The sequence below is a fragment of the Ruegeria lacuscaerulensis genome (genome assembly GCF_013034685.1).
GTDB lineage: Bacteria > Pseudomonadota > Alphaproteobacteria > Rhodobacterales > Rhodobacteraceae > Ruegeria > Ruegeria lacuscaerulensis_B.
In genome coordinates, this window is record NZ_WQGO01000004.1 from 222,565 (window position 1) to 279,356 (window position 56,792).

The following is a 56,792-nucleotide window of genomic DNA, read 5'->3' on the forward strand; positions in this document are numbered from 1 at the left end:
ACGGCCGACTATCCCACCCCTAAAGGTTGGGACGACGCGCTGGATTTTGCCATCGAAGCGCTGGTCCGCCTGCCCCGTGCCAAGATCTCGGCCAGTCCGGGGCTGGTCAAGATCACCGCCATCGCGGATAGTCGCCATGAAAAAGAGCGGCTGGAACAAGAGCTGACGCGCGCAGCCCCACCCAGCTTGCGGATAGGGCTTGCAATCTCGGCCCCGCGCCCGGTGATCACGCCCTTTACCCTGCGCTATCTGATCGGAGCCGAGGGTGGTCAGTTCGATGCCTGCTCGGCGCAGGATGAAGATGCCCGTACCGCCATCATCGCCGCCGCGCAGGAAACCGGCATGACTGGGCCCTATAGTTGTACGATCGGACTGGGTGAGCCGTCTCCTCGGTGGTCCGAAGCAGCGATTCTCAGCATTCGGGCGCTGGCACAGATCGGTCAGGGGTCTGTCACCATGTCCGACGCAGATATCACGCTTGTGGCCGCAATGGGCACAGACCCAGGCACTTTTGATCGGGTAGTAGGCGAGCTTGAGACCGCCCTTCCCGACGTCTTTGCCCTGCATGCCGTGCTGCCCGAACCCGAAGAAGACGCCCCTGCTGGCCCGCCCGAATTCGCGGCCACGCGCAGCCCCGAAGGTCTGGTCCAGATACGCGGACGTCTGGGTGACGAAACCCTGCGCGACATGGTCGACAGCTTTGCCCGCGCGGCCTTTGGCTCGGAACAGGTCTATACCGCCACAAGGATCGCACCGGACCTGCCAGCCGACTGGCCCGTGCGCGTGCTGGCTGGGCTGGAAGCATTGGCGCAACTACACAACGGCGTTCTGACGGTGACACCTGATGACGTCGCCCTGAGCGGCGTCACCCATGACCCCGACACACGGGCCGGGATCACCAGCCTTTTGTCGGACAAGTTGGGCGACGCCCAGGAATTTAACCTGTCGATCACCTATCAGGCCCCACCCGAACCCGAGGACACACTTCCTGACCCCGAACAGTGCGAAGAACAGATCGCGCAGGTCCAGTCCTCCAGCAAAATCGCCTTTGAACCTGGGTCTGCCACTGTCGCCGCTGACTCGCGTGATACGGTCAACCAGATCGCCGAAATCCTGCGGGACTGCGGCCCAATCCGGATGGAGATTCAGGGCCATACCGACAGCCAGGGCCGTGAGGAAATGAACCAACAGCTCAGCCAGGCGCGGGCGCAATCCATCCTGAACGAGTTGCGCGGCCGCCGGGTGCCGACTTCAAGCTATACCGCCGTGGGGTATGGCGAGACTCAACCCATTGCCGATAACGATTCAGAAGAAGGCCGCGAAGAAAACCGGCGGATCGAATTCCGCCTGATCCGTCCGGAACCTGTTGAGGCAACTGAAACTGGGCTTGAGGCCATGGAAGCAGTGACCGAGACGTCAGAAGACGCCGGAGACACCGGCGCGGGGGACCAATAAGTTGAACAGACTGGAATTCATAATTGCCACGGCCATCATCCTATTCGGGGCGTTCTGTATGGGATGGTTCGCCAACTGGCTGGCCCACCGTCTGTCCCGCGTGCGCCAAAGCGACGTGGCCGATCTGGACCGTATGAGCCAAGAGCTGCACGAGGCCGAGGAAACCCGCGATCAGGCCATCACCTATCTGCAGCAACGCGAGGCCGAGTTGACCAATCAACTGACCCAGACCGAGGCCGAGCTGTCCGCCGCAATGGAAGGCCTACGCGCCGCCCGGCAAGAGGCCGAGGAACTGCGCGGACGCATCAACAACGCGGATTAAGTCACCACCGGCTCAGCGCGTCTTCGTCTTCGTCCTTGGCGGCGACCCAATCGGCGCCTGCGTTGGTGATCTCTTTCTTCCAGAACGGCGCGCGGGATTTGAGGTAGTCCATCAGGTACTCGGCCGCCTCGAACGCATCTTTGCGGTGGGGCGAGGCGGTGGCCACCATCATGATCCGATCCCCCGGAGCCAACCGTCCGTGGCGGTGGATCACCAGCACATCGCCCAGCGACCAGCGCGATTGCGCCTCGGTCGCGATCTTGGTCAGGGCGCGTTCGGTCATGCCGGGGTAGTGTTCGATCTCCATCACGTCCAGATCGCCCGTGGCCAGGTCGCGCACAACGCCGGTAAAGGTCACGATGGCCCCGTTGGCAGCATCATCCCCAGCAGCAAAGGCGTTGGCTTCTGCCCCCATGTCAAACGGGGCTTCCTGTACGACGATCCGCATCTCAGCCGCCTGTCATGGGCGGAAAGAACGCAACCTCGCGCACGCCCGACAGCGGGGCGTCAAAGTCCGACAGTTCCTGATCCAGCGCCACGCGCAGGGCCGACAGATCAGCGAAGGCAGCAGCATAGCGGTCTTCGCGCGCGCTGAGTTCAGCGACCAGATCGCTGACCGTCGCGGCCTGCGTTTCGACCTTTTCCTTGGGCAGGCCGATGCGTTCGCGCACCCAGGCGAAATACAGCACGTCCATCGCTTAGCTCTCCTTCAGATGGGGCATGGCTTTACGTAGGTAGTCATAGCCCGTGATCAATGTCAGCGTCGCAGCAATCCACAGCAGCCACAGCCCAATACGGCCCGACCAGAACATGCCTTCCAAATGCCGGCGGAGGTGGTTGTGGTCCTCGACCTCGCCAGTCAGGACCTGATCTATGATCGTGGGGTCCATGCCGAAAGTGGCCATGACGAAATAGTGCTCGAATATCCCCTGCGAGAACAGGATGGCAATCGCCACCATCTGCGCCGTGGTCTTCCACTTGGCCAACTTGGTGACCTTCAGCGTGCCTGCCGTATCGCCCAGATATTCGCGCAGGCCCGAGACAAAAACCTCGCGGAACAGGATCACGGTGGCGGGCAAAACCAGCCAAGGCGTCCAGTGTTCTGTCGAATAGCCCACAAGGATCATCAGCGCGATCACCACCATCGCTTTGTCGGCAATCGGATCCAGCATCGCGCCAATCTTTGTTTCCTGCTTCCAAGCACGGGCCAAGTAGCCATCGAACCAGTCGGTGATGGCGGCGGACATGAACAGGATCAGGGCAAACCAATCGGCATAGGGCCGGGTGAAATACAAAAACATCACGGCCAGACCTGGCGCCGCCAATAGGCGAAGCACGGTCAGGATATTGGGCAGGTTCCACTTCATGGTTAAAACTTTACATCGCCGGTTCGGGACATGAAAGATGGCCCGTTGAAAATCTGCCCCGATCACAGGCTGTTGCAGTGATTGCGGTCAAAGGGTCGCAACCCCGTTTCCGCGACTTGGCGCGCACAGTGTTTGCGGCCAGATTGGCGACTGGTTCAAACAGGGCGAAACATGACAACCCACATTCAAACCGACCCCCGATCGAACCTGATCGGCAGCGCATGGATGATCGCCGCAATGGCACTTTTCGCGCTTGAGGATGCGCTGATCAAGGCCGCCTCGGCAGCAATTCCGATCTGGCAGGTGTTGGTGCTGTTCGGCGCAGGCGGTGCAGTGATCTATTCGGTGGTGGCCATGTTACGCAGTACACGGCTGTTTCAGCCGGATGTGCTGTCGCGCCCAATGAAAGTGCGCGTGGTTTTCGAAATCCTCGGACGGTTGTTCTATGTGCTGGCCATCGCGTTAACGCCACTATCCTCGGCCACTGTGATCTTACAGGCCACGCCTCTGGTCGTTGTTGCGGGCGCTGCTCTGGTCTTTGGCGAAACCGTCGGCTGGCGCAGGTGGAGCGCCATTCTGATTGGCCTTGTCGGCGTCGTCATCATCATCCGACCAACCGGAGACAGCTTCTCGGCCCTGTCCATCCTTGCGGTGCTGGGAATGTTGGGGTTCGCAGGCCGCGATCTGGCCAGCCGCGCCGCGCCCGCGTCACTGGGGACCGAGGTGCTGGGGTTCTACGGTTTCCTTTGCATCATAATCGCCGGTCTGGCCTATCGGTTCTGGGAAGGCACACCGATGCAGCCCCTGACCGCGCAAGTCAGCCTGCATATGACCGGCGCAATCATCATGGGTGTCATGGCCTATGCCTCGCTGATGAAGGCAATGCGCACGGGCGAGGTCTCATCCGTCACGCCTTTCCGCTATTCGCGACTGCTGTTCGGGATCGGGTTGGGCGTGGTCATGTTTGGTGAGCGGCTGGACCAGACCATGTGGATCGGGTCGGCGCTGATCGTCGCCTCGGGGCTGTATATTCTGGCGCGGGGGCGGCGGGCCTAACCCTTGTCGTGGAAGAAATCATAGACCTTCTGCGCCAACCCGGCTGAGATCCCGTCCACCGCCTTGAGATCCGCCAGATTGGCTCGGCTGACCGCCTTGGCGCTACCGAAATGGGCCAAAAGGGCGCGTTTGCGTGCCGCACCCACGCCGGGGATTTCGTCCAGAGGCGTCGCCCCAACGGCCTTAGCCCGTTTGGCGCGATGGGTACCGATGGCGAAGCGGTGCGCCTCATCCCGCAGGCGTTGAATGAAATACAGCACCGGATCGTTGCGCTTCAGCGCAAAGGCGCGCTGGCCGATGCGGTGGAATTCCTCTTTGCCGTGGTCGCGGTCCACACCCTTGGCGACGCCGACCATCGGGATGTCTTCGACCCCGTGTTCCACCATGATCTCATGCACCACGCTGACCTGCCCTGCTCCACCATCGATCAACAGCAGGTCGGGCCAATGGCCCTTGTCTCGGTCTGGGTCTTCTTTTTGCAAGCGGGTGAAACGGCGGGTCAGAACCTCTTTCATCATGCCAAAATCGTCGCCGGGGGTCAGATCATCGCCCCGGATGTTGAACTTGCGATAGGCGTTTTTCATGAACCCCTCGGGGCCCGCCACGATCATGCCGCCCACCGCGTTGGTGCCCTGAATATGGCTGTTATCGTAGACCTCGATCCGCTCGGGTGGCGTGTCCAGATCAAACGCCTCGGCCACACCACGTAACAGTTTGGCCTGCGTGGCGCTTTCCGACATGCGCCGTGCCAGTGACTCGCGTGCGTTGCGCAGGGCTCCGGCGACCAGTTCTTGTTTCTCGCCCCGTTGAGGGACAAGAATTTCAACCTTGCGTCCGGCTTTTTCCGACAGCGCGTCCTGCATCAGATCGGCATTCTCGATCGCATCTGACAGGATCAACTGACGGGGCGGTTCCTTGTTGTCGTAGAACTGACCGAGAAACGCCTCCATCACCTCGGCAGGTGACACATCCGCCCCGACCCGAGGGTAAAAGTCTTTGTTGCCCCAGTTCTGGTTGGCCCGGATAAAGAACACCTGCACACAGGCCTGCCCACTATCCATATAGAGTCCGATCACATCCGCCTCGGCCACGCCGCGCGGGTTGATGCCTTGGGACGTCTGCACCTGCGTCAGCGCTCGAATACGGTCGCGCAGGCTGGCGGCGCGTTCGAACTCCATCGCCTCGGACGCGGCCATCATCTGTTTGGCCAGTTCTTCCTGCACCTTGGTTGACCGGCCCGACAAGAACCGTTCCGCATCCTTGACGCTTTCGCCGTAATCGCTTTCCGAGATCAACCCAACACACGGCCCAGAACAGCGCTTAATCTGATACAGCAGACAGGGCCGCGTCCGGCTGTCGAACATGGAATCCGAGCAGTTACGCAGCAGGAACGCTTTTTGCAGCTGGTTCAGCGTCCGGTTCACCGCTCCGGCGCTGGCGAATGGGCCAAAATAGGCGCCCTTTTCTTTCTTCGCCCCACGATGTTTCTTGATCTGCGGAAACCCATGATCCTTGGCGACCAGAATGTTCGGAAAACTCTTATCGTCGCGCAGCAGCACATTGTACTTGGGCTTGAGCTGCTTGATCAGGTTCTGCTCCAGCAGCAGCGCCTCGGTCTCGGTCCGCGTGGTCAGAAACATCATCGAAACCGTCGCGGCGATCATCTTCTCGATCCGCCCCGAATGTCCGGGCCGCGTATAGTTCGATACCCGCGCCTTCAGGTTTCGCGCCTTGCCCACGTACAGAACCCGACTGTCCGCATCCAACATCCGGTACACACCGGGCGAGCTGTCCAGCGTTTTCACATATCGCTGTATACATTCGTATCCAACGCTTTGGGTTTCGGAGTTCGATTCGTTCTGGACGGTCATGTGCCTGAAATATGATTCCCTCACCATGGCTGCAATCTTGAGCGCCTCAGATCAAGAGAAAACAAATCCACGGTTTCTGTGGATAAGTATGAAGATAAGTTTCAGGGTATCGCGATTTTCCCTTAATTCATTAAGGATTCCTTGATTTGCACAAAAATTAGGCACTAGTTTAACTATTTGTTTTTAAATTATATTTTTTCATACACAGGACAAGTGCATGAAAAACAATACATTTTTGTAACGCGTTGGTAACAGAAATGAGAGCGGTGCAAAACTTATCTGAGAATTACCTATTCAACGCCCAAAACATCCGGTGTTTGCCAACCAAGATGCTGCCCGCCATCCACGCATAAAAGCTGTCCGGTGACGGCGTGGGCATCCAGAAAATAGCCCAGCGCAGCGGTGATATCGGACGGATTCGCGCCGCGTTCCAACACTGTGTTTCTTCGCTGCGCGCTAAAGTGATCGGCGCTTTGACGATGTCCCTGCATCGTCGGGCCGGGACCAATCGCATTGACGCGGATAGCCGGGGTCAGCGCCTGCGCAGCGGTACGAGTCAGCGCCCAGAGACCCATCTTAGCGATAGTGTAGGACATAAATTCGGGCGTCAGCTTACGCACGCGCATATCCACCATGTTGACGATCAGGCCGGTCGCCACCGGTTCTCCTGCATCGTCTTTTTCAGGTTCCAACCCTTGTTCAGCCATGGCCTGCGTCAGAACGAAGGGCGCGCGAAGGTTGCTGTCCATGTGGCGGTCCCAGCTTGTTCGAGTGGCCGTCTGAATGTTGTCATATTCAAAGATCGAAGCATTGTTGACCAGACAGGTGATCGGTCCGCCCAACGCCTCGGCCGCGCGGGGCAACAAGGTCTGAACCTGCGCCTCATCCAGAAGATCGGCCTGTAGGGCGATCGCGCTGCGGCCCATAGCCTGAGCCTCGGCCACGACATCCAGCGCCGGTTGTTCCGAGGTCGCATAGTGGATGGCCACATCATACCCGCGCTGTGCCAAATACAGGGCCATAGCCCGGCCAAGGCGAATGCCTGCTCCGGTTACGAGGGCACGGGTCATGATTGGGTCTCCGTAAGGTTAGGCCAGCAATGTGACGATGTAGACCACATACAGCAGGGTCAACAACAGGCCCCACCCGCGGGTGATATCTTTCTTGAAAAAGACGAAGGGGATCAGCAGCAGCGAGGCCGCCAGCATCACCCACAAATCGAAGTGCAAGAATTCGGGATCGACCGGGATGCGACCGACAAGCGTGGCAATCCCCACAATGGCCAGCAGGTTGAACATGTTCGACCCGATGACGTTCCCCAAAGCAACATCCGCCTGACGGCGCAGCGCCGCCATCACGGTCGTCGCCAGTTCGGGCAGAGACGTCCCGACCGCCACCAGCGTCAACCCGATCACTGTTTCGCTGACCCCATAGGTGCGGGCAATGACCGTCGCGTTGTCGACCAGCAGATGCGCGCCCATCGGTAGTCCGATCAGACCCAGCACAAGATAGATCGAGATTTTCCAATAGGGCATATTCGGATCAGCCTCTTCCAGGCCGTCCAGATCATCATCGTCTGCGCAGGCGTCACCACAGGCTTTGCGGTGTGCATGCGCCTCGCGGAACGCGTTCCACAAGACTAAAGCCAGCGCCGTCAACAGGATGGCCCCGCTGAGCAAGTTGAACACGCCGCAAAAGGCCAACCCGATGAACAGCACCGTTGCCATGATCATGAAGACATAGTTCTTGCGGCTGTCACATTCGCTGGTGTGCAACGTGGCCAGCAGCGCAGGCAGGCCCAGCACCAACAGGATATTGGCTGTGTTTGACCCCACCACATTGCCAAGCGCGATCCCCGGTGCGTTTTCCTGAATCGCGCTGATCGCAATCAACAATTCAGGCGCCGAAGTGCCAAAGGCCACAATGGTCAGGCTGACGATCAGAGCAGGCACGCCCAAGCGCAGGCTGAGGTTCACGGCCCCACGCACAAGCGCATCACCCGCCAGCAGCAGGATCAGCAGCCCGAGCCCCGAAAGCAGCCATGCCGTCATGTACGGCCTCCTTTTTCGCAGGCGCAGGGGCCTTTGCCGATCCTGAACCGCCCGCAGCGCGGACACCGGGATGATTGCAGCCTCTTCTGACCCGGAAAGCGCAGCTTTCCGAACATCGCCAACACACCCATGGCGATCAGGAAGAGGGTGACAATCTTGATAATCACGTCACAGACCAAAACGCGCATAGGCCGCGCGCTCCTCAAGCCCGGAAATCGCGTCCTGCGCCAAAGACGCGCCGAACCGCGACCACAGCGGCTTCCGAAGCCCATAGCGGCGGAATTTGACCTTGTCGCCAAACCGCTCCTGCATTTTGGGTTTCAGATGCGCGATGCCGTCGATCAGACCAAGTTCTTGGGCACGGCGTGCCAACCACACTTCGCCGGTGAACAGGTCCTGTGTTTCGTCCAGCTTGCCATCACGACGGGCTTTGACATGGGCGATGAAATTTTCGTGAATATCGCCTAAAAGACGCTCGAGCCGGGCAACGTCCTCTTTCTTTTCGGGCGAGAACGGGTCGAGCATGGATTTCGACTCGCCCGCCGTATGCACCCGCCGTTCGATCCCCTGTCGTTTCAGCAACACATGCGCGCCAAAACCTGCCGAGATCACGCCAATCGAGCCCAGCACCGAACTGTCGTCGGCATAAATTTCATCCGCCGCAGCCGCCAGCCAATAGCCACCCGACGCGGCTACATCTTCAACAAACGCTATGACAGGAACGTTCAATTCCTCAGATAACCGCCGAATCCGCGCCCCGATCAGCGAACTTTGAACGGGCGATCCGCCCGGCGAATTAACCTCAAGCGCGACAGCGGCCGGTTTGCCTTTGCGAAACGCTTTCTCAAGAACCGGCGCCAGCGAGGTGTCGGACATCGAGCCGCGCCCCGCCATTCCGATAGCGCCGGACAGGCGAATAACGGCCACACAGGGTTGTTTTTTGACGAAGGGCAGGCGCAGGTTCATGGGAGCCGATGTAGAGTGCGGCCCACCGGTAAACAAGGGACGGTTTGAACCTTGGATGCGGGAGGGTCACATTTCTCGGCGTCGATGGGCAAAAATGCAACGTCGATCATTGGCTAGCTCCGGATGCGCCAACCGGTTTTGAAAATCCACCAAATGATGCCAAGGCAAATACCTGTGAAGGCAAGAATGGCCAGCAGACTGAACACGATCGGCACGTCAGCCAAACCGTAGAACGACCACCTGAACCCCGAGATCAGATAGACCACCGGATTGAACAACGTGATCGTTTGCCAGACCGGCGGCAGCATCGAGATCGAATAGAACGTCCCTCCCAGAAAGATCAGCGGCGTGACCACCAGCTGCGGCACCAGCGACATCTGCTCGAAGTTACTGGCCCAGATGCCGATGATGAACCCCAAGAGCGAGAAACTAAGGCAGGTCAGCACCAAAAAGGCCACCATGGCCAGCGGGTGTTCGATCCGTAAGTCCACAAAGAACGTCGCGGTGATCAAAATCACCACACCCACGAACAACGCCTTGGTTGCAGCCGCTCCCACATATCCGATCACGATCTCGATGAAATTCACCGGGGCCGAGAGCAGCTCATAAATCGTGCCAAGGAATTTGGGGAAGTAGATGCCGAATGACGCGTTCGATATACACAGCATCACCACTGACAGCATGATCAGCCCCGGCACGATGAACGCCCCGTAGGACACGCCCTCGACCTCTTGAATACGACTGCCGATGGCGGTGCCGAAAACCACGAAATACAACGAGGTCGACAGGACCGGTGACAGAAAACTCTGCGCCAGAGTGCGGAAAAACCGGGCCATTTCGAACCGGTAGATGGCGGCGATGGCGGTCCAGTTCATGCTGGATCTCCTGACACAAGATTGACGAAAATCTCTTCCAGGCTCGATTGCCGGGTCTGCACGTCACGTAACACCAACCCCGCCTCGGCCACGTCGTTCAACAAGGTCGTGATCCCGGTACGGTCGGCATTGGTATCATAGGTATAGACCAGCGAGTCCCCATTGCCATTCAGCGTCAGGTTATGCGCGGCCAGACAATCTGGGATGGCCTCAATGGGTGCGGTCAGCATCACCTCGATCTGTTTCTTGCCCATCTGAGCCATCAAGGTTGCCTTGTCCTGCACCAGCAGAAGCTCGCCCTTGTCAATTACACCGACGCGGTCGGCAATGGCCTCGGCCTCTTCAATGTAATGGGTAGTCAGGATGATTGTCACACCCGCTTGCTTCAACTCGGCCACGATCTCCCACATGTCTTTGCGCAGCTCGACATCGACGCCTGCGGTGGGTTCGTCCAGAAACAGCACGCGCGGCTCGTGGGCCAGCGCCTTGGCGATCAGCACCCGGCGTTTCATACCGCCCGATAATTCCTTGATGGCGCTTTTGCGTTTGTCCCACAGCGACAGCTTGCGCAGAATTTCCTCAATCCGGGCATTGTCGGTGCCATAGCCAAACAGCCCGCGCGAAAACCGCACGGTGTTCCAAACCTTTTCAAACGGCTCCAGCGCGATCTCTTGCGGCACAAGGCCAATCATCTGACGCGCGGCGCGGAAATCCGTTTGAATGTCGTGACCGCCAACCGTCACACTGCCCGAGGTTGGCGTGGTGATTCCGCAAATAGTGGAGATCAGTGTCGTCTTACCGGCCCCGTTTGGGCCCAACAGCGCCAGAATCTCGCCCTGCTCGATATCCAGTGACACGCCTTTCAGCGCCTCAAACCCTCCGGCATAGGATTTCCGTAAATCCCGGATCGACAGAATTGGTGTCATGCATAGTCCCCGTTCTGGCAGGGACAGTATCGCGCTGCGCCGGAACAGAACAGAGCCATTTCACAAGCGAGGTACAACCCTGCCCGCTCAAAATCCGCCTTGCAATTCTGCCCAGCCCCGGAAACCCTGCTCTGAAAGGGAAAACACCATGCTGACCGGAACACGCATCATCGAAATCGAAGGACTCGGCCCCGCCCCTTTCGCCGCAATGCTTCTGGCCGATCTGGGCGCCGACGTCATCACCATCCACCGCAAAGGCGGCGCAGTAACGCCAGGTATGCCCGAACAATCGCTTTTGGATCGGGGCAAGCGATCCATTGCGCTGGACTTAAAGGACCCCAACGACCTGAGCACCGCCAAACGCCTGATTGCCACGGCCGATGCCCTGATCGAAGGCTTCCGCCCCGGTGTGATGGAGAAGCTGGGCCTCGGCCCCGCCCCGTGCCATGAGGCGAACCCGACGCTGGTCTATGGTCGCATGACCGGCTGGGGCCAGAACAGCCCTCTGGCGCAGACGGCCGGACATGACCTGAACTACATCGCCCTGTCCGGCGCGCTCTGGTATGCATCCTCCCCCGGCGACGCGCCGCAAACACCAGCCACCCTTGTGGGCGATATCGGCGGCGGCGCCATGTATCTGGTCGCAGGTCTTCTGGCCGGGCTGTTGAATGCGCAGAAAACCGGGCAAGGCACGGTCGTTGACGCCGCCATCTACGACGGCTCGGCCCATATGATGAACCTGCTCATGAGCTTGCGGCAGACCGGCAACCTGCATGACACGCGGGGGCAAAGCCTGCTGGACGGCCCCCATTGGAGCCGCACATACGCGTGCTCGGACGCAGGATTCGTCACCGTCCAATGCCTGGAGCCCAAATTCTACGCCGAATTCCTGCGCAAACTGGACCTGTCCGACGACCCACAGTTCCAACAGCAATACAACAGCGAACTCTGGCCAATGCTCACCAATCGCCTGACCGAGATCTTCGCCCAACACCCACGCGATCACTGGGCACACCTGTTCCATGGCTCCGACGCCTGCGTCGCCCCGGTCCTCAGTCCAGAACAAGCGCTCGCCCACCCCATGAACCAAAGCCGCCAAACATGGACGGCGCAAGACGGCAGGCTGCAAGCCACGGCCGCACCACGGTTCTCAACTCATGACTGGCACTTCAGACCCAGCCCCAAACGCGGCGAGCACAGTGACGAAATCCGCGCCGAGATCGAAACACAGCCCGAATCCGCCCCTTCATCTGGCTAAAAATATCTCGGGGGATGAATTGGCCAAAGGCCAAGAAGGGGGCTGGCCCCCTTCCTCCTGGCTTACCGCGCGCGCACCGTATCAATCATCAACTGAACATTCTCAGGATCCGCATCCGGCGTGATCCCATGCCCTAGGTTGAAAATATGCGGTCCCTTGGAAAACGCCTCTACGATCTTGCGCGTCTCATCCACCAAAGCCTGCCCACCCGTCACCATATGAGACGAGGCCAGATTGCCCTGCACGCAGCCATCCACTTGCACATTGGCCGCCGCCCAATCTGGCGCGACCGAGTTGTCCAGCGCCACACAATCCACGCCGGTGGCCTTGGAAAACCCGACATAGCCCTCTCCGGCCTCGCGTGGGAAACCGATGATCGGAATACCGGGATGGCGTTCCTTGATGGCCTGTGTGATTACTCGGCACGGCTCAACGGCATATTTCTGGAACGCGTCGCCCTTCAGTGACCCGGCCCAACTGTCAAATATCTTGACCACTTCGGCTCCGGCCTCGATCTGGGCCGAGAGGTATTCGATCGTCGCCAGCGTTATCCGCTCCAGCAACGCCTCGAACAATTCCACATTCCCCTCGCGCAGCGCATGGGCCGGGCCTTGGTCCGGCGTGCCGCGCCCGGCGATCATATAGGTGGCCACCGTCCAAGGCGCGCCTGCAAAACCGATCAAAGTCGTCTCGGACGGCAATTCCCGCGATAGGATTCGCACGGTTTCATAGACCGGCGATAAAGTCTCGTGAATCGCATCCACGGGCTTCAGCGCGTCAAACTCGGCCTGTTGGGTTATGGTCGACAGGCGCGGGCCTTCACCGGTGACAAACCACAAATCCGCACCCAGCGCCTGCGGCACCAGAAGAATGTCAGCAAACAGAATCGCCGCGTCGAACCCATAGCGGCGGATCGGCTGCAATGTTACCTCGGCCGCCAGTTCGGGGTTGTAGCACAGCGACAGGAAATCCCCGGCCTGCGCCCGCGTCGCGCGGTATTCGGGCAGGTACCGCCCGGCCTGACGCATCATCCAGATCGGCGGCATATCCTGCACCTCACCCGCCAACGCCCGCAGCAGTTTCTTTGTCTCGGCCATCTTTGCCCCCAATCATCCGGTTTGCGCCACCGGTCCTCCCTCAGTGGCAATTTGTCAAGCTCTGCCCCCATTGTCAGGGCAATGTGACGCGATTAAAGCTTGCGCCATGACACTGACCCTGCCCTCCCCCGACTCACCGCTCAAGATCGGAACACGCGGATCGCCGCTGGCGCTGGCGCAAGCCCATGAGACCCGGCATAGGCTGGGCGCCGCCTTTGATCTGCCCGAAGAGGCGTTCGAGATCGTGGTGATCAAGACCACCGGCGACAACCGCGCCATGATCGACGCGGACCGCCCGTTGAAAGAGATCGGCAACAAGGGCCTATTCACCAAGGAAATCGAAGAAGCAATGCTGCGCGGCGATATCGACATCGCAGTGCATTCCACCAAGGACATGCCGGTGGAACAGCCCGTAGGCCTGGTACTGGACACGTTCCTTCCGCGCGAGGATGTGCGCGACGCCTTCATCTCGCCAAGTTTGAATTCAATCCACGACCTGCCGCAGGGTGCGATCGTCGGCACCTCGTCCCTGCGCCGCCGGGCCCAGTTGCTGAACCGTCGCCCCGACCTGAACGTGGTCGAGTTTCGCGGCAACGTGCAAACGCGACTGAAAAAATTGGCGGACGGCGTGGCTGATTGCACCTTTCTGGCCATGGCCGGTATCCGCCGCCTGAACATGGACGACGTCCCCGCCACCGCCATCGCACCCGAGGACATGCTGCCCGCAATCGCCCAAGGCACGATCGGTATCGAGCGTCGCAGCGACGATTCCCGCGCAGCGTGTATGCTTGAGGCGATCCAACATGCCGAAACCGGACAACGTCTTGCGGCCGAGCGCGCGCTGCTGGCGGCGCTGGACGGGTCCTGCGAAACGCCCATCGCGGGTCTGGCTGAACTTCAAGGCAGCCAATTGCGTCTGCGCGGCGAAGTGCTGCGCCCTGACGGGTCCGAGGCAATTGCCGAGGAGATCTCCGGCGCGGTGGAGGACGGGGCCGAAATGGGCCGCGCCATGGCAAGTACGCTGCTTCAAAGGGCTGGCCCAGGTTTCTTCGACTGGAAAAATTGAGAAAAAATAGCGGTATGTGATCTAGTTCACTGCCAGCGCGCAGAAATCCGCGCATATTGGGATCACACCGATTGAGAAGTCGGGTTGGTCTCGAATAAGTCGAAGTTTTTTGTAAGTCTGTCCATTTTAAGTGGTATTCGAGGGGGCGAGACGCAACCCTGATATCCGATCAGCTAGGGCCGCTGTCAGCGATGACAGCGGCCCGTTTCCTTTCCATTAACCTGCGCGAAGGATTACCTCGACCGCCTTTCGCACTGCATCACGTGTCAGCTCAAGATCGGCATCTGTCACGGCCAACGACGGGTAGAGCTTACCCGGTGACTTGAAGACACCACTCGCCCTTAAACTGTTATTGTAGAGCGCGTTGCGCTGGGGGTCATCGTGACGGGCACTGCGATAATCACGGCAGGGGCTATCGGTGAAATAGATGTCGAAAAGTGTTTCATCCCCGCAGATCTGATGTGGAATCCCCGCGTCGGTCAGGGCATCTGTCTGCATTTTTTGCAGGGCAGCACCGGTCGCGCGCAGTTGGTCATAGACGCCGTCGCGGCGCAGTACCTCCATCGTTTTCAACCCCGCGACCGAGGCCACCGGGTTGCCCGACAGCGTACCCAACTGCATCAGCCAGCCACCCTCGCCCACCTGATCTTTGTCGAAATGCTTCATGATCTCGGCGCTTGCACCCAACGCGGCCAGGGGGAAGCCGCCGCCGATGATCTTGCCCATGGTGCAGATGTCGGGGGTGACGCCATATCTCTCCTGCGCGCCGCCGTAGGCTAGACGAAAACCGGTGACGATCTCATCAAAGATCAGCAGGACATTGTGTTTGTCACACAGGTCGCGCAGCCCTTGCAGATAGCCCGGCAGAGGCGGGATGATCCGTTGCAGCGGCTCGACCATGATAGCGGCGATGTCATCATGTTCGCCCAGCAACGCCGCGACAGCGTCCAAGTCGTTGAAGGGCGCGATCAGCATCTGCTCGGCCACGCCAGCAGGAATACCCGCGCTGTCGGGCACTGCTTGCGGGAAGTTGACCTGTCGGCTGGGGGCGAGGCTCATTTGCGCCTCGGCGCTCATGCCGTGATAGCCGCCCTCGAATTTCAGGATCTTGTCGCGCCCGGTATAGGCACGGGCCAAACGGATGGCGTACATATCCGCCTCACCGCCCGAAGCGACAAAGCGCACCTGTTCGCAACACGGCACGGCGTCGATGATCGCCTCGGCCAGTTCGATGCCTTTGGCGTTGTTGGCGAAAAAAGTCATGCCCTTGGGCAATTGTTCCAGCACCGCCTCCATCACCTCGGGGTGGCCATGGCCCAACAGCATGGGGCCGGATCCGATCAGATAGTCGACATATTCATTGCCATCCTCATCCCAGACACGGCTGCCTTCGCCACGGGCGATGATGATACCCGGGTCGAAATTACCAAAACCCCCTGCGGGCAGAACAGCGTTGGCGCGGGCGATCCATTCGGATTGGGTGTTGATCTTGAGCATCTCAGGCGATCTCCAATATCGGGGAACCAAGGATTTCCGGGTCGGGCGTCACGCCCAGACCCGGGCCTTCGGGCGGGGCGATGCGACCGTCTTTGCGGCTGGGTGCATCCGGGCAGAGGCGCGGGCCCACATATGAGGACAGATCGCAGGTGTTCATCAACGAGCCATGCGGAGTCGAAGCCGCGAAATGCAACGCGGCGGCGGTGACGATATCGGACCCCCATGTGCATTCGGCGCAGATCTCTGCCCCCAGATGCACTGTCAGATCTCGCGCGCGGCGCATGGCCGACAGACCGCCGAACTTGGACAATTTCAACGCCACTGCGTCCATGCAGCCCAGTTCATGCGCGCGCAGCAGTGAGGACAGATCATGGGCGTTTTCGTCGATCTTCATCGGCAGGCCGGTGGCTTGCCGCACGGCGGCGCAGTCTTCCAGCGTTTTGCAGGGTTGTTCCAGCATGACATCCAGATGCGCGACGGCGCGGCCTGTGCGTGTGGCCTGCAGGCGCGATGCACCGCAGTTCCAGTCTCCGTAGACGATGGGGCCGGGTCCCACAGCCTCACGCACTTTGGTCAGGCGTTCGGCGTCGGCCTGCCAGTCGGCTTCAACGCCCAGTTTGACCTGAAACTGGCGAATACCGGTCTGATAGGCGGTCTGCGCGATGCGGGCCATCTCATCGGGGTCTATGCAGGTAATCGAGTGATAGAGCGGCATGTCGTTGCGCGTGCGCCCGCCCAGAAGCGCATAGACCGGCTGGCCTGTGGCCTGGCCGAACAGGTCCCATAGGGCAAAATCGACGGCGGATTTGGCGTAGCGATGGCCTTGTAGAAACCCGTCGAGTTTCCGCATCGGGGCATCGGCCCCGAAGGGCGACATTCCGAGGATTTCCGGAGCCATTTCGGTGATCGCCGCTGGGACGCCATCGGCATAGGCGGGCAGATAGTGGGGAATCGGGCAGACCTCGCCCCAGCCTTTCAGGCCGGTATCGGTTTCAAGGCACAGAACGTGGGTTTTGACAGTGGCGCAGGTTTTGCCCTCCGCCATGTGGTAGGTTTCATGGCTGGTGAGTTCGACGGACCAGAGGGTGATCGCGGTGATTTTCATTCAGGCCGTCCTTGGGGTGTTGATGTTGTGCAGTCAGAGGGGCCAGCCCCTCTCTTGGCCTTCGGCCAATTCACACCCCGTGATATTTCTAGCCAGATGAAGAGGCGGATCATCGCGGGGCCTCGTAGGTTGCGATTGGGAGACCGAGGGTATCTTCGTCGGGGTGGACGCCAAGGCCCGGGGTTTCGGGCAGGTGGAGATGTCCGTTATTGTTGCGGGGACCGCGACCGTTGGCGATGTCGACGGTGATCATATCCTGGCAGGCCCAGACGGCATGGCAGTTCTGATCTGGGATGGTGGCGGCCAAATGCAGGGCCTCGGTATCGGCAAGAACGGTGCCTCCGGTGGCCATGACGAACATGTCGATCCCGTGGGCCAGGGCGATATCGCGCATTCGGGCTGCCTTGGTCAGGCCGCCGACGCGGTTGAGCTTGATGCCAAAGACCTCGGCCAGCCCGTCGCGGGCGATGCGGGCGGCGTCTTGCAGAGTGACGAGGCTTTCGTCCACCGACACCGGCGACGCGTGGCGGGGTGCGATCGCAGCGATGTCATCGAGGGATTCGCAAGGCTGTTCGAAGATCACCTGCAAAGGCTCGCAGGCCTTCATCACGCGCAGCGCCTGTTGGCGAGTCCAGCCCCGGTTCACGTCATAAAGGACAATTTCGCCGGGGCGGCGGAAGCTTTCAACATCTTGGACGCGGGCGATGTCGCGTTCGACGTCTCCACCGATTTTGACCGAATGGGCGATGTAACCACGGTCGCGGTAGCGGGTCATCACCTCGCGCGTTTCTTCAGCGGTTTTGGCGCCGACGGAGGAGGCAATCGGGCGCGGGGTACGGTACCCGCCGCCCATCAGGTCGGCAATTGGCAGGCCTGCAGCCTGCCCGGCAATATCCCAACAGGCCATGTCGATAGGGCTTTTGGCATAGAGATGGTCGGGGAGCGCCGTATCCATGGCGCGTTCCACATCCAACACGCGACGTGGATCGAGGCCCATAATAAAGGGGGCCATGGTTTCAATCCCGGCACGGATGCCTGGGCCGTGGGCGGGGACGTAGGTATGGCCCCAGGGCGTGCCCTCGCCCCAGCCGATCAAGCCAGTATCGGTTTCAATCTTCACCAGCGTTGCGTCCAGCGTTTCGAATTTCAAACGCCCGCCAGACAACCAATAGGGATGCTCAAGCGGCAGGTCGATTTGGTAGACGGTGATGGTTTTGATCTTCATAGAGTGTACTCCGCCACGGGCGCGCCGAGGCTTTTGAAATCCGGGGTGACACCCAAACCTGGCGCATCTGGCGCGTAGAGTTTGCCGTTTCGCGACACAGCCCCGCCGCATCCGGTCGAGCGGGTGTTGTAGTTCATCAGGTCTGTGGTGTTTTGCAGGTATTCCTCGGGCGTAGAGGCGGCAAAATGGGCGACAGTGGCAGTGGTGATTTCACCGCCCCATGTATCCTCGGCCACCACTGGAATACGGTTTTCAATCAGAAAATCGCGCACCCGCCGAGCCTTGCTGAGCCCGCCGAGATTGGAAAGCTTCAGGCAGCAGATCTCGGCCCCCTGATCCGCGACGATCCGCTGCGCCATGTGCATTCCGGTCAGGCATTCATCCAGCTTCATCGGCTGTTCGGCCACGCGGCGGACCTGCTGGCATTCCTCGTACGTTCTGCAGGGTTGTTCGAGGATAAAGTCCAGGTCGCGCGTCGCCCGAGCCACCCGGATCGCGTTATCCACGCGCCAGCCCTGATTGGCGTCGGCCATGGCGATCTCACCCGGCTGCAGCAAAGGAACCGTGGCCCTGATGCGGTCGATATCCGTGGCCCAATCTGCGCCTACCTTGATCTGGAACTGACGGTAACCCTGATCGCGATAGGTGTTCATCTCGGCCACGGTCTCATCCACTGCCTTCTGAGGTGCCACCCGATACATCGGGGCACCGTCCGTCAGCTTGCCACCCAGCAACATCCAAACGGGCTGCGAGCAGGCTTGCCCCAGAATATCCCAGCAAGCCGCATCGAACGGCGCCTTGGCATAGCCGTGTCCCTGCACCAGATGGTCCATCAGCTGCTCGATCCGTCCAACCTGCCGGGGGTCCTCACCAAGCAGAGATGGGGCCACCAAACGCGCCAGCGCGGGCACGCCTTGGGAATGCGCGACCATGTAGTTTTCGCCGCAAGGTGTGAACTCACCGCAACCCTGCAACCCAGCATCGGTGTCGATCACCACAATCGAGGCGATGGCGGTCTCAATCGCGTTGCCCGCACCCCAGACATAGGCCCCGCCGACATAGGGCAGCCCGGTCTGATAGATGCGGATGCGGGTGATTTTCATGCGGCGTCCATTCGGGGCAAGGCGTCCAGCCCTTCGCCGCGCCACAACACGTAGGTCAGGATGGGGCTGTCGGTGGTCGTCATGGCGTGGCTTTGCCAACTGGTGTGCAGACGGGTTTGATTGGGTGTTAGTTCGGCGTCATTGCCAGCGACGTGAAACCTCGCACGGCCGGCGGCGATCAGGTACAGTTCTTCCGCCTGATGGCTGTGCCAATCATAGGCCAATCCTTCACCCCAAAAAGCCACGTAGCCCCGCAGCTTTGTTGAGTGGAAATGGCCCGTGGGACCGAACAGTTCATAATAGCCAAAACGGTTCAGGAAGTCGGCACCGACTTCGTCTTCGGTGTAAGTCAGCTTCCAATTGGCGAGATGCGCGGTTGCGCAGATCGCCTTCGTAAGGGCTTGGGTCGGCCCGGCATCGGACTGGATCGCCTGCACGAGAGGAATCGCAGGGATCGCGTTTGGCGACACGTCAACGGCGCACAGATCATCTGGCCAATCACCGAACGCAGCCAGATCAGGATGCGTTTGGTGCAGCTGTCGCGCGGCGTTCAGCACATCATCCAAAGTCATGGGATCACCACGATATTGCCCGTGTGCTGCTTGGCGATGAAAGCTGCTTGCGCCTCGCGCAGCTCCTCCAGAGGATAAGTCGCGGCAAGAGCCGGTTTGATCTCACCCGCCTCGATATATTTCACGAGGTTCTGCATGACCTGCGGGTCGATGACGGTCGAGCCGGTGAAGGTCAGGTCGCGCAAATAGAAGGTGCGCAAGTCGAACTCAACCATCGGGCCCGCGATGGCTCCGGAGCAGGTATAGCGTCCGCCGCGTTCGAGGATGTCGATCAGGGTCGGCCAGTAGGGGCCGCCGACCACATCTCCGACCACCGTGATCTTTTCACCGCCCAACGCGGCACGCAGGTTTTCTGGTGCGCGCGGCAGGATCATGTCAGGACCAAGCTCAGCGACGTCGGCATGTTTCGCCTCGGACGCCATTGCGATAACGCGCGCGCCACGCCGTTTGGCCAGTTGCACCAAGGCGCCGCCGACACCGCCCGAGGCTCCGGGCACCAGAACCGTGTCTTTGTCGTTGACGTTAGCGCGGGTCAGCATCCCTTCGGCGGTTGAGTAGGAGCAAGAAAACGTCGCCAGTTCCGCATCCGACAAATCTGAGGTAATCGGCACTGCATTCACGGCCAGAGTGGTGGCATATTCGGCAAACCCTCCGTCCCGTTCCGAGCCGTAGTAGCCGGTTTTGTCCTTGTTGCCGGGATCATCCGGGGCCCGCAACCAGCCATCGGTGATCACGCGCTGACCGATGCGGGCGGGGTCGACACCTGCACCCACGGCTACGATATAGCCACAGATATCCGCCCCCTGGATGCGCGGGAAAGTGATCGGGTTGCCGCCCCAGGTGGGGTCTTCCTCGCCCACCTCATCAAACGCGCCGCCGGTTGTCGCGTCGGTGACTGTCTTGGAATACCAACCCGACCGCGTGTTGACGTCCGTGTTGTTCAGACCGCAGGCGGCGACCTTGATCAACACTTCCTGAGCCGCAGGTTCGGGGCGGGGCCAGTCCGGGTGAAGCACCATCTGCTCCAGCCCGCCATGACCCATCGTGACCATAGCTTTCATTCTATCAGGCAAGATCATTGCGCGGCCTCCAGTACAGCGTCGGTTCGTGGCAGCAGGCTTTGCGGATCATAAGCCGGTTCGCCCAGCACTCGCGCTGCACGGGATTGACCGTGGATCACGACCTGCAATGCGGTGCCGGGCGTGGCGGCCTCGGGCTTGATATAGGCAAAGGCGAGGATCTTGCCGACGGTATGACCATAGACCACTGAAGCGGTCGAGCCGACCACGCGACCATTCAGCATCACTGCCTCGCCACCATGGCCGTCGATCTCACCATCCGGCTCGATTTCCAGAAAGGCGCAAATCCACGGAAGGTCGGTGTTCAGGGTCATGTCCTTGCCCAGATACTCCTTGTCGGTGCGCGCAAAGCGCAGCACGTCCGCCTCGGCCAATGTGACTTCATTGGTTAGTTCACCCGCGCCTTTGAAGCCTTTCTCCATCCGCATCACGTTCATGGCAAAGCTGCCGTAGTCGGCGATGCCATGCGGCTCACCCGCACCCCAAAGTGCGGTGTAAACGTCGAGGCAAGCGGCGTTGGACATGTGCAACTCCCAGCCCAGTTCCCCGGCATAGGACATGCGGAACGCCCAGACCTTGTGGCCTGCAATTGTGATTTCCTGCGCGGACAACCAGCGGAACCCGACATTGGTCAAATCGGCATCGGTGCAGCGCGCCAGTACGTCCCGCGATAGGGGGCCGTTCAGCGACAAGGCTGACCAATCGGACGAGAGGGCGGTAACCTGAACATCCTCATCCGCCCGCTGTTGCGTCAGGTGATCCAGCAGGCGTTGCTCAAAGAACGCCGCACAGACCAGATAGAAGCGGTCTTCGGCCATACGAACGATGGTTGTCTCCAACTCGATCCGGCCCCGGCGGTTCAGCATATGGGTCAGCGTGATCGAGCCCACTTTTTGCGGCATCCGGTTGGCCGTCAGCCGATCCAGTAGGGCGTAGGCATCCGGCCCCGAAACCTCGACCTTGGTAAAGGCCGTCACATCCATGATGCCCACGCGTTCGCGCACCGCCTTGACCTCGGCGGCCACCATGTCGTCGGCTGGGGTACGGCGGAAGGAATAGTGGTCGCGCTGTTCAACCCCATCGCGGGCGAACCAGCGGGGGCGCTCGAACCCATAGACTTCCTCATGCACCGCGCCCTTGGATTTCAGCAACTCATACAGGGGCGATGGCTTGATCGGACGCCCTTCGAGACGGTTGAAACGCGGAAACGGAATCTCGTGGCGCAGGCAGTAGTCTTCCTCGGCCTTGATCACCTGCCAGTCCTTCGTGGCATAGCTGCCGAACCGGCGCGGATCGAACTCGCGCATCGAGATATCGGCCGCCCCATGCACCATCCAGCGCGCCAGTTCGCGGGTCAGACCCGGCCCCCAGCCGATGCCGATCTGCGTGCCGCAGCAGCACCAATAGTTCCGCACACCCGGCGCGGGCCCGATCAGGGGATTGCCGTCCGGCGGGTGCGAGATAGCGCCATGCACATCGCGCTGGATACCCAGCTCGGCGAAGATCGGCATCCGGTTCAGGCTTTCCTCAAGCCACGGCATCACCCGGTCGTAATCCGCATCAAACAGCCAGTTTTCGTATTCCCACGGGCAATGGTCATGCCAAACCGAGTTCGGGTTCTCTTTCTCGTAAATCCCGATCAGCCCGCGCTGTTGCTCCATCCGGATATAACCCGAGACCTTACGGTCGTCGCGGATCACCGGCAGTTCCTTGTCCAGATTCTGAAACTCGGGCACAGGCTCGGTCACGAAGTAATGGTGCGTCATCGAGGTCATCGGCAGTTGCAACCCCGACCATTCACCCATCTGACGGGCGTAAGTGCCGCCTGCGTTCACCACATGCTCGCAGGTTATGGTGCCCAACTCGGTCTCAACTACCCACCCGCCATTCTCGGCCTGCGTGATGTTGGTAGCGCGGCAGTTGCGGAAGATGCGGACGCCTTTTTGGCGCGCGCCCGTCGCCATCGCCATTGTCACATTGGTTGGGTCCACATGGCCGTCATCTGGTGTGTGCAGCGCGCCCAACACACCGTCGAGATTGTAGAACGGGTGCAGTTCGGCCACCTTCTCGGGGCCCACCAATTCGATGTTGAAGCCAAGCGAGCGGCCCACGGACAGGGTGTGGCGCAGCCAGTCCATCTCATCCTCGGTATAGGCCAAGCGGAACGAGCCGCAGCCGTGCCATGTGACCGGCTGGCCGGTTTCAGCCTCCAACGCGCCGGAATAGAGACCGATATTGTAGTCCACGCATTTGCCCAGCCCAAAGCTTGAGGTCGAATGCGTGATCTGGCCCGCCGCGTGCCACGTGCTGCCGCTGGTCAGCTCGGCCTTTTCCAGCAGGACGGTGTCATCGCCCCACCCCTCATGCGCCAGATGATAGGCCAGACCGACCCCCATGACGCCGCCTCCAACAATGACCACGCGGGCGTGGGTGGGCAATTTCTTCTCGGACATGACATTTCCTCTTCCCGAGTCGCTTTTCTGCTCGACAGGCTAATTCCACATTTGTACCATCGTCAATCATGAATGACACAAATGTATCATCAATCGTTCTCGACCGCCTTACGGAGGAATGGGAGGCCCTGACGCCCGAGGCGCAAAAGGCCGCACGCTATGTGCTGGAAAACCCCACGGATGTTGGGGTTTCGACCGTGCGCGAGATTGCCGAGGCGGCAAAAGTAAAGCCCAACACTTTTGTCCGCATGGCGCGGCAAGTCGGCTTCGAAGGGTATGAAGATTTCCGCGCGCCCTTCCGTGATGCGATTCGTCGGGGCGGCGTTTCGTTCCCCGACCGTGCGCGTTGGCTGCAGGATATCGGCAAGTCGGGTGAGCTGGGCGGGCTTTATGCCGATATGATTGGCGCCGCGATCCGCAATATCGAAGAGACCTTTGCCGGAATTGACGCCGCCAACCTAAAGGCGGCGGCCGAGGATATCTGGACCTGTCGCCAGATTTTCACGCTGGGCGTGGGCGTTAACAACGCGAACGCACGGAACTTCACCTATCTAGCGTCAACGGGGATGAAGCAATTCCACGCTATTCCCCGCCCCGGATCAACCCCTGTGGACGATCTGGCCTGGGCTGATGAACAGGACGTGCTGATTGCCATCACATGCCATCCCTACCGGACCGAGGTGATCGACGCCATCAAACTGGCTCGGCAACAGGGAATGACTGTCGTAGGAATCTCGGACAGCCCGGCCAGCCCGGTCATTTTGAACGCGCAGCACGGCTTTGTCGTGGCAGCTGATACACCGCAATTCTTCCCCTCCTCCGTCTCGACCATCGCCTTGCTGGAAACGCTGCTGTCCTTTGTGGTGGCCGTCTCCAGCGACGAAATCGTCGAGAGGGTTGAGCGGTTTCATCAACGCAGACACCAACTTGGCCTCTACGCGGAGGAGCCCGAATGAACGCACCCCTGACCCATTCACTGGACGCGCGATACTATACCGACCCCGCGATTTTCGCGCAGGAGATGCAGGGGCTGCTGGCCCGAACCTGGCAATTCGCTGGCCACGTGGCGCAGGTGCGCGAACCGGGTGATTACTTTGCGTTCGAGATCGCGGGGCAAAACCTCTTCTGCATTCGGGGTCGCGACGGGGAAATCCGCACATTCTACAATGTGTGCCAACACCGCGCGCACGAGATGGTCAGTGGCGCGGGTAATACCCGCGTGGTCGTCTGCCCCTATCACTCTTGGACCTATGAACTGACGGGCCAATTGCGCGCCGGCCCGAATATCAAATCGGTTCCCGGTTTCGACCGCAGCGCGATCTGCCTGACCTCGGTTCGGACCGAAGTGTTCAACGGCTTCATCTTCGTCAACCTCGACGATGATGCAGCCCCCATGGACGATTGGTATCCCGGCGTGCGCGAGGAAATCGGTGCGTTTGTACCGCATATCGACGATTTGGAACCGCTGGAATGGGTAGAAATTCCGGAAAACTGCAACTGGAAGGTCAGTATCGAGAATTACTCGGAATGCTATCACTGCCCGACCAACCACCCGACTTTTGCCGAAGGCGTCGTCAAGCCCGAGACCTATGACATTCAGCCCGACGCCAGCGGTGGCTATGTCCTGCGTCATACGACCGAGTGTCAGAGCCTCGACAAGATGACCTACCCCATCGACATGTCCGTGCCTCATGCGGGCGACTACCAGTCGTGGTTCTTGTGGCCGATGTTCTCGTTCCAGTGCTATCCGGGTAACGTACTGAACACCTATCACTGGCGCGCCCACGACGCCGATCACTGCACCGTCTGGCGCGGTTGGTACACCGAAGGCGGATCGGAAAGCGCGGTGATCCGCCAACTGGCCGTACAAGACCGCGAGACAACGGTCGAAGAGGATATCCGTCTGGTCGAATCCGTCCACCGCGGCCTGAAGTCCCGCGGATACCGCCCCGGCCCGCTGGTGTTGGACCCCGGTTGCGGCGTGATGTCGGAACATTCAATCGCGCGCTTGCAACACTGGATGCGCGAAGCCATTGATGGCTGACCTACCCGAAGGCTAAGAAAATTCGACGAATTTTCTCGGCCCAACACACAACTATTGTCCACGACTCCCGAGGTGAAAATGTCAGACCTGTTCAACGAAGACTTGTTTCTAAAAGGACTGGAGCAACGCAAGAGCACTCTTGGCGTAGAATATGTGGAAAAGAACCTCGCGGCTGCTGACGACTTCACCCGCCCGTTCCAAGAAGCGATGACAGCCTGGTGCTGGGGTTTTGGATGGGGCGATGATGTCATCGACGCCAAAACACGGTCGATGATGAACCTGTCGATGATCGGCGCCCTGGGCAAGATGCATGAATGGGAGATTCACTGCAAAGGCGCGATCAACAACGGCGTTACGGCCGAAGAGATCCGCGCCATCATCCATGTGATCGGAATCTACTGTGGCGTACCCCAAGCCCTTGAATGTTTCCGCGTGGCGCGCAAAGTTCTGGGGCATGCGTAAATCACGCCCCAAGCCCATGCGGATCCGAGCACGCGATGACCGACGACCCCCTGCCACCCGTCCTTTTGCTGACCGGAACAAATGCCGCTGCCTGGACGATGGCGCCCGTCCGCCAAGTCTTCGAACAAGCGGGTTATAGCTGTCACAGCCTGACCTATCGCCACCACGATCTGCCTCCGGGCCCGGATCGGGACGCCAAGCTGATCGGGCTTAGCATTGCCGACTATGTCGAAGATGCACGACGCGCCATCAAAGAGATCGGACAAACCCCGATTGTCGTTGGCCATTCGCTCGGAGGCGTGGTCGCTCAGCTTTTGGCGGCACAAGGTCTGATACGTGCCGGAGTTCTGCTGAACAGCAGTATCGTCAATGGTGTCCTGCCCACCACCGACAGAGAGCGCGATCTTGGAAAACTGTTCATCTCTGCCGGAGCTTTCTGGGATCAAGCCTTGGGTCAGGATTTCGAGCTTTTGGCAACCTACGGGTTGAACACTCTGCCAGAGGCGCTGCAACACGACATCCACCAGCGGTTAGGCACCGAGTCCGGTCGGGTGCTGTTCGAATTCGTGTTCTGGATGTATGACAGCGCGCAAACGACCCTGATCGACCCGCACAATGTGACATGCCCGCTCTTGTTCGTTTCTGGCACGGAAGACAAGGCCGTGGCGACCAGCACGGCCAAGGCGATGGCGAACCGCTATTACTCAGCCGAGTTCATGTCCGTCGAGGGGGCCTGCCACTATATACAGTTTGACGCTCAATGGAACAAAACGGCGCAAACTGTGGTGGATTGGGTCGGGCAACTTGACGGAATTAAATGACTCTTTTCTCAGTAAGATGTTTTGTGTGCCGCGCACCAACGCGTAACCGGACTCCGGTAATCCGGTGCAACCCCAAATCGCTGACCAAAGGTATTTTTTGGCCCCAATGTAAACAAATGGCGGAGACGAAGGGATTCGAACCCTCGAGACGGTTTCCCGCCTACTCCCTTAGCAGGGGAGCGCCTTCGACCACTCGGCCACGTCTCCGCTGGCCGGTATATCCTTGCCGGACGGCCAGATACAAGGCGATTTTCAAAGGGTTTCGCATTTTTCTTCCCAGCACCATCCGATTGCCGGGAACGACGACGAAAACCCGACCGCTCTGGGGTTGGGGTAGGGGCGCAGACGACCAAGGATCCCCCCTCACCAACATCAATTTTAGAAAACTTGCCAAACATGTGCTGTTTAAGGCATATTTGATCAGACATAAACTTAATAAATTTAATATTTTGAATATGTAGGGGGCACAAAACCGGGCAGTGAGCAATTTGCTCACCATACGAGCTATGGGGGAATGGAAGCTTGGCCTGGTTAAGAGTGCTATTCGTTTTAATGTGTCTATTGCTGGTGCCTGCACAGGTGCTGGCCAATATTGGAAAGGTGATTGGTGTCAAGCCAGGCGCGGAAATCACCCGAGGTGGAAAATCACAACCGTTACAAGCCGGAATGGATGTCGCGTCGGGGGATTCGATCTCGACCGACGGGAATGGGCTGGTGCAACTGGTATTTGTCGATGAAACCAAAATCGCCATCGGGCCGAATGCCAGTATGGTCCTGGACGTGACGATGCTGCGCGGCAATCGCAAGGCAAAATCATTTGCGGTGCAGGCATTGGGCGGCAGTTTCCGCTTCATTTCAGGCAAAAGCAAAAAGCGGGTCTATTCGATCAAGACCCCGACGGCGACGATGGCCGTGCGCGGGACAACGTTTGACATGTGGGTCATTCCGGGCGCTCAGAGCGCCATGTTGGTGCTCGAAGGCACGGTCCACATGTGCGGAAATGGCGGTTTTTGCCACTCGGCAGGCAGACAGTGCAGTTTGTTTGCAACCAACCAGCGGGGTGGAGTCGGGCGTCCGGTGGATCAGGCACAATATGATCTGGCGCTACAAACCGGATTTCCCTTTATCCAATCTCAACAGGACCTGCTGAGCCCTCTGCAGGTCGGTATTGGTGGGTGCGCGGGCGAAGCGGCCCCCTTGCCCATGCCCAAATCCGATCCGCCGCAGCCACCACAATTCGTGCAAGAATCAACGCCTCAACCGGTTGTGCTGCCTGAACCCCCGGCTCCCGAGCCACCCGCCCCGGATCCAGAACCGGATCCAGAACCAGAGCCTGAGCCTGAACCCGACGTGAAAGGCAATCGTTCCGGTCAGGCCGACGGTTCCAATCCCGGCGGACAGAGCGGCAACACGGATGGGTTTGACAATCCGGGGAAAGCCAAAGGTAAAGGTAAAGGCCGAGGCAAAGGCAAACGCGCCTGAATAGAAACGACGCCAGATTTAGTCGGAGGCCGACTTGCGTTTGAAATCCAAAGAGAGAACGGGACGGCGACGGGCGTTTCGCCTGGTCGGGCTTGGCCTGATTCTGTTTGGATGCTTCATCCGGATCATGGACCCTTACCCAGTGCGGATGTCGCGGATGATCTATTTCGATTTGCTGCAACGGATGTCGCCCCGCGAATACACACCTGACCTGCCGGTGCGAGTCGTGGATATTGACGAAGAGTCTCTGGCCAATTGGGGCCAATGGCCCTGGCCACGCACATTGCTGGCGCAGATGGTCCAGAACCTGGGCGAGAATGGCGCAGCGGCTATTGCTTTTGACATGCTGTTTGTCGAACCGGACCGATACTCACCCGCCCGGTTGCTCAACGACCCTGCGCTGGACGGTGTTCTGACCGTGGAACGTCATGCGCAGAAGGTGGACTATGACGTGCTTTTCGGACTCGAGGCCGCACATTGGCCGGTGGTGATGGGCACGGCGGCGCGTATCTCGCAGGAGGGCAGCAATGTTACCCCCAAGGCCGGGATTATCGAGGTCGGAGAAGCACCGACCTCCGGGTTGATCTCGGTCCCGCATTGGACGCCGATCGCGCCTCCCTTGGATCGCAGCGCTGCGGGGATTGGCGGGGTAAACGTCTCGCCCCTGGGTGGTACCGGGATCATCAGACGCGTCCCGGTTTTGTGGGGCGGCCCGAACGGTCCGATGCCCGGTTTGGGGATCGAAGCGCTGCGGGTCGCGCTGGACGCGCCGTTCATTCTGGCCGAGGGCTCGGCAGATGAGGAAGGGATCATGCTGGCGGTCGAGCTGGGAGATTTCCGCCTGCCGACCACCGAAAACGGTGAGGTCTGGGTCAGGTATCGACATGACCAACCGGACCTCTACCTATCGGCCGACAGGGTCATGCAAACCCCAGATGATCCCGCACTCAGGGCTGAGATCGAAGGGCGGATCATCCTTATCGGCACCTCGGCGGCGGGTCTGTTCGACATGCATCAGACCGCGCTGGGCGAGTCGGTGCCGGGCGTGTCAATCCACGCACAGTTGCTGGAGCAGATTTTCACAGGTGAAATGCTCAACCGGTCGGATGTGACAGCAGCGCTGGAGCTGGTGTCTTTCGTATTACTGGGCCTGATCGTGATTGCCGTGATGTCCAGTTTTGGCGCGGTTGCCTCATTCGTGGCAGGCGGGGTGGCGGCGGCTGCGGTTTTGGGCACCAGCTGGCTTGCGTTTCAGAACCAGCTCACCCTGTTTGACGTGACCTTTCCACTGCTGGGTGGCATGGCCAATTTCGGCTTGCTGGCGGGGTACCTATTTGTCACGACCGAGCGGGAAAAGCGGGAAATCCGGCAGGTGTTCTCACACTACGTTGCCCCGGAAATTCTGGATGAGATGGAGGTTTCGGGCCATCGCCTGCAACTGGGTGGCGAGACGCAGGAAATTACCGTCATGTTCTCGGACATCAGGGGGTTCACGCCGCTGTCTGAATCCGTGTCGGCCACTGATCTGGTGGCATTGCTGAATGAGCTGTTCTCACAGGTCGGAGATCAGATCCTGCAAGAACGGGGAACCATCGACAAGTTCATTGGCGATGCGGTCATGGCGTTTTGGAACGCGCCGCTGCCAGTCGAGGATCATCCCTGCCGCGCCGCCCATTCAGCGCTGTTGATGCGGCAGGCCTTGATCCGGTTCAACGCCTCCGATGTCATGAAGGGTCGCCCACCGATCGCATTGGCGACAGGATGCGCCACCGGTCTGGCTTGTGTGGGCAATATCGGATCGCGCAGCCGGTTCAACTATACGGTCATTGGCGATGTGGTGAATGTGGCCGCTCGGATCGAACAAAGCTGCCGCCACGTGGAATATGACATCCTCGTTTCCAGCTCCGTCTACAAGGCCGCGCGGCAGGATCTGGCGATGCTCGAAGCTGGATTTGTCGATCTGAAGGGCAAGTCCGAGCTTGAGGCTGTTTTTCTTCTGGTTGGTAACACTACGCTGCGCACTTCGCCTGGGTTTATGGAACTCGCGGCGGCGCATGGCGATATGATCGCAGCCATTCGACAGCGGCAATCCTATGTGCAGATCAAGAAGCACTGCAACCTGTGCGCAACGCTGGCGACCGAGGTCGAACCGGGGCTTCGCCCGTTCTATCAAGCTGTTCCGGGTCGGGCGGCTGATTTCCGGTCAGATGTACAATCGGACCAGATCATGTTCAGCCACCGCGCACAGGCGAACCTGCCTTCGGCTTAGATCCGACCTGGTTACATCAGGTCGTTTTCCACATCCTCGGCGGAAATGCCCAAAGCGTCCAAACCGTTTTCCAGATGATCCGACAGATGTGGCGTTCCGATCAGGTAATCCGCGCAGGGGGTCGAGGCCTCGGACTTGGCGGTGGCGATGGCTTCGGCCAGATCTTCGGCGAAAAAGCTTTCGCGCCCGATCCACATGACCGCAACCAATTCGGCCTGCTCATCTTCACCCATCCGGTCGATGAAAGCGCGCAGCTCGCCCTCGGCCCGGTCCAACTCACGTCCCATCATGGCGACCTGAGCGATTTTTCTTGCCGAGATTTCCAACATGTCCCAACTCCTCGTGTTCGCGGTCTCTATAGTACCACAACCACCCTCGCCGGGCTGAGTCTTTGATCTTACGCAAACTAGGGCCAGGAGCCATTAATCTTGCGCCATTGGTTTGACTGATTTTGGTTCTGACAAGGCACATCCTTGCTGGAATAGTGGTTCTATTTCTAAAGGATGTAACGCAGCTCAGAGGCAAAATCAGTCAAATCCTTCGGACGCGTGAACCGCTGCAAAGCAGCGGCTTTGATCACTTGAAATTAACACCGCCAGTCCCTGCGCGCCCAAAAGCACTGCTTTTTTGCCGTTCGCGCGCCAGTGGCGCAAGATTAATGGCTCCTGACCCTAAGGCTCGCGAATGCGCGAAACCGGATGATTGGGCACGGGTGCATGGCGGAACGGACGAAAACGCGCCTTCTTCAACTTAAGCTTCAACGCCTGCCAAAGGATCAGGAAAAACGCGCGCCGCGCGCCGAAGGGACGCCGGACCAAGGACCATAGGATTGTCCGATCCGACAGCGGTGCGCGTGGGCCGCTGAGGGTCGCAATCAACCCGCCTTTCTCGCGGCCATAATCGATCCAGACACCCACCTTGTCAGGCCGATAGTCGAAGCGAAACGTATAAGATCCTTCGATTTTCTGGAACGGTGATACATGCATCAACTTGTCCGCCACGATCCGGTCCGAGGGCTGAATGGGCGCGAAATTCGGGTTGTGGCACAGATAACTGTGCCGCGTGCCAAAGGTATTCGTTACCTCGGCCACGACAGCGTAAAGCTGATCATCCTCATCGAAACAGAACCAGAAGCTGACCGGGTTGAATACGTGACCCAGCACGCGCGGCTGCGTCAGCAGGGTCAGGGTTGCGGGTTGTGACACACCCAACTGTGTGAACTGATCGCGCAGCCAAGCCGCCCCCTGGCCTTTCCCTGGCGCACCGCCGTGATCGCGTTTGCGCCAGTTGACGATGTTCGCGCGGTCCAATGAAAACAAACGTGGCGTCTTAACCTCGGCCTCGGGGTTCAGCAGGATATAGTCGACCGAGTATCGGAAGGCATTTTCAATCGCCCCCTTCCGGCCATGATAAGTGTGGCCTGCGATATGGTCGATCCGGTTCATGCCACTTTTTCCAATCTGCCTGTAAACCGTTCAATCGGCGCTGTTTTCGCCCGTCCTTGGATATTCACATTACGCTGAAAACACTGCAACGGATTAAAATTATCTGTGAGAGTGATCCGACTTGGGACCTTCCACGTAATATGGTTATGTTTACCGAGAGCGATACCGCGCGCTTGGATGAACCGGTGGCCGATGGGCCCGTAGTGAGGCCATTGCGCGTCAAGCGACGCATCAAGGGACGACCGGTGAACCACGCAAACGGCAGTTGTGAGACCAGAACCGAATGGGTGGGCCATGTGGCCCGCATCCGGGACGCGCAGGATCAGGCGGCTTTTGCCGAGCTGTTTCAGCATTTTGCGCCTCGGGTTAAAGCGTTCCTGATCAAGTCGGGGTCGGATGCGGCCATGGCCGAGGAATGCGCTCAAGAGGTGATGGCGACCTTGTGGCACAAGGCGCATCTGTTCGACCCAACTCGGGCGACCGTGGCCACATGGGTGTTTACGATTGCACGGAACAAGCGCATCGATGTGCTGCGCAGGCAACGCCGCCCCGAGCCCGAAGATCTGGGATGGGGTCCCGAGGCCGAGCCGGATCAGCACGACGTCATGGCGCTGCAACAGGAAACCGCGCAGCTGCGCGACGCGTTGACCGCGTTGCCCGAGGCGCAAAGAGAGTTGATTGAAAAGGCCTATTTTGGCGACCTGAGTCATCGCGAGATCGCCTCGCAGACCGGATTGCCGCTGGGCACGATCAAATCACGTATTCGGCTGGCGCTGGACCGCTTGCGCCATGCTATGAACTGAGATGACGATGATGAGCAACAAGATTAAACATCACCTGACTGACGACCTGCTGATGGCCTATGCCGCAGGCACCCTGCCCGAGGCGTTCGACCTGATGGTCGCCACGCATCTGACCCTGTGCGACCATTGCCGCGCGCGGGCTGAAAGCTTTGATGCGGTGGGCGGGTGCGTGTTGCAGGAACAGGACGCCGCCGTCAGCATGAACGACGGGTCGCTGGCCGCAACTATGGCGATGATCGCCCAAGGTGCCCCTGTTGCCAAGCCGGTGCGTCCGGGCTGTTCGGTCCTGCCGACTCCGTTGCAGGATTATGTAGGCGGCGACGTCAATGACATCAAATGGCGATCGATCGGCATGGGCGTGAAACAGGCGATTCTGCCGACCACCCATGAGGCGACTGCGCGTTTGTTGTTCATTCCCGCCGGGGCTGCCGTGCCGGATCACAGCCACAATGGCATGGAATTGACGATGGTGCTGCAGGGCGCATTTTCGGATGAGGTCGACCATTTCGCACGTGGCGACGTGGAAATCGCAGATGAAGACCTGCACCACACGCCGACTGCAGATATTTCTGAGGATTGCATTTGTCTGGCCGTGACCGATGCGCCACTGAAATTCAACAAGCTGATGCCGCGCCTGTTCCAGCCGTTTCTACGGATCTGAAGATAGGTGTGCATCGTGCTCAACTGACCTTGCTGAACGGAGGGTTCTTGCATGATGAAACACCTGATCTTTGTCGCAGCGACCTTGGGGCTGACCTTCCCGGTCTCGGCCCAGAGTGTCGCCGAGGTCAAATTCCAACCCGGCAACTATGGCACGATGGTCAGCGGCACCATCACCGGGAATGAATATTTCGACTATTTGCTCGGCGCGCAGGCCGGGCAGGAGATGTTTGCCGAACTCAATGTCAGCGACACAAATGGCAACGGTGTGATCTATTTCAACATCCTGCCGCCGGGCAGCGAGGGCGAGACAATTTATATCGGTTCCATCGACGGCAACACGGCGCGTATCAATCTGCCTCAAAACGGAAACTATACGATCCGGGTCTACCTGATGGGCAATGACCGCGATACCGGCAAGACAGTTGGCTATAATCTGGATCTGTCGATCCAGTAGCGCCTACCCCTCGGTCTTACCCAGGGGCACCACGTTGGTGTGATCGTCCGGGGCCAGTTCCTCGAAATCGAAATTGTCCAGCCGCTGCGCCCGGCGGCCAGCCTTTTCGGCGCTTATTTTGATATCTGAGATATCCTTGGCGGCCTGCCCGAAGTGTCGATCAAGGTTCGAGACGCGGTCGCCCAGACGTTCGACATCCTTGTGTAGCATGCCCAGTTCCTTGCGAATGGCACCGGCCTGTTCGCGCATCCTGGCGTCTTTCAGGATCGCGCGCATGGTGTTCAGCGTGGCCATGCAGGTGGTAGGTGACACGATCCAGACCCGTTTGCTGAAACTCTCCTGCACCAATTCGGGGAACTTTGCGTGCAACTCGGCATAGACTGCCTCGGACGGCAGGAACATCAGCGCGCCATCGGCGGTTTCGCCGTCCAAGATGTATTTCTCGGCAATGTCGTTGATATGTTTGCGCACGGTGCTTCGAAACATCTGCACCGCCGCTTTTAACTCGGCATCATTGGTGGACCCGATCAGCGCCTCATAAGCCTCAAGCGGGAATTTGCTGTCGATCACGATGGGACCCGGCGGGTTCGGCAGGTTTATCAGGCAATCGGCGCGCCGCCCGTTCGACAGCGTGGCCTGCAATTGGAAACTGTCCGAGGGCAGCGCCTTCGACACGATGTCATTCAGCTGAATTTCCCCAAACGCGCCGCGGGTCTGCTTGTTCGACAGGATATCCTGCAAGCTCAACACATCGCCCGACAGTTTGGTGATATTGTCCTGAGCCTTGTCGATGGCGGCGAGGCGCTCCTGCAATTGCGTCAGCGAGGTAGCGGTCTGTTTCGACGAGCCATGCAGCGACTCCTTCATCCGCTCCTGCATTTCGGCCAGCGCACGGGCAGATTTCATCGCGTTATCCGCCAGCCGGTCATTCATCTGCTGCTGGACTGAGGACAGGCGCGACTCAACCGTTTGAATCACCTGCACCTGCGCATTGGCCTGCGTGTCTGACACATGCTGGAGCCCCCCGCGCAATTGTTCCTGCCCCTGCCCCAATTGCTGCACATGCTGACCCAAATGCGCCATCTGCCGCGCCAGCGGCTCGGCCATGCGTGCCGACCGCTGCGCCGCCCGCAGTGACAGAAACAGCAGCAGCAGGATCAGCGCCACCACGCCGCCCCCGATCAAGATCACGGGGTCGTTCAGGGCGATTTGGGTGCCAGCAATCTCGTTCATGTCGCCTCGGATGTTCTTGTTTTATTCTTCATATCGCGCGCACGCGGCGGGATCAACTGCGCCCGAACAGACGTTCGATATCAGACAGTTTCAGTTCCACATAAGTCGGCCGCCCATGGTTGCATTGACCGGAATGGGGCGTCGCCTCCATCTCGCGCAGCAAGGCGTTCATTTCCTCGGCTCGCATCCGACGGCCCGACCGGACCGAGCCATGACAGGCCACCCGGCTGAGGATCGCCTCGATCCGCGCCTGCACAGTCTGGCTTTCGCCCTGATCAGCCAGCTCATCAAGGATATCCAAGATCATCGCGCGGGCGTCGACTTCGCCCAGAATGGCCGGGGTTTCACGCACGGCGATGGCCCCGCCGCCGAAGGGTTCCAACGTCAGGCCAAGTCGGGTCAGGTCGTCGGCCACGGCCAGCAGCCGCGCGCAGTCGCCGTCGGACAGTTCCACGATCTCGGGGATCAGCAGCGCCTGCGCGGCGACGCCGTTCTCAGCCATCTGGTGTTTGAGCTTCTCATAGACCAAGCGTTCATGCGCCGCGTGTTGATCGACGATCACCATGCCATCGGCGGTTTGGGCGATGATGTAATTTTCGTGCACCTGCCCGCGGGCCGCGCCCAAGGGCAAGTCCTGTGCCGGAGGTTCCTCCGCGGCGACCGGAGCGGGTTCGACAATGCTGCCGCTGTAATCCTGCGACAGTTCCGCAAAGCCCGGCGCCTGGGCCCGGTAGGCCGTGTGCCGCGCCGCTGCTGAGGGTCGATCCATTTGATACACCCGCGCCGGAGCGGGCTGCGCAGGCTGCGCCGCTTCCGGCCGCATCGCGCCCAAAGTCGCGTTTGCCACGGTTGAAGACGCCCGATGCCCCGCCTCGGCCAGCGCGTGGCGCAGGGCCGAGACGATCAGCCCGCGCGCTACGCCGGGATCGCGAAACCGGACCTCGGACTTCGCCGGATGCACGTTCACATCCACCAGCGTCGGGTCACAGTCTATGAACAGCGCCGCCGCCGGGTGGCGGTCACGGCTCAGGAAATCGAAATACGCCGCCCGCAGCGCCCCGGTCAGCATCTTGTCCCGCACCGGACGGCCATTGACGAACAGGTACTGCGCCACCGCAGCACCGCGCGAATAGGTCGGCAAGGCGGCGTATCCGTACAGCCTGATCCCCTCACGCATAGCGTCGATCTGCAACGCGTTCTCGGCAAACTCGCGCCCGATCACGCGAGCCAGACGGGCGTGCAAGGCATCGAACAGATCGCCATTCTCTCGGTCGGCGCGGAAGGTCACGCGCCCCTCTCCCCCGCCCGAGACATCGCGCAGGGCGAAGGTGATCGCGGGCTCTGCCATCGCCAGACGTTTCACGGTGTCGGTGATCGCCTGTGCCTCGGCCCGGTCGGTGCGCATGAATTTCAGCCGGGCGGGCGTGGCAAAGAACAAGTCGCGCAGCTCGACCACCGTGCCCGCGCGCAAGGCTGCGGGTTTCACCGCCTCTATTCTGCCGCCCGAGACGTGAACCGACGCGGCCTCGGCCCCCGGCACGCGACTGGTAATGGTTAGTCGACCTACGGCCCCCAGCGAGGGCAGCGCCTCGCCTCGGAACCCAAATGTGTGGATGTTCAGCAGGTCCGAGCCGTCGATTTTCGAGGTCGCGTGCCGCGACAAGGCCAGCGGCAGATCATCCGCCGCAATCCCGCAGCCATCATCGGTGACGCGAATCAGCGTCTTGCCGCCATCGGCAATATCAATGGCAATTCGAGTCGATCCTGCATCAATCGCATTCTCGACCAGCTCTTTCACAGCCGAAGCGGGGCGCTCAACAACTTCACCCGCCGCGATACGGTTGATCGCTGCGTCGTCCAATTGCCGAATTACGGGGCGGGAATCGCTGATATTGGGGTTTGCCTGCGCCATACCCCCAGACCTAGCACAGGCACGCACGATTCTACCACTGGTTTGCAGAGGTCAATTTTCTGATTGAGGGGGCGTTCGGACAATCGTCGTGTCACCCAGTAAAGCAACACAGAGGCAACGATTGTCCGAACGGTCCAATGTGAGTGGTGGTCGTTCGCTTGATGCGGCGTTCGTAGCACGAAACGGCTATTGAGGCTTGCGAACTCTGGCCAGTCAGTGGTGTTGGGCAAAGTTCAGCCGACATAAGCGCGCGTTTACGCCGATCCCGGTGCCCCGGCGCGCGTCCGGCATGGCCCCCAGATTGCCGCCACGGCCAGGATCAGCCCAGCTACCGTTGCGATCATGCCAGCCGCACTGACGGCATCCGCCATGCCCAACCACAGGGGGCCATATCCGGCCAGCACATAGCCCAGCACGGCCGAGGTCACTGCAAAGGCGACGGACCAGGCGATTTGCGTTTCCAGCCGATTGGTCATCATCCGCGCGGCTGCGGGTGGGCAGATAAACATGGCGATCACGATGATCGACCCCACCGCATCAAACGCTGCTACGGCAGCGATGGCAGCGGTGATCACCAGCGCAAACCCAAGCGGGCCGGTCCGGATACCGATGGTGCGGGCAAAGCCCTCGTCGAAGGTAGAGATCTTGAGCGGCCGCCAGAACAGCCATGTAAACACAGACACCGCGGCCAGCGTCAGTGCGATGCGCAACAGTTCAGGCGGCAAGCCCGCCAGTGCGTCAATATCCAAAAGCGACGACCAACCCACTGCGTCCAGCCAGATCAGGCTTTCCAGATTGCCATAGAGCGCATGTTCCACGTCCAGATGCACGGTCGAGGTATCGGTCTGCTCCAGCAATAGCACCCCGGCGGCGAACATGGTGGTAAAGACCACACCCATCGCGGCACCGGGTTCGATCTGGCCCAGCCTCCGGATCGCCTCGATCATCACCACGGCGACCACCGCGGCCCCTGCCGCACCCAGCATCATGGGCCAGGTCGAGATCGCTCCGGTCAGGATAAAGGCCACCACAATTCCCGGCAGCACCACATGGCTGATCGCATCGCCAATCAACGCCTGTTTGCGCAGCACCAGAAAGTTGCCCGGCAACGCGCAGGCAATCGCCGCAAAAGTGCCAATCAACAAGGGCGTTAAGGACAGGGGGACAAACTCTTCACCGCTCATGCCACCACCCCCTGCGGGCCGCCGATCTGGCGGTCAATCTCGGCGATCTGGTCGCGGGTCAAGACGGTCTCAATATCGCGCAACCCGTCATAGAGCGCGGCTGTCGCCTCATGCGCCTGATCGGCACGGACGATTTCCCAGCGTTTCTCATCCCGTAGGGCCTTGGCGGCGCGGGCCTTTCCGGCCTCGGTCGCGACGCCATCGGCGCGGGCCAGACCTGCGCGTTTCAACAGACGCAGGGTCAGGGGTTCGTAGATCTTCTGCCCCTGCGCCAACGCCAGCAGGCCTTGACGAATATGCACCCGGCGCTGAAACCGCAGATGGCGCAGCACGGCGGCCAGAACGCCACGCACCGGAGCAAGCAACAGCGACAGGGCAAACAGGGCAAAGCTGACCAGCACGATGATCGGACCCGTCGGCAGGTTCGGGGCCGAGGCCGACAGCGCCGCGCCGACATAGCCCGAGACCCCTCCGGCGACCCCTGCCAACAGGACCACCCGGTCGGACCGTTCAGTCCAGAACCGTGCCGTGACGGCAGGGATGATCAACAATGCCACGATCAGGATCAGTCCGACGATTTTCAGGCCGACCACGGTGACGGCCATCACCAGCCCCATCATCGCAAGGTCGATGCGATGCACCGGCAGCCCTCGGGCGGCAGCATATTCAGGGTCAAAGGCCACCATCGTCATGGGTCGGCGCAGGATCATCACCAGCACCAGTGTCGCAGCGCCTCCAACAGCGATGATCAGCGCATCCGCCCATAGCATCCCGGCGGTCGAGCCCAACAGGAACCCTTCCAACCCCGCCTGACGACCCACGCCCATAGTCTGGATCACAGTCAGCAGTACGATACCGAAGCCAAAGAACACCGACAGAACCGCGCCGATCGCGGCATCCTCGGCCAACCGCGTGTGGCGGGTCAGCCAGTTCATGCACAGCAGGCCCACCCAAGCCGACAGGGCCGAACCAGCCAGCAGTCCCAGCAGGTTGCGTCCGTCGCCGCCAAAGGCAACCAGCACCATGAAGGCCAGACACACACCGGGCAGCGTTGCATGGCTGATCGCATCGCTGACCAGCGCGCGTTTGCGAAGAAACAGGAACGTGCCCGTCACCCCCGCCGACACGCCCAGCAGCGCAGCCCCAATGGCAACAAGCGAGGCGTTATAGCCCAGCTGAAGGGTCAGAGCGTCCCAAAGCATGGATTATCCCAGCGCGCGCGAAATCTGGTCGATCTGAGCGGTGGCCAGACGGCCCCCATAGGCGGCCTGCAAAGTCTCGGCTGTGAAAGCCTGATTCACAGGACCTTCCGCCACCTTGCTGGTATTGATCAGGAAGACATGGTCGAAATAGTCGGTGACGGTGGCCAGATCGTGATGCACGACGACCACGGTCTTCCCAGCCTCTTTCAGCGCTTTCAGCACTGCAATGATGGCCTTTTCGGTGGCCGCATCGACCCCGGCAAAGGGTTCGTCCAATAGGTACAGATCAGCATCCTGCGCCAGAGCGCGCGCCAGAAACACCCGCTGTTGCTGACCGCCCGAAAGCTGACCGATCTGACGGTCCGCGAAATCACGCATGCCGACACGGTTCAGGCAATCCATCGCACAAGCCATATGCCGAGCACGAACACGGCCCAACAGACCCAACTGACGCGACAGACCCATCAGGACCACGTCAATCACGCGGGTCGGGAAATCCCAATCCACGCTGGCGCGCTGCGGGACATAGGCGATGCGAGCGCGCTGTTTCTCAAGCGCGTCGCCGTAAACCGTCACCTGGCCCGACAGCGCGGGCACAATTCCCAACGCAGCCTTCAACAGAGTCGACTTACCAGCGCCGTTCGGCCCAATAATCGCAGTCATAGCGCCAGGCTGCACGGTCATATCCACCGAGAACACCGCCGGCTTCTGGCCGTAGGACACGGTCAGCCCGCGAATGGCCAGAGGGCTACTGCCCAGCCCGTTTTCCTGAACCGAAACTCCGTGATTTGCGGCCAGTTCAAGTGTCATCTCAGAACCCCGCCGACAATTTGCCATTCATGCCCAGTGCCGGTGCATCCGCACCCAGCGCGCTGGCAATGACAGTGATATTGTGATCCAGCATTCCGATATAGGTGCCCTCATACGTGCCGGGTTCGCCCATCGCGTCCGAATACAACTCACCACCCACGGCCACCTGATGCCCCTTAGCCGCGGCACCTTCGATCAGCGCGCGAATGGATCGGTCCGAAACCGAGCTTTCCACGAACACCGCCGTCAATTTCTGATCAACCAGCGTATCGACCAGTTCGCCGATCCGGTTCAGACCAGCCTCGGACTGGGTCGAGATGCCCTGAATGCCCAGCACCGCATAGCCGTATTCCGCACCGAAATAGCCAAATGCGTCGTGGGCCGTCACCAGAATGCGGTTGTCCTTCGGGACGGCGGCCAGCATCCGTTTCCCATAGGCTTCCAACTGGGCAATCTCGGCAAGATGGGCCTGCGCATTGGCGGCGAAAAACTCGGCCGCTTCGGGGCGGGTGTCGGTCAGCGCATTTTGCACTTGAACCACAACGTCGCGCCACAGGGCCGGGCTCATCCACACATGCGGGTCGTATTTGTCGGCGTAATCATCATGGGCGCGCAGCTTGGACGTGTCGATCCCTTCGGCAACGGCCACCACGTTGCGCTTGCGAGACAGGTCGTGGAAGAAATCCTCCATTTGCGCTTCAAGATACAGGCCGTGCCATAGGATAAGATCTGCGCGGGTCATTGCGACGATATCGCTGCGGGTCTGGCGATAAGCGTGCGGGTCTACACCGGGGCCCATCAGGCCCTTGACCTCGACCTGGTCCCCACCGACCTGACGAACGGCATCTGCAATCATACCGGTTGTCGCCACCACTTTAAGCGGCGCTTCGGCCAGCGCCGAGGTAGGCAGAGCAACGGCAAAAGCCAGCGCTGCAAGAAAGCTACGACGAATCATGTCAGACCCCGATCTGATATCCCCATGACCGTTAATATGCGAACCATTCGCAACTTAGTCAATGCTATTGCGAATTATTCGCAAAAAAGGCGACCATATTTGTCCATTTGGTCAAAAAAATGGCTGAAACGCACTCGCTTGCCCTTTTCTTTAGACGCAACCCATGCGATTTTGGCGCAAATCTCCCAAAGGACGCGATGATGGAAACGCAGAGCCCCGTGCGCACCGCGCATCTGCCGCAAGTGACCGAACCCCGCAATCCGGGTATGGATCTGGATTTGGACTGGGTGCGCGCCGTGCAGGCCAACACCTCAGCCATTGAACGCCGTGCCGCCACCCTGCCCGGTCGTCGTTCGGTAAAGAAAGATTATCAGGCCGCTTGGCTGCTGAAGGCAATCACGATGATCGACCTGACCACTTTGTCGGGCGATGACACGGTGGGCCGCGTGCGCCGCTTGTGCGCCAAGGCGCGTCAGCCTGTAGCCCCCGCGCTATTGCAAGCGATGGACATGCCGCCGATCACCACGGGTGCGGTCTGTGTCTATCACGACATGATCGAACCAGCTGTTGCGGCGCTAAAAGGCACTGGCATTCCGGTGGCTGCTGTCTCGACCGGGTTCCCTGCGGGTCTGTCCCCCTTCCATCTGCGCGTGGCCGAGATCGAAGAAAGCGTAAAGGCCGGGGCCGAGGAAATCGACATCGTGATCTCGCGCCGTCACGTGCTGTCAGGCGACTGGCAGGCTCTATATGACGAGATGAAGGCTTTCCGTGCCGCCTGTGGCGACGCCCATGTCAAAGCCATTCTGGCGACCGGAGAATTGGGCAGCCTGCGCAATGTCGCTCGCGCCTCGGTCGTGTGCATGATGGCGGGGGCGGATTTCATCAAGACCTCGACCGGCAAGGAAAGCGTCAACGCCACACTGCCCGTGTCGCTGGTGATGATCCGTGCGATCCGCGATTACTATGACCGCACAGGATACCGCGTCGGCTACAAACCTGCGGGCGGGATTTCCAAGGCCAAGGATGCGCTGGTCTATCTGTCGCTGATCAAGGACGAGTTGGGCGATCGCTGGCTGGAGCCGGACCTGTTCCGGTTCGGCGCCTCGTCACTGCTGGGCGATATCGAGCGGCAGTTGGAACATTATGTCACCGGGGCGTACTCGGCTGGCTACCGTCATTCTATGGGGTGAGGCACGCCCGGAAATCGCTCTGGTAGAGCGATTTCAGTGCCGAACGGGCGAAGCCCCGGGAAAAGGAAAGAACAATGACAGTCAAAGAGATTTTCGAAACCATGGACTACGGCCCTGCCCCCGAAAGCGCCGCCGAGGCGCTGGCTTGGCTGGTCGATCAGGGTGACAAATTCGGCCACTATATCGACGGGGCCTTCACCAAGCCCGGCAAAGGCTTTGACAGCCGCAACCCTGCGACCGGAGAGGTGTTGGCAAAGCTGACCCAAGCCAAACAGGCCGATGTGGACGCCGCCGTGGCGGCCGCCCGCAAAGCACAACCCAAGTGGGAGAAACTGGGCGGCGCGGGACGTGCGCGGTATCTCTATGCCATTGCGCGCCTGCTGCAGAAACATTCGCGTTTGTTTGCGGTGCTGGAAAGCCTCGACAACGGCAAACCGATCCGTGAATCGCGGGACATCGACATCCCCTTAGCCCAGCGGCATTTCTATTACCACGCAGGCATGGCGCAGTTGATGGAGAGCGAGTTGCCTGATGCACAAGCTTTGGGCGTGTGCGGACAGATCATCCCGTGGAACTTCCCGCTGCTGATGCTGGCGTGGAAGATCGCACCTGCGCTGGCGATGGGAAATACGGTGGTTCTGAAACCTGCAGAGTATACCTCGCTGACAGCCCTGCTGTTTGCCGATATCTGCACGCAGGCTGGGTTGCCCAAGGGTGTGGTCAATATCGTGACCGGAGACGGCGCGGTAGGCGAAATGATCGTCAACGCCGACGTAGACAAGATTGCCTTTACCGGCTCGACGGCCGTTGGGCGGCGCATCCGCGAGGCAACCGCTGGATCCGGCAAGGAACTGACGTTGGAGCTGGGCGGCAAGTCCGCCTATATCGTGTTCGATGACGCCGATATCGACAGCGCCATCGAGGGGCTGGTCGATGCGATCTGGTTCAATCAGGGTCAGGTCTGTTGCGCGGGTTCGCGCCTGCTGGTGCAGGAAGGCATCGCCGATCGCTTCCACGCCAAGCTGCGCGCGCGGATGGACGGCTTACGCATTGGCAATCCGCTGGACAAATGCATCGACGTGGGCGCAGTTGTGGACCCGATCCAGTTGCAGACGATCAAAGGCATGGTCGACAGCAACACCGCAGGTGAGGTTTATCAGGCGGCCTGCGCACTGCCCGAAAATGGCTGTTTTTACCCGCCTACACTGATTTCCGGCCTCGAAACCTCGGACCCTTTGATGCAGGAGGAAATATTTGGCCCGGTTCTGGTCTCCTCGACATTCCGTACGCCTACTGAGGCGGTCGAACTGGCCAATAACACCCGCTACGGGCTGGCCGCGACGGTCTGGACTGAGAATGTGAACCTCGCGCTCGATATCGCGCCCAAGCTGGTTGCGGGCGTGGTCTGGGTGAATGCCACCAACCTGTTCGACGCAGCCGCCGGTTTCGGAGGCGTGCGCGAAAGCGGATTTGGCCGTGAAGGCGGCTGGGAAGGACTGGCCGCCTATACCAAACCCAAAGGCAAGACCAAGCCGCTGGCCAAGGTCGAGGCTGCAATGGGCCAAGGCGCGCCGGTTGATCCTATTGATCGCACCGCCAAAATGTATGTGGGCGGCAAGCAAGCGCGACCGGACGGAGGCTATTCGAAACCCGTCTGGGGTAAACCTGGCCTGCTGGGCCATGTGGGTCTGGCGAACCGCAAAGACGTGCGCAACGCGGTAGAAGCCGCGGCGGGCGCGAAAGGCTGGGCCAAGACCACCGGCCATCTGCGGGCGCAGATCCTGTATTATATCGGCGAAAACCTCTCGGCCCGCGCAGATGAATTCGCCGCGCGGATCGACGCCATGACCGGCGGCAAGACCGGCGCGGCTGAGATTGAGACCTCGATCCAGCGCCTGTTCACCGCCGCTGCATGGGCCGACAAATATGACGGTCAGGTGCATGGCGTTCCGATCCGGGGTGTTGCCCTTGCGATGAAGGAACCCGTTGGTGTGATTGGCGCGCTGTGCGCGGATGAGGCGCCTTTGCTGGGCCTGATCTCAGCTATGGCCCCGGCGATTGCGATGGGCAACCGGGTGGTGCTGGCAGCCTCCGAGCCCTATCCGCTAGCGGCAACGGATTTCTACCAGATCCTCGAAACCTCGGACGTGCCTGCGGGCGTGGTCAATATCCTGACCGGCAGCCACGCGGAGCTGGCCAAACCCCTGGCCGCGCATCTGAATGTGGATGCGGTCTGGTCATTCTCATCGACCGATCTGTCGGCCGAGATTCAGAAAGCCTCGGCGGGGAATCTCAAGCGGACATGGGTCAACAATGGGGCCGCTACAGACTGGAACGCGGATCAGACGCGCCGCTTCCTGCAAGCCGCGACCGAGGTCAAAAACATCTGGGTGCCCTACGGCGAGTAGGCCCCCAGAACCAAACCCAGTGGTGCATATGCGCGAAAACACGCGCATATCACCGATTAACATGTGAATTCGTTCATATACAGATAACCCCACGTCCCTCAGCGTGGACCCATTCCAGATGAGGGTGGGCCGATCATGCTGAATATCCCGTTTGAAATTCCTGACTACATACAACTGACCACAATGGTCGGTGTCTTCGGCGCGGGGCTTTATATCCTGAACTATTTTCTGCTTCAGATGGGCATGGTGCGCGGCACTGGTGTGACCTATCCGGTGCTGGTGATTGTCGCTGCCAGTTGCGTGCTGATCAGCATGATGCGCGAGTTCAATCTGGCAGGCTCGATCATCCAGATGGCCTATATCTCGATCTCAGTTCTAGGCTTGCTGCGCGGGTACCTGTCACGTCATCTGGTGCGTTTTTCCGACGCCGAACGACAGTTCATCGCGCATCATCTGGAGACGTTGAAACCGCATCAAGCCCGGCGGCTGCTGAACACCGCAACTATTCAGGAGTTCCCGGCGGGCAGCAAGCTGATCGAAGAGGGCAAGACCACCGATTTTCTGGGTTTCGTCCTCAGCGGACAAACAACCATCCTGAAGGACGATCAGGTGATCAACCGCTGCGGGGCTGACGAAATACTGGGCGAGTTGACATTTAGCCTGGGATTGCCCGCAACGGCCACAGTAAAGGCCACCGAGCCCACCACCTGCCTGGTATTCGACAATATCCAACTCACGCGCCTGCTGCGCCGGAACCGCCATATCGACGATGCGTTGAAAGCCGCGCATTTCAGACATGCGCGGCAAAAACTGCTGAGCAGCAACAAACACACCCTTCGGGCGCAGAACAGCTCGGTCGCAGCCTAGGCGTTAGCCATCCAGACCTTCGGGCTTACCGACGATGGTGAAATGCAGCCCCTCCGGGTCCAGCAGTTCCGAGGCAACACGGTTCACCTCTTCCAGCGTCACTGCATTCACCTGATCATTGCGGGTGGCAATATAGTCGATGGGCAAATCCTCCATCTGCATCCCGACCATGATCCCTGCGATCTGGCTATTGCCATCGAACCGCAAAGGATAGGCGCCCGTCAGATAGGTCTTGGCATCGTCCAGCTCTTTCTGGGTGAAGCCTTCATTGGCCGCACGCGCCCATTCATCCCGGATGACAGACACCGCGTCCGCGATCCGGTCATTCGAAGATGAGACCGAACCCAGATAGACCGAGGCCAGATCCTTGGGCACCAAGAAGGTCGACACCCCATAGGTCAACCCGCGTTTTTCGCGCACTTCCTGCATCAGACGGCTTTCGAAACCGCCACCGCCCAGCATGTGATTGAGGATGAAGGCTGCAAAGAAATCGGGATCGTCACGATCGATACCCGCATGGCCAAACAGAGCCACAGATTGCGGCGTGTCAAACTCGACAACACTGACCCCGCCGGGGATGTTGACTTGCGCCGGTCCGGGGATCGGTTTGCCTGTTTCGGGCAGATCGGCCAACAGGTGATCCAGCAACCTGCCGAGTTCTTCGGGCGTGATATCGCCCACAGCCCCTACATAGAGCCGATCTTTGGCAAAGACGTTCTCATAGGCATCAACCACGTCGTCTCGGGTCAGGGCGGTCACGCTTTCGATCGTTCCCTTGCCCTCGGCTCCATAGGGGTGATCCCCATAAGCCATTCGCGCAAAATTGCGTCCGGCGATATCGTTCGGGCTGGTCTGATCCGACCGCAAGCCGGACAGAACCTGCGCCCGCACACGATCCACCGCGTCCTGATCGAAACGCGGCTCGTGCAGGGTCACACGCAGCAGGTCGATCACTTCGTCCCGGTTTTCAGTCAGGAACTGCGCCGAGACCGAGACGGTATCGTCACTGGCGTTATAGCCAAACGATGCCGCCAGCGATTCAAGCTCACGCGCATAGGTTCGGGAATCCATGTCGCCCGCGCCTTCTTCGATCAGGCCGCTCATCAGATACACGGCCCCCCGCTTGTCAGGGTCGTCCAGCGAGGTTCCGCCACGGAACCGCAATTCCAATGCGGTGAAGGGGATCGAGTGATCCTCAACCAGCCACGCGGTGATACCATCAGGCGATGTCACCTCCTGAATTTCGATCTCAGCCCAGGCGGGCAATGCGATCACGAATGCAATCAGGGTCGCGAAAATCCGTTTCATTGCGTCACCTCATCGTCGCGCATCAGCCAGCCCGTTACCGAGGTTTCCAGTTGCAGAACCTCGCGGGCGGCAGCGATGATTTCTTCTCCGGTTACGGCCTGCAGGACATCCGGCCAGGCCTGCACGTCCTCGACCGTCAATCCGCTGGTCAGGGCCCGGCCATAGCGATTGCCGATCCCGTCCACATTGTCGCGCGCATAGGTTTGCGAAGCGCGAAGCTGCATCTTGATCCGGTCCAGATCCTCTTGGTTAACACCGTCGGCAATGAACCCGGCCACGGCTGCATCCATGGCTTCTTCGGCCTCTTGCAGGGAAACGCCCTGCGCCGGAACGATAAATAGATCAAAGGTCGTGTCATCCAACGACACGCCGCGATAGAACGCCCCGGTGTAAACGGCTTTCTGTTGCTCGAATTGCAGTTTTTCGGTCAGGTATGACGTGTTCCCACCACCCAGCAATTCGGCCAACATGAACAGGGCTGCGGCCTTTTCCTGTTCGCCCGCGTTGCGTTCAGGCGCCAGATAGCTGCGCTGCACGTAGGGCTGCGATACGCGTGCGTCCTTGAAGGTCAGCCTCCGCGCGGCCGTCTGCGGCGGCTCTTGCGAACGGATGCGCTCGGGCAGGTCCGGGTTGGCGGGGATCACGCCATAGTATTTTTCGGCCAGCGCCTTGACCTCATCGGGCTCGACATCGCCTGTCACAACCAGAATGGCGTTATTGGGCGCGTAGTGGGTCTGGTAGAAGGACAGCGCATCCTCCATGTCCAGTGTCTCCATCTCGTGCCGCCAGCCAATGATCGGCACCCCGTACCGGTGGTTGAGGTATTGCGACGCGTTCATCTGTTCGCCGAACAGGGCGCGGGGGTTATTGTCGGTGCGCTGGTTGCGTTCCTCAAGGATCACATCACGCTCGGTCACGATATCATCCTCGGACAGGCGGATATTGCGCATCCGGTCCGCCTCCATTCGCATCATCAGTTCCAGCCGGTCGGCGGCGACGCGTTGGAAATAGGCGGTGTAGTCATACGAAGTGAATGCGTTGTCATTGCCGCCATTGGCCGCCACCGTGGCCGAGAACTCACCCGGTGCCAGCGTATCGGTTCCTTTGAACAGCAAGTGTTCCAGAAAATGCGCCACACCGGACGATCCGACGGGTTCATCCGCCGAACCTGCGCGATACCAGACCATATGCTGCACGACAGGGGCGCGGTGATCCTCGACCACGACGACATCCATGCCGTTTTCCAGCGTGAAGGTTGTGACCGCCTCCTGGCCATCTTCGGCACAGACCGGGGTGGCAGCAATCAGGGCAGCCGACAGGGCAAGGGCCCGAACCATGGGGCATCCTCCGTTTGTTGTCTGAGTTTCAAACTACGGTGGCGCGGCGCAGGTTCAAGTGTGATGACGAAAAGTTAAGGATTATTCACCTGGCGGCGGAGCCGACGGAGTTTCGACCCCAGCCTGCCGTGCCTGTTCATTTACCTGCGACGAATCCAGCGCCCATCGTTTGTAAACTTGCGAATAGCGGTCCACGTTAAACAGACGCAGTCGGGTAAAACGGCTTTGCTTGCGGCGGAACTCAGCGTCTTCGGCATCGACCACCTGACGAGCATTCTCGGTCACGCCATACCGGCTCGAGGCCGTCACCAATGCGCCATCCGCCGCGGGAATCGCCGTGTTAGGATTCAGTGCATCCGGGTTGCCGCCCAGTGCCGCAATCGCATCCCCCTTGGGGGTCGGGTCGGTTAGATTCCCTGCGCCCGGTGTCGGCGCGGGCAGGAATTGATAATCTTCGGGCTGTGTCAGCGGCTTGACCGGCAGGACCGAGAATTCATCCGGTCCCGGACCCGGCGCCTGAAGGTGGCGCAGACCGATATCGGAACATCCCGCCACCGTGAAGGCAAGCGTCACTGCAATAATGGAACGCGGCAACCGCATCGTAGTCTCCAGCCTGTTTGAGGCGCTTTTATCGCATTTCCACCGGCGCGTCACGAGGGCTTTTTGCCGTCGAATAGGATCAACCCGATGGCACCGGCGAAAATAAACACATCGGCCAGATTGAAGACAAACGGGTTGTTGATACCGCAACAGGACATGTTCAGGAAATCCAGAACATAGCCGTAAAGCACCCGGTCCAGCACATTACCCAGCGCGCCGCCAATCAAAAGCCCGCCCGAAAGCAGCATGATTTTCGACGGCGCAGACCGCATCAGCCAGACCAGCACAGCCGCCGAGATCGCAATGGACACGCCGATCAGAACCCAACGTGCCGCCTCGGTATTGCCCTGAAACAAGCCAAAGTTGATGCCGCGATTCTCGCCATATTTGAAGACAAGCAAGGGTGGCAGGACGTCGATATCGCCTTCGGCCACGCGCATGATGTGAACGACCAGAACTTTGCTGATCTGGTCGATCGCAAACGCCGCCATCGCAGCCCAAATGAGCAAGCGATAGCGCATCAGTGGCGGAAGTGCCGCATGCCGGCGAAGACCATGGCCAGATCGGCCTCGTCCGCCGCTGCGATCACTTCATCATCACGCATTGAACCACCGGGCTGGATCACACAGGTGGCACCGGCCTCAGCGGCCTCCATCAGACCGTCGGGGAAGGGGAAGAACGCGTCCGATGCTACGGCCGAGCCGATGGTCAACGGTTGAGCCAAGCCCAACACATCGGCCATACGTTCGGCTTTCTTGGCTGCGATCAGCGCAGAGTCCACGCGGCTCATCTGTCCAGCACCCACGCCTACGGTCGCGCCATCTTTGACGTAGACGATGGCATTGGATTTGACGTGTTTCGCCACTTTCCACGCGAACAGCAAATCGCGCATTTGGTCTTCGGTCGGGGCTTTTTTGGTGACGACCTTCAGGTCATCCATGCCGACAAACCCGTTGTCTTTGTCCTGTACCAACAAACCTCCGGCAACCTGACGGACGGTTTTACCACCGGCCATTACATCAGGTAAGCTGTCGGTGGTCAGCAGGCGCAGGTTTTTCTTGGCGGCGAAAATGGCTTTCGCCTCATCGGACGCGCCTGGGGCGATCACGACCTCGGTGAAGATGCCAGTGATTTCCTGCGCGGTTTCGGCATCCAACGGTTGGTTCAGCGCCACGATCCCGCCAAATGCCGAGGTGCGATCGCAGTCGAACGCCGCCTTATAGGCCTCGATCAGCGTGGCACCTGTCGCTACACCGCAGGGGTTGGCGTGTTTGATGATGGCACAGGCAGCACCCTGCGCCGGATCGAACTCAGCCACCAACTCAAACGCGGCGTCGGTGTCGTTGATGTTGTTGTAGCTCAGTTCCTTGCCCTGATGCTGCACGGCGGTGGCGACACCCGGACGATTTGTGCCATCGGTATAGAACGCTGCCTGCTGGTGGCTGTTCTCACCATAGCGCAGGGTCTGTTTCAACTCTCCTGCAAAAGCGCGACGCTTCGGAGCCTCAAGCTGCAGCGCGTCAGCCATCCAGTTCGACACAGCCGTGTCGTAGGCCGCTGTGCGGGCATACGCCTTTTGGGCAAGCCATTGTCGGAAACCATACGACGTCTTTCCGTAATTCTCCTCCAACTGGTCCAGCAGTGAGGAGTAGTCTTCGACATCCACCACTACGTTTACAAAGGCGTGGTTCTTGGACGCCGCCCGGATCATCGCCGGGCCACCGATGTCGATATTCTCGATGCATTCGTCATAGCTTGCACCTTTGGCGACTGTGGCCTCGAACGGGTAGAGGTTCACCACCAGAACGTCGATCGCGCCGATGCCATGTTCGGTCATTGCGGCAACGTGAGTGTCGTTGTCACGCAGCGCCAACAAGCCACCATGCACCATGGGGTGCAGGGTTTTTACGCGGCCGTCCATCATTTCGGGAAAACCGGTAATCTCGCTGACATCCTTCACATCCAGCCCCGCCTCGCGCAGCGCCTTTGCGGTACCACCTGTGGACAACAGCTCGACCCCGCGCTCGGCCAGCGCCTTGCCCAAGTCGATCAATCCGGTCTTGTCGGATACGGAAAGCAGCGCGCGGCGCACGGGGTGAAGGTCGGTCATGGGTCCAAAGGTCCTTTTGGCGTCAGTCGAAATCGGGCTCGTCCCGGTGCACATCGCGCACGGCATAGGCTGTATCCTGCGCCTTGCTCAACGTCCACCGGATGCGCGTCGCATACTCCATTGCGCGGCCAGATAGAACGATCTGTTTTGTCGCGCGCGGCTTTAGCCGCCCTTTTTCCAGGTAAACGCTTGGCTCGACACCCAATTTTCCAACGCCATCATGGCGAAACACCCAGATTTCACCGCTTTTGAGCGCCATCGACACCGCCGCACCGCCCAAATCCAGCGCCGCATCTACGTCGGGGTGCAGGTGAAAGCGGATATCAAAGCCCAGACCTTTCAACCCCGAGGCATCCATCGCCCGGTCAAACTGCCGCTTGGCCTTGTCACTTGTGGCCAGCAGAATATCTTCGCCGGTCAGTTCACGGCCATCAAAGCGCAGCTCGAAGGTACGGGCATGGGTCAGACCGAAAACCTTGGCATAGCCGTCATGCCCAGCCATGAAGCGCGCGCCCTCGAACGCCTCTTCAAACTCATTGGGTACCTCGCGCGGGGCATCCATCAGCGCCTCTTTCTCAGTCCCCGGAACCGGATCCGCCAGCCGCGCGCTGGAATAACCGTCCAGGCACAGGGTCGAATGCGATGGGGTTGCCCGCCCTGCCCGACGCCACTCGACCCCGAATGTCTCACCCGATCCGCAATTCACGACCAATGGCCGCCGCCCAGAGGTCAGCTCGAAAGCCAGCGTCGATGCGTGGGCGTTGTAAGAATTGGCCCCCTTCGGCGGCGTAGCGGCGTCGATAATCACACTGGTCCGGGCCGCGTAAAGACGCCCGAACCCCATCGACAACCCCTTGGCGCGTTGCGGTTTTACCCCGCTTTGGGCAAGGGCCTGATCCAGCCGCCCTTCAACTCCGCGTCCGCCGCCGTGAAACCGGGCCAAACCGCCATCCGTGTGGCGCAAACTGCGCAGCGCCGGGGCGATGCGCTTGATCGCATTGGCCTGCGCGCCGGGCGTCCCCCGCCCCAGATCGCTGAGCGCAGCCGACGTCCAGGCCAACAAGGTGAACACCTCGAGCAGTTCTTCGGGGTTGCGCGTGGGAATGCCGCCCTGATCGTCGATCTGACTGCCGCATTCGCGCGCCAGCGCGCGCAGGGCCGGGTCAGCCAATTGTTCAAGGCCCTGCAACGCCAAACCGGCCTGCACAAGACCGGCCAGCGCCTCGAATCGGGGCAAGCCGGGGGTTGCAGCTTTCCACCGCTTGGACAGAAACCATGTCTGCTGCGCCAGTGCGCGAAAGAAGACCTGAGACTGCTTTTCATCCATTCCGCGCAGCAAAAAGGACGCGTGATTGATCCAGCGCATCACCCGCCGTCCGGTCAGATCGGGCACCCAGCCCGGCCCCTGCCCGCGGCCGTGCGCCTCGATCCAGCCCCAGACCCATCGCTGGGCCTTGTCGCGTGCGCGCATATCACCAACAGCGGCCAGATCGTCCAGCCAGGCAAAGCCGTGGCGTTCGTGGTCAAAACCGGCGCTCGGGGCAGTCACGTCCCAAAGGCCGGTATCCTGCGCCTCGACCAGAAAACCGGCAAACAGCAGATTTCCCGCCACCAACTGCCGCCCACGTGCAAAGGAGCCAACCGTGCGCGGCTCGGGCTCTTTCACGAATCCCGCTGCCGCCTTGCGACGCTGGCTCAGCCGCGCATAAAGACGGTTCTGGAACCGGGTCCACCGGCTTGTCATGGAATCGGAGTTAGACATTGCGCTCGTTACTCTGCCCCTTGCGCTCTGTTGGCGCCTGAGACCCAACGATAGACCGCGCCGCACGTCAAGTCACCGAAAAGCGTTGGATTATTCCGATTTGTTCAGACAGGCGATGTAGAAGCCATCCATACCACCGCGATCAGACCAATAATCGGGCCGCAGCCGCAACCCGCCCTCTTCAGTGATCCAGCCCTTTTCAACGCCGGTCACGGCCAAAGCCTGCCGGTTTACCTGCATGTCTGGGAACATATCCAGCGCCTCTTCGATCTGCACTTCGCCCTCATCCGGCAGCAGGGAACAGGTACAATAGATCAGCCGCCCGCCGGGTTTCAGCAAGCTCCACGCATGGGCCAGCATCTGCGCCTGCAATTCGATCAGCCCACCGAATTCCGAGCCATCCTTGGCATAGGGCAGGTCCGGGTGGCGGCGAATAGTGCCTGTGGCCGAACAAGGCGCGTCCAGCAAGATGGCGTCGTATTGGCCTTGATGGTCCAACGCGTCGCCTGCGATGACCTGCGCCGTAAGCCCCGTGCGAGCAAGGTTCTCGCGAACCCGTTCCAGCCGCGATTCCGAGATGTCCAGCGCCGTGACCTGTGCTCCGGCGGCCGCCAGTTGCAGCGTCTTGCCCCCCGGTGCGGCACAGAGGTCGAGTATCTTCTCTCCGGCCTTCGGGGCCAGCACCTGCACCGGCAGCGCCGCCGCCGCGTCCTGCACCCACCAATCGCCCGCATCGAATCCCGGCAGGGCCGAGACCTGCCCCGCATCCTGCACCCGGCGCGAGCCCGTAGGCAGCGCCTCACCGGGACCATTGGCACCGGGTTTAACGGTGATATCCAACGGTGCGCCTGCGAAATGGGCTTGCTCAATAACCGTGATCGCATCTGCGCCCCAAGCCATAGTCAGCGGGTCGCGCAGCCATTCGGGCAGGCGCGGCACGCGCATCTTGGGCCACGCTTCGGGCCCTTCGGCAGCCACTTTGCGCAGCACCGCGTTGACCAGCCCCTTGAGGCGGCCATGCTTGCGGGACCGGCCGACGATCTCGACCATCGAGTTCACCACCCCATGCGCGGCCTCTCCGTGGCACAACTCAACCGCACCAAGGCGCAGAGCATTGTGGACGGTCAGCGCGGGCGTGCGGTTCAGGTGGTTGTCCAGCAGACGGTCGGCGCGTTCCAACCCGCGCAGGGTTTCCAGCGTCAGGCGTTGCGCCCGCGCGCGGTCTTCGCGATCCAGCCGGTCCAATGCTCCAGCCGCCAGGCATTCGGACAAAAGCCGCCCTTCGCCCAAAATCTGATCCAGCAGATAGATCGCGCTGCGCCGCGCTGCCGTTGCGTTGTCGGACATGGAACCGCCTTTGATGTGACCCTCGCCCGCATTGCCAAACGCGGACGGGGGCGTATATCAAGCCCTAGCACGGAAAGGAACCCGATCTCATGAGCGACGACCGCACAGACCTGCCGCCCGCCGCCAAGCGCGCCCTGGCCGAGGCCGAGGACCGTCGCCGCAAGGCCGAGGCTGAGGCAAAGGAACAGCCCAAAGAACTGGGCGGGCGTGATGGCCCTGACCCCGCCCGCTACGGTGATTGGGAAAAGAAGGGCATCGCAATCGACTTCTGATCACTCAGCCCCGCAGCGCGGTCAGGAAATCGGCAATTAACGCGCGCTGTTTTTTGGATTTCGCCCGATCCTCGGGCCATGTCAGCCAATAGCCGTCTTTTGTTTTCAACTCGGGAAGATCCAGACGCCGTAAGCGCCCGGCCTGTAAATCGGCCTGCGCCAGAGGTTCAGACCCCAGCGCCACACCCATCCCTTGCCGCGCCGCCGACAGGGCGTGTTCCATTGAATCGAAGCTGATCACCGAAGGCGGCAGATCGTCATGACCCGTCTTGCGCGCCCAGTCGCGCCAGCCGGGCCGTTCGCCGCGCAAGTCGATCAGTGGCGCGCCCCACTCCACATCCGGGGCGGCCATGGGCACCAGAACCTCGGGCGCGATCCGTTCAGCCTCGCGCCCCGACCACGTGCCGCGCCCATAGCGGATTTGCAGCCAAGTCCGCTCTTCATCCAGCGATGACCGTCGCGCGACCGAATCCGTCATTACGCGCACTTTCGGGCGCATCTGCTGGAACCGGGCAATCGCCGGAACCACAAGCGCATGGATGTTCGACGACAGCCCCGCAACGCGCAACTCACGCGGAGATTTGCCAAACAGATCCTCGGTATTTCGTTCCAGCGCCTGTAAGCTGTCCTGCACCAGCGGCAAATAGCTTTCGCCTTCGACCGTCAACGACACGCCACGTGCTTCGCGCACAAACAGGGTCCGGCCCAGCCAGGATTCCAGGTTTCCAATCCGCTGACTGACGGCCGCTTGTGTCAAGCCGAACTCACGCGCGGCAGCGGAAAACCCGCCCAGCCGACCGGCGGCCTCGAACACCCGTAGCCAGTCCAGAGGCGGCAATCCGATCTTCTTCTTAGTCATAAGATTTTCCAGCCCTCAGTCGCAATAAGGTTTAATTGTGGTGATGCCACGAGGCGCGTATCACCTCAAGCATAGCTCGCGCCGAACAGGAGAAGCCCCATGCTGCGCACTGCCACTCATACGGCCCAGATCGTGACTGTCGAATTTGCCGATGGCACCCAATCCCGATTTCACTCCATCTGGCTGCGCGACAACGCGTTGGACCCCGACACCCGCGCGCCGGGCAATGGTCAGCGCCTGATTACCATCGGTGACATTCCCGTCGATACCACGATAAGCGCCGCTGAGATGGAAGAGGGCGATCTTCGCGTCACCTTTCAGCCCGAAAACAAGACGGTCACCTTTCCCGCCGACTGGCTTGCCGCACACAGCTATGACCGCACCCAAAGTGCCGAGTTTGGACGCCTCGCCCCCGGCATCACCACGTGGGCGCAGGGCATCGAAGCCCCCGCCGGAGATTGGGCGCAGGTTCATTCCAATCCCACTGCCAAGCGCAACTGGCTGGCCGCCGTCGCCGAATATGGCTTCGCCAAGCTGACAAACGGCCCGACCGAGCCGGAATCGCTACTGCAAGTGGCCGACCTGTTCGGCTATGTGCGCGAGACCAATTATGGCCCTTATTTCGAGGTTCGGACTGAGGTGAACCCCACCAACCTTGCCTTTACCGGGCTCGGTTTGCAGGCGCATACCGACAACCCTTATCGCGACCCGGTGCCAACGCTGCAAATTCTCTACTGCCTTGAAAACAGCGCCGAAGGTGGCGAGTCAATCGTGGTCGATGGCTTCCGCGCAGCCGAAAAACTGCGTGATCAAAACCCCGAGGGCTTTGCCCTGCTGACCGGATACCCGGCGCGGTTTGAATACAAGGGCGAAGACGGGGTTTGCCTGCGGTCCCGCCGCCCGATGATCGAACTGTCGCCCGATGGCGAGTTGATTGGCATCCGGTTCAACAATCGGTCGTCTGCGCCGTTTGTTGACATCCCCTTTGACCAGATGGAGGCCTACTATGCCGCCTACCGTCAGTTGGGAGCCATCATCGACGACCCGGCCATGGGCGTGTCGTTCAAGCTGGAACCGGGTGAAAGCTTTATCGTCGACAACACCCGCGTGCTGCATGCGCGGCTGGGCTATTCCGGGGCCGGGTCGCGGTGGCTGCAAGGCTGCTACGCCGACAAGGACGGGCTGCTGTCCACGCTGGCGGCAATGGATGCCCCTCAGCCGGAGGCGGCGGAATGAAACCCGATTTCTCGACCCTGAACCGCGACAATATCGTGGCCTTCATCGGCGACATCTTCGACCGCCGCGGCGGTGAGGAATATCTGGGCGAACCCGTCACCATGGCCGAACATATGCTGCAAGGGGCCACGATTGCTGAACAGAACGGCATGCCCGAGGAAATCATCGTCGGCGCCCTGCTGCACGATATCGGCCACTTTACGTCCGAGTTCGGCACCTATCACCCCGACGACACCGAAGACCGCCACCACGAGGATGCAGGTGCCGAAGTGCTGGAGCAGTTCTTCCCGTCCGTCATCACCGATTGCTGCCGGTATCACGTGGCGGCCAAGCGCTATCTCTGCGCCACCAAGCCCGAGTATTTCAACCGGCTGTCCAGCGCCTCGGTCCACACATTGGAGTTGCAGGGCGGC

The 56,792-nt window shown here is 60.3% G+C and carries 53 protein-coding genes and 1 tRNA gene (2 of these 54 only partly in view); 20 read left to right on the top strand and 34 right to left on the bottom strand.

The window, feature by feature from the left end:
* Positions 1-1,455, top strand: partial view of an OmpA family protein gene (locus GOV80_RS12225; RefSeq protein ID WP_170785042.1) — the 3' portion only. 444 nt of this gene lie to the left of the window's left edge; only the last 1,455 of its 1,899 coding nucleotides appear in the window; the start codon falls outside the window, past its left edge; its stop codon occupies positions 1,453-1,455.
* 1 nt (position 1,456) lies between these two features.
* Positions 1,457-1,777: a hypothetical protein gene (locus tag GOV80_RS12230; RefSeq protein WP_170772712.1), complete on the top strand. Its 321-nt coding sequence runs from the start codon at positions 1,457-1,459 to the stop codon at positions 1,775-1,777.
* Position 1,778: 1 nt separating this feature from the next.
* On the opposite strand, the gene GOV80_RS12235 is transcribed toward GOV80_RS12230, so the two are convergent.
* From GOV80_RS12235 to pgsA, 3 genes are read right to left on the bottom strand one after another with little or no spacing between them, the layout of a single operon-like run.
* Positions 1,779-2,225, bottom strand: coding sequence for a molybdenum cofactor biosynthesis protein MoaE (locus tag GOV80_RS12235; RefSeq protein ID WP_170772713.1), 447 nt, complete (start codon positions 2,223-2,225; stop codon positions 1,779-1,781).
* Between the two features lies 1 nt (position 2,226).
* A complete protein-coding gene (moaD, locus tag GOV80_RS12240; RefSeq protein ID WP_170772714.1) occupies positions 2,227-2,472 on the bottom strand; it encodes a molybdopterin converting factor subunit 1 in 246 nt (81 codons plus the stop codon).
* A 3-nt stretch (positions 2,473-2,475) separates the two neighbouring features.
* Positions 2,476-3,144, bottom strand: coding sequence for a CDP-diacylglycerol--glycerol-3-phosphate 3-phosphatidyltransferase (gene pgsA, locus GOV80_RS12245; RefSeq protein ID WP_170785044.1), 669 nt, complete (start codon positions 3,142-3,144; stop codon positions 2,476-2,478).
* A gap of 171 nt (positions 3,145-3,315) precedes the next feature.
* Between pgsA and GOV80_RS12250 the strand changes: the two genes are divergently transcribed.
* Positions 3,316-4,200, top strand: coding sequence for a DMT family transporter (locus GOV80_RS12250; RefSeq protein WP_170785046.1), 885 nt, complete (start codon positions 3,316-3,318; stop codon positions 4,198-4,200).
* Here the strand turns inward: GOV80_RS12250 and uvrC are convergent.
* The 6 genes from uvrC to GOV80_RS12280 form a co-directional block, all read right to left on the bottom strand.
* Positions 4,197-6,071, bottom strand: a complete 1,875-nt coding sequence (uvrC, locus tag GOV80_RS12255) for an excinuclease ABC subunit UvrC (RefSeq protein ID WP_170785048.1) — start codon at positions 6,069-6,071, stop codon at positions 4,197-4,199. The two genes, GOV80_RS12250 and uvrC, sit on opposite strands and share 4 nt — an antisense overlap.
* Positions 6,072-6,361: 290 nt before the next feature.
* Positions 6,362-7,141, bottom strand: coding sequence for an SDR family oxidoreductase (locus tag GOV80_RS12260; protein ID WP_170772720.1), 780 nt, complete (start codon positions 7,139-7,141; stop codon positions 6,362-6,364).
* Positions 7,142-7,159: 18 nt separating this feature from the next.
* Positions 7,160-8,122 (bottom strand): calcium/sodium antiporter, encoded by a 963-nt coding sequence (locus GOV80_RS12265; RefSeq protein WP_170772722.1) that lies wholly within the window; start codon positions 8,120-8,122, stop codon positions 7,160-7,162.
* A gap of 168 nt (positions 8,123-8,290) precedes the next feature.
* The gene (locus GOV80_RS12270; protein WP_170785050.1) at positions 8,291-9,088 is read right to left on the bottom strand and encodes a S49 family peptidase; all 798 of its coding nucleotides are present in this window, start codon (positions 9,086-9,088) and stop codon (positions 8,291-8,293) included.
* A 113-nt stretch (positions 9,089-9,201) separates the two neighbouring features.
* The gene (locus tag GOV80_RS12275; protein ID WP_170772727.1) at positions 9,202-9,963 is read right to left on the bottom strand and encodes an ABC transporter permease; all 762 of its coding nucleotides are present in this window, start codon (positions 9,961-9,963) and stop codon (positions 9,202-9,204) included.
* The gene (locus GOV80_RS12280; RefSeq protein WP_170785052.1) at positions 9,960-10,889 is read right to left on the bottom strand and encodes an ABC transporter ATP-binding protein; all 930 of its coding nucleotides are present in this window, start codon (positions 10,887-10,889) and stop codon (positions 9,960-9,962) included. The genes GOV80_RS12275 and GOV80_RS12280 overlap by 4 nt, the downstream gene beginning before the upstream one ends.
* 148 nt (positions 10,890-11,037) lie before the next feature.
* Here GOV80_RS12280 and GOV80_RS12285 point away from each other — a divergent pair, with 148 nt between their 5' ends.
* Positions 11,038-12,147 (top strand): CaiB/BaiF CoA transferase family protein, encoded by a 1,110-nt coding sequence (locus tag GOV80_RS12285; protein ID WP_170785054.1) that lies wholly within the window; start codon positions 11,038-11,040, stop codon positions 12,145-12,147.
* Positions 12,148-12,209: 62 nt separating this feature from the next.
* Here the strand turns inward: GOV80_RS12285 and hemE are convergent, their stop codons facing one another.
* A complete protein-coding gene (gene hemE, locus GOV80_RS12290) occupies positions 12,210-13,244 on the bottom strand; it encodes a uroporphyrinogen decarboxylase (protein ID WP_170785056.1) in 1,035 nt (344 codons plus the stop codon).
* A gap of 106 nt (positions 13,245-13,350) precedes the next feature.
* Here hemE and hemC point away from each other — a divergent pair, with 106 nt between their 5' ends.
* The gene (gene hemC / locus GOV80_RS12295; protein WP_170785058.1) at positions 13,351-14,310 is read left to right on the top strand and encodes a hydroxymethylbilane synthase; all 960 of its coding nucleotides are present in this window, start codon (positions 13,351-13,353) and stop codon (positions 14,308-14,310) included.
* A 216-nt stretch (positions 14,311-14,526) separates the two neighbouring features.
* On the opposite strand, the gene GOV80_RS12300 is transcribed toward hemC, so the two are convergent.
* The 7 genes from GOV80_RS12300 to GOV80_RS12330 form a co-directional block, all read right to left on the bottom strand.
* On the bottom strand, positions 14,527-15,807 hold the full coding sequence (locus tag GOV80_RS12300; protein ID WP_170785060.1) for an aspartate aminotransferase family protein: 1,281 nt from the start codon (positions 15,805-15,807) through the stop codon (positions 14,527-14,529).
* Between the two features lies 1 nt (position 15,808).
* Entirely contained in the window at positions 15,809-16,912 is a 1,104-nt protein-coding gene (locus GOV80_RS12305; RefSeq protein ID WP_170785062.1) for a mandelate racemase/muconate lactonizing enzyme family protein, read from the bottom strand.
* Between the two features lie 109 nt (positions 16,913-17,021).
* Positions 17,022-18,137: a mandelate racemase/muconate lactonizing enzyme family protein gene (locus GOV80_RS12310; RefSeq protein ID WP_170785064.1), complete on the bottom strand. Its 1,116-nt coding sequence runs from the start codon at positions 18,135-18,137 to the stop codon at positions 17,022-17,024.
* Positions 18,134-19,240, bottom strand: coding sequence for a mandelate racemase/muconate lactonizing enzyme family protein (locus GOV80_RS12315; protein ID WP_170785066.1), 1,107 nt, complete (start codon positions 19,238-19,240; stop codon positions 18,134-18,136). Before GOV80_RS12315 ends, GOV80_RS12310 begins: the two co-directional genes overlap by 4 nt.
* Positions 19,237-19,812: a dimethylsulfonioproprionate lyase family protein gene (locus GOV80_RS12320; RefSeq protein WP_170785068.1), complete on the bottom strand. Its 576-nt coding sequence runs from the start codon at positions 19,810-19,812 to the stop codon at positions 19,237-19,239. The genes GOV80_RS12315 and GOV80_RS12320 overlap by 4 nt, the downstream gene beginning before the upstream one ends.
* On the bottom strand, positions 19,809-20,891 hold the full coding sequence (locus GOV80_RS12325; protein ID WP_237215811.1) for an alcohol dehydrogenase family protein: 1,083 nt from the start codon (positions 20,889-20,891) through the stop codon (positions 19,809-19,811). Before GOV80_RS12325 ends, GOV80_RS12320 begins: the two co-directional genes overlap by 4 nt.
* Complete coding sequence (locus GOV80_RS12330) at positions 20,888-23,344, bottom strand: FAD-dependent oxidoreductase (protein ID WP_170785070.1); 2,457 nt, start codon at positions 23,342-23,344, stop codon at positions 20,888-20,890. Before GOV80_RS12330 ends, GOV80_RS12325 begins: the two co-directional genes overlap by 4 nt.
* A gap of 68 nt (positions 23,345-23,412) precedes the next feature.
* Between GOV80_RS12330 and GOV80_RS12335 the strand changes: the two genes are divergently transcribed.
* The 4 genes from GOV80_RS12335 to GOV80_RS12350 all read left to right on the top strand — a co-directional run bounded on the left by GOV80_RS12335 (position 23,413) and on the right by GOV80_RS12350 (position 26,671).
* Positions 23,413-24,300 (top strand): MurR/RpiR family transcriptional regulator, encoded by an 888-nt coding sequence (locus tag GOV80_RS12335; RefSeq protein ID WP_170772749.1) that lies wholly within the window; start codon positions 23,413-23,415, stop codon positions 24,298-24,300.
* Entirely contained in the window at positions 24,297-25,388 is a 1,092-nt protein-coding gene (locus GOV80_RS12340) for an aromatic ring-hydroxylating oxygenase subunit alpha (protein WP_170785072.1), read from the top strand. The genes GOV80_RS12335 and GOV80_RS12340 overlap by 4 nt, the downstream gene beginning before the upstream one ends.
* A 78-nt stretch (positions 25,389-25,466) precedes the next feature.
* The gene (locus GOV80_RS12345; RefSeq protein WP_170785074.1) at positions 25,467-25,850 is read left to right on the top strand and encodes a carboxymuconolactone decarboxylase family protein; all 384 of its coding nucleotides are present in this window, start codon (positions 25,467-25,469) and stop codon (positions 25,848-25,850) included.
* Between the two features lie 35 nt (positions 25,851-25,885).
* Positions 25,886-26,671 (top strand): alpha/beta hydrolase, encoded by a 786-nt coding sequence (locus GOV80_RS12350; RefSeq protein WP_170785076.1) that lies wholly within the window; start codon positions 25,886-25,888, stop codon positions 26,669-26,671.
* A 117-nt stretch (positions 26,672-26,788) separates the two neighbouring features.
* Here the strand turns inward: GOV80_RS12350 and GOV80_RS12355 are convergent.
* Positions 26,789-26,878 (bottom strand) — tRNA-Ser (locus tag GOV80_RS12355).
* A 345-nt stretch (positions 26,879-27,223) separates the two neighbouring features.
* Here GOV80_RS12355 and GOV80_RS12360 point away from each other — a divergent pair.
* Together GOV80_RS12360 and GOV80_RS12365 are read left to right on the top strand one after the other, a co-directional pair.
* Entirely contained in the window at positions 27,224-28,153 is a 930-nt protein-coding gene (locus GOV80_RS12360; protein WP_170785078.1) for a FecR family protein, read from the top strand.
* A gap of 34 nt (positions 28,154-28,187) precedes the next feature.
* Entirely contained in the window at positions 28,188-30,422 is a 2,235-nt protein-coding gene (locus GOV80_RS12365; protein WP_170785079.1) for a CHASE2 domain-containing protein, read from the top strand.
* A gap of 11 nt (positions 30,423-30,433) precedes the next feature.
* On the opposite strand, the gene GOV80_RS12370 is transcribed toward GOV80_RS12365, so the two are convergent.
* Together GOV80_RS12370 and GOV80_RS12375 are read right to left on the bottom strand one after the other, a co-directional pair.
* A complete protein-coding gene (locus GOV80_RS12370; protein WP_170408475.1) occupies positions 30,434-30,751 on the bottom strand; it encodes a DUF3775 domain-containing protein in 318 nt (105 codons plus the stop codon).
* A 342-nt stretch (positions 30,752-31,093) separates the two neighbouring features.
* Positions 31,094-31,867 (bottom strand): DUF1365 domain-containing protein, encoded by a 774-nt coding sequence (locus tag GOV80_RS12375; RefSeq protein WP_170772763.1) that lies wholly within the window; start codon positions 31,865-31,867, stop codon positions 31,094-31,096.
* 146 nt (positions 31,868-32,013) lie between these two features.
* Between GOV80_RS12375 and GOV80_RS12380 the strand changes: the two genes are divergently transcribed.
* Genes GOV80_RS12380 through GOV80_RS12390 form a run of 3 tightly spaced genes read left to right on the top strand, consistent with a single transcriptional unit; the run spans position 32,014 to position 33,787 of the window.
* A complete protein-coding gene (locus GOV80_RS12380) occupies positions 32,014-32,670 on the top strand; it encodes a sigma-70 family RNA polymerase sigma factor (protein ID WP_170773067.1) in 657 nt (218 codons plus the stop codon).
* A 10-nt stretch (positions 32,671-32,680) separates the two neighbouring features.
* Positions 32,681-33,331 carry a ChrR family anti-sigma-E factor gene (locus GOV80_RS12385; protein WP_170785081.1) on the top strand — a complete coding sequence of 217 codons (651 nt, stop codon included), beginning with the start codon at positions 32,681-32,683 and terminating at the stop codon, positions 33,329-33,331.
* A 51-nt stretch (positions 33,332-33,382) separates the two neighbouring features.
* Positions 33,383-33,787: a hypothetical protein gene (locus GOV80_RS12390; protein ID WP_170785083.1), complete on the top strand. Its 405-nt coding sequence runs from the start codon at positions 33,383-33,385 to the stop codon at positions 33,785-33,787.
* Between the two features lie 3 nt (positions 33,788-33,790).
* Here GOV80_RS12390 and GOV80_RS12395 read toward each other — a convergent pair whose 3' ends face one another.
* The 6 genes from GOV80_RS12395 to GOV80_RS12420 all read right to left on the bottom strand — a co-directional run bounded on the left by GOV80_RS12395 (position 33,791) and on the right by GOV80_RS12420 (position 41,083).
* Entirely contained in the window at positions 33,791-35,020 is a 1,230-nt protein-coding gene (locus tag GOV80_RS12395; protein WP_170785085.1) for a DNA recombination protein RmuC, read from the bottom strand.
* A gap of 52 nt (positions 35,021-35,072) precedes the next feature.
* A complete protein-coding gene (mutL, locus tag GOV80_RS12400) occupies positions 35,073-36,932 on the bottom strand; it encodes a DNA mismatch repair endonuclease MutL (RefSeq protein WP_170785087.1) in 1,860 nt (619 codons plus the stop codon).
* 254 nt (positions 36,933-37,186) lie between these two features.
* Positions 37,187-38,116: a metal ABC transporter permease gene (locus tag GOV80_RS12405; protein ID WP_170785089.1), complete on the bottom strand. Its 930-nt coding sequence runs from the start codon at positions 38,114-38,116 to the stop codon at positions 37,187-37,189.
* Positions 38,113-39,318 (bottom strand): metal ABC transporter permease, encoded by a 1,206-nt coding sequence (locus GOV80_RS12410; protein WP_170785091.1) that lies wholly within the window; start codon positions 39,316-39,318, stop codon positions 38,113-38,115. Before GOV80_RS12410 ends, GOV80_RS12405 begins: the two co-directional genes overlap by 4 nt.
* A gap of 3 nt (positions 39,319-39,321) precedes the next feature.
* Positions 39,322-40,128, bottom strand: coding sequence for a metal ABC transporter ATP-binding protein (locus GOV80_RS12415; RefSeq protein ID WP_237215813.1), 807 nt, complete (start codon positions 40,126-40,128; stop codon positions 39,322-39,324).
* A 1-nt stretch (position 40,129) separates the two neighbouring features.
* Positions 40,130-41,083 carry a metal ABC transporter solute-binding protein, Zn/Mn family gene (locus tag GOV80_RS12420; RefSeq protein ID WP_170785093.1) on the bottom strand — a complete coding sequence of 318 codons (954 nt, stop codon included), beginning with the start codon at positions 41,081-41,083 and terminating at the stop codon, positions 40,130-40,132.
* A 200-nt stretch (positions 41,084-41,283) separates the two neighbouring features.
* Between GOV80_RS12420 and deoC the strand changes: the two genes are divergently transcribed.
* The 3 genes from deoC (at position 41,284) to GOV80_RS12435 (ending at position 45,548) form a co-directional block, all read left to right on the top strand.
* Positions 41,284-42,273, top strand: coding sequence for a deoxyribose-phosphate aldolase (deoC, locus tag GOV80_RS12425; protein WP_170772776.1), 990 nt, complete (start codon positions 41,284-41,286; stop codon positions 42,271-42,273).
* Between the two features lie 74 nt (positions 42,274-42,347).
* Positions 42,348-44,681: an aldehyde dehydrogenase family protein gene (locus GOV80_RS12430; protein ID WP_170785095.1), complete on the top strand. Its 2,334-nt coding sequence runs from the start codon at positions 42,348-42,350 to the stop codon at positions 44,679-44,681.
* Between the two features lie 135 nt (positions 44,682-44,816).
* A complete protein-coding gene (locus GOV80_RS12435; RefSeq protein WP_170785097.1) occupies positions 44,817-45,548 on the top strand; it encodes a cyclic nucleotide-binding domain-containing protein in 732 nt (243 codons plus the stop codon).
* Between the two features lie 3 nt (positions 45,549-45,551).
* On the opposite strand, the gene GOV80_RS12440 is transcribed toward GOV80_RS12435, so the two are convergent.
* The 7 genes from GOV80_RS12440 to GOV80_RS12470 all read right to left on the bottom strand — a co-directional run bounded on the left by GOV80_RS12440 (position 45,552) and on the right by GOV80_RS12470 (position 54,012).
* Positions 45,552-46,856 carry a M16 family metallopeptidase gene (locus GOV80_RS12440; RefSeq protein ID WP_170785099.1) on the bottom strand — a complete coding sequence of 435 codons (1,305 nt, stop codon included), beginning with the start codon at positions 46,854-46,856 and terminating at the stop codon, positions 45,552-45,554.
* Positions 46,853-48,193 (bottom strand): M16 family metallopeptidase, encoded by a 1,341-nt coding sequence (locus GOV80_RS12445; RefSeq protein ID WP_170785101.1) that lies wholly within the window; start codon positions 48,191-48,193, stop codon positions 46,853-46,855. Before GOV80_RS12445 ends, GOV80_RS12440 begins: the two co-directional genes overlap by 4 nt.
* An 81-nt stretch (positions 48,194-48,274) precedes the next feature.
* Positions 48,275-48,793, bottom strand: coding sequence for a DUF3035 domain-containing protein (locus GOV80_RS12450; RefSeq protein WP_170772786.1), 519 nt, complete (start codon positions 48,791-48,793; stop codon positions 48,275-48,277).
* Positions 48,794-48,843: 50 nt separating this feature from the next.
* Positions 48,844-49,314: a signal peptidase II gene (gene lspA / locus GOV80_RS12455; protein WP_170785103.1), complete on the bottom strand. Its 471-nt coding sequence runs from the start codon at positions 49,312-49,314 to the stop codon at positions 48,844-48,846.
* Complete coding sequence (purH, locus tag GOV80_RS12460) at positions 49,314-50,903, bottom strand: bifunctional phosphoribosylaminoimidazolecarboxamide formyltransferase/IMP cyclohydrolase (RefSeq protein WP_170785105.1); 1,590 nt, start codon at positions 50,901-50,903, stop codon at positions 49,314-49,316. Before purH ends, lspA begins: the two co-directional genes overlap by 1 nt.
* A gap of 22 nt (positions 50,904-50,925) precedes the next feature.
* Positions 50,926-52,665, bottom strand: coding sequence for a heparinase II/III family protein (locus GOV80_RS12465; RefSeq protein WP_170785107.1), 1,740 nt, complete (start codon positions 52,663-52,665; stop codon positions 50,926-50,928).
* Positions 52,666-52,755: 90 nt separating this feature from the next.
* The gene (locus tag GOV80_RS12470) at positions 52,756-54,012 is read right to left on the bottom strand and encodes an RsmB/NOP family class I SAM-dependent RNA methyltransferase (RefSeq protein WP_170785109.1); all 1,257 of its coding nucleotides are present in this window, start codon (positions 54,010-54,012) and stop codon (positions 52,756-52,758) included.
* Positions 54,013-54,101: 89 nt separating this feature from the next.
* Between GOV80_RS12470 and GOV80_RS12475 the strand changes: the two genes are divergently transcribed.
* Positions 54,102-54,284, top strand: coding sequence for a DUF1674 domain-containing protein (locus GOV80_RS12475; RefSeq protein ID WP_170785111.1), 183 nt, complete (start codon positions 54,102-54,104; stop codon positions 54,282-54,284).
* Between the two features lie 4 nt (positions 54,285-54,288).
* Here the strand turns inward: GOV80_RS12475 and GOV80_RS12480 are convergent, their stop codons facing one another.
* Complete coding sequence (locus tag GOV80_RS12480; RefSeq protein ID WP_170785113.1) at positions 54,289-55,143, bottom strand: LysR substrate-binding domain-containing protein; 855 nt, start codon at positions 55,141-55,143, stop codon at positions 54,289-54,291.
* Positions 55,144-55,242: 99 nt separating this feature from the next.
* On the opposite strand from GOV80_RS12480, the gene tmpA reads away from it, so the two are divergent.
* Both tmpA and tmpB read left to right on the top strand, forming a co-directional pair.
* Positions 55,243-56,379: a 2-trimethylaminoethylphosphonate dioxygenase gene (gene tmpA, locus GOV80_RS12485; RefSeq protein ID WP_170785115.1), complete on the top strand. Its 1,137-nt coding sequence runs from the start codon at positions 55,243-55,245 to the stop codon at positions 56,377-56,379.
* Positions 56,376-56,792, top strand: partial view of a (R)-1-hydroxy-2-trimethylaminoethylphosphonate oxygenase gene (gene tmpB / locus GOV80_RS12490; RefSeq protein ID WP_170785117.1) — the 5' portion only. It continues 174 nt past the right edge of the window; the window shows 417 of its 591 coding nt (coding positions 1-417); it begins with the start codon at positions 56,376-56,378; the stop codon falls past the right edge of the window. The genes tmpA and tmpB overlap by 4 nt, the downstream gene beginning before the upstream one ends.

Bases quoted from the DNA above. Each gene is read 5' to 3' on its own strand.
- GOV80_RS12430 (WP_170785095.1), top strand. From the start codon at position 42,348: ATGACAGTCAAAGAGATTTTCGAAACCATGGACTACGGCCCTGCCCCC.
- GOV80_RS12250 (WP_170785046.1), top strand. From the start codon at position 3,316: ATGACAACCCACATTCAAACCGACCCCCGATCGAACCTGATCGGCAGC.
- GOV80_RS12385 (WP_170785081.1), top strand. From the start codon at position 32,681: ATGAGCAACAAGATTAAACATCACCTGACTGACGACCTGCTGATGGCC.
- GOV80_RS12285 (WP_170785054.1), top strand. From the start codon at position 11,038: ATGCTGACCGGAACACGCATCATCGAAATCGAAGGACTCGGCCCCGCC.
- GOV80_RS12450 (WP_170772786.1), bottom strand. From the start codon at position 48,793: ATGCGGTTGCCGCGTTCCATTATTGCAGTGACGCTTGCCTTCACGGTG.
- GOV80_RS12475 (WP_170785111.1), top strand. From the start codon at position 54,102: ATGAGCGACGACCGCACAGACCTGCCGCCCGCCGCCAAGCGCGCCCTG.
- GOV80_RS12300 (WP_170785060.1), bottom strand. From the start codon at position 15,807: ATGCTCAAGATCAACACCCAATCCGAATGGATCGCCCGCGCCAACGCT.
- GOV80_RS12435 (WP_170785097.1), top strand. From the start codon at position 44,817: ATGCTGAATATCCCGTTTGAAATTCCTGACTACATACAACTGACCACA.
- GOV80_RS12350 (WP_170785076.1), top strand. From the start codon at position 25,886: ATGACCGACGACCCCCTGCCACCCGTCCTTTTGCTGACCGGAACAAAT.
- mutL (WP_170785087.1), bottom strand. From the start codon at position 36,932: ATGGCGCAGGCAAACCCCAATATCAGCGATTCCCGCCCCGTAATTCGG.
- pgsA (WP_170785044.1), bottom strand. From the start codon at position 3,144: ATGAAGTGGAACCTGCCCAATATCCTGACCGTGCTTCGCCTATTGGCG.
- hemE (WP_170785056.1), bottom strand. From the start codon at position 13,244: ATGGCCGAGACAAAGAAACTGCTGCGGGCGTTGGCGGGTGAGGTGCAG.
- GOV80_RS12260 (WP_170772720.1), bottom strand. From the start codon at position 7,141: ATGACCCGTGCCCTCGTAACCGGAGCAGGCATTCGCCTTGGCCGGGCT.
- GOV80_RS12440 (WP_170785099.1), bottom strand. From the start codon at position 46,856: ATGAAACGGATTTTCGCGACCCTGATTGCATTCGTGATCGCATTGCCC.
- GOV80_RS12410 (WP_170785091.1), bottom strand. From the start codon at position 39,318: ATGCTTTGGGACGCTCTGACCCTTCAGCTGGGCTATAACGCCTCGCTT.
- GOV80_RS12270 (WP_170785050.1), bottom strand. From the start codon at position 9,088: ATGAACCTGCGCCTGCCCTTCGTCAAAAAACAACCCTGTGTGGCCGTT.
- GOV80_RS12305 (WP_170785062.1), bottom strand. From the start codon at position 16,912: ATGAAAATCACCGCGATCACCCTCTGGTCCGTCGAACTCACCAGCCAT.
- GOV80_RS12380 (WP_170773067.1), top strand. From the start codon at position 32,014: ATGTTTACCGAGAGCGATACCGCGCGCTTGGATGAACCGGTGGCCGAT.
- GOV80_RS12390 (WP_170785083.1), top strand. From the start codon at position 33,383: ATGATGAAACACCTGATCTTTGTCGCAGCGACCTTGGGGCTGACCTTC.
- GOV80_RS12235 (WP_170772713.1), bottom strand. From the start codon at position 2,225: ATGCGGATCGTCGTACAGGAAGCCCCGTTTGACATGGGGGCAGAAGCC.
- GOV80_RS12310 (WP_170785064.1), bottom strand. From the start codon at position 18,137: ATGAAGATCAAAACCATCACCGTCTACCAAATCGACCTGCCGCTTGAG.
- GOV80_RS12405 (WP_170785089.1), bottom strand. From the start codon at position 38,116: ATGAGCGGTGAAGAGTTTGTCCCCCTGTCCTTAACGCCCTTGTTGATT.
- GOV80_RS12315 (WP_170785066.1), bottom strand. From the start codon at position 19,240: ATGAAAATCACCCGCATCCGCATCTATCAGACCGGGCTGCCCTATGTC.
- GOV80_RS12465 (WP_170785107.1), bottom strand. From the start codon at position 52,665: ATGTCTAACTCCGATTCCATGACAAGCCGGTGGACCCGGTTCCAGAAC.
- tmpA (WP_170785115.1), top strand. From the start codon at position 55,243: ATGCTGCGCACTGCCACTCATACGGCCCAGATCGTGACTGTCGAATTT.
- GOV80_RS12395 (WP_170785085.1), bottom strand. From the start codon at position 35,020: ATGAACGAGATTGCTGGCACCCAAATCGCCCTGAACGACCCCGTGATC.
- GOV80_RS12360 (WP_170785078.1), top strand. From the start codon at position 27,224: ATGTGTCTATTGCTGGTGCCTGCACAGGTGCTGGCCAATATTGGAAAG.
- GOV80_RS12470 (WP_170785109.1), bottom strand. From the start codon at position 54,012: ATGTCCGACAACGCAACGGCAGCGCGGCGCAGCGCGATCTATCTGCTG.
- GOV80_RS12420 (WP_170785093.1), bottom strand. From the start codon at position 41,083: ATGATTCGTCGTAGCTTTCTTGCAGCGCTGGCTTTTGCCGTTGCTCTG.
- lspA (WP_170785103.1), bottom strand. From the start codon at position 49,314: ATGCGCTATCGCTTGCTCATTTGGGCTGCGATGGCGGCGTTTGCGATC.
- moaD (WP_170772714.1), bottom strand. From the start codon at position 2,472: ATGGACGTGCTGTATTTCGCCTGGGTGCGCGAACGCATCGGCCTGCCC.
- GOV80_RS12370 (WP_170408475.1), bottom strand. From the start codon at position 30,751: ATGTTGGAAATCTCGGCAAGAAAAATCGCTCAGGTCGCCATGATGGGA.
- GOV80_RS12330 (WP_170785070.1), bottom strand. From the start codon at position 23,344: ATGTCCGAGAAGAAATTGCCCACCCACGCCCGCGTGGTCATTGTTGGA.
- GOV80_RS12280 (WP_170785052.1), bottom strand. From the start codon at position 10,889: ATGACACCAATTCTGTCGATCCGGGATTTACGGAAATCCTATGCCGGA.
- GOV80_RS12345 (WP_170785074.1), top strand. From the start codon at position 25,467: ATGTCAGACCTGTTCAACGAAGACTTGTTTCTAAAAGGACTGGAGCAA.
- hemC (WP_170785058.1), top strand. From the start codon at position 13,351: ATGACACTGACCCTGCCCTCCCCCGACTCACCGCTCAAGATCGGAACA.
- GOV80_RS12480 (WP_170785113.1), bottom strand. From the start codon at position 55,143: ATGACTAAGAAGAAGATCGGATTGCCGCCTCTGGACTGGCTACGGGTG.
- purH (WP_170785105.1), bottom strand. From the start codon at position 50,903: ATGACCGACCTTCACCCCGTGCGCCGCGCGCTGCTTTCCGTATCCGAC.
- GOV80_RS12340 (WP_170785072.1), top strand. From the start codon at position 24,297: ATGAACGCACCCCTGACCCATTCACTGGACGCGCGATACTATACCGAC.
- GOV80_RS12325 (WP_237215811.1), bottom strand. From the start codon at position 20,891: ATGATCTTGCCTGATAGAATGAAAGCTATGGTCACGATGGGTCATGGC.
- GOV80_RS12335 (WP_170772749.1), top strand. From the start codon at position 23,413: ATGAATGACACAAATGTATCATCAATCGTTCTCGACCGCCTTACGGAG.
- GOV80_RS12415 (WP_237215813.1), bottom strand. From the start codon at position 40,128: ATGACACTTGAACTGGCCGCAAATCACGGAGTTTCGGTTCAGGAAAAC.
- GOV80_RS12275 (WP_170772727.1), bottom strand. From the start codon at position 9,963: ATGAACTGGACCGCCATCGCCGCCATCTACCGGTTCGAAATGGCCCGG.
- GOV80_RS12375 (WP_170772763.1), bottom strand. From the start codon at position 31,867: ATGAACCGGATCGACCATATCGCAGGCCACACTTATCATGGCCGGAAG.
- GOV80_RS12445 (WP_170785101.1), bottom strand. From the start codon at position 48,193: ATGGTTCGGGCCCTTGCCCTGTCGGCTGCCCTGATTGCTGCCACCCCG.
- uvrC (WP_170785048.1), bottom strand. From the start codon at position 6,071: ATGACCGTCCAGAACGAATCGAACTCCGAAACCCAAAGCGTTGGATAC.
- deoC (WP_170772776.1), top strand. From the start codon at position 41,284: ATGGAAACGCAGAGCCCCGTGCGCACCGCGCATCTGCCGCAAGTGACC.
- GOV80_RS12320 (WP_170785068.1), bottom strand. From the start codon at position 19,812: ATGACTTTGGATGATGTGCTGAACGCCGCGCGACAGCTGCACCAAACG.
- GOV80_RS12265 (WP_170772722.1), bottom strand. From the start codon at position 8,122: ATGACGGCATGGCTGCTTTCGGGGCTCGGGCTGCTGATCCTGCTGCTG.